Annotated in this window: 62 protein-coding genes, 8 pseudogenes and 2 riboswitches (1 of these 72 running past the window's edge); of the genes and pseudogenes, 51 read left to right on the top strand and 19 right to left on the bottom strand. The window is 48.0% G+C overall.

Features of this window, described 5'->3' with window-relative positions; translation table 11 throughout:
* Positions 1-47, bottom strand: partial view of a GerAB/ArcD/ProY family transporter gene (locus SD70_RS20780; RefSeq protein ID WP_231571356.1) — the 5' portion only. It extends 1,042 nt beyond the left edge of the window; 47 of the gene's 1,089 nt are visible here — the first part of the coding sequence; the start codon lies at positions 45-47; its stop codon lies beyond the left edge, outside the window.
* Positions 48-699: 652 nt separating this feature from the next.
* Here SD70_RS20780 and SD70_RS37085 point away from each other — a divergent pair.
* The 6 genes from SD70_RS37085 to SD70_RS37080 all read left to right on the top strand — a co-directional run bounded on the left by SD70_RS37085 (position 700) and on the right by SD70_RS37080 (position 6,407).
* Positions 700-930 (top strand): hypothetical protein, encoded by a 231-nt coding sequence (locus tag SD70_RS37085; protein ID WP_197081102.1) that lies wholly within the window; start codon positions 700-702, stop codon positions 928-930.
* Positions 931-1,155: 225 nt separating this feature from the next.
* A riboswitch (cyclic di-GMP riboswitch) is annotated at positions 1,156-1,241 on the top strand.
* Positions 1,213-2,040 carry a response regulator gene (locus tag SD70_RS36235; RefSeq protein ID WP_156158119.1) on the top strand — a complete coding sequence of 276 codons (828 nt, stop codon included), beginning with the start codon at positions 1,213-1,215 and terminating at the stop codon, positions 2,038-2,040. It overlaps the preceding riboswitch by 29 nt.
* Positions 2,041-2,269: 229 nt before the next feature.
* Entirely contained in the window at positions 2,270-2,827 is a 558-nt protein-coding gene (locus SD70_RS20765) for a hypothetical protein (RefSeq protein ID WP_041049412.1), read from the top strand.
* A 608-nt stretch (positions 2,828-3,435) separates the two neighbouring features.
* On the top strand, positions 3,436-3,855 hold the full coding sequence (locus SD70_RS20755; protein ID WP_041049410.1) for an RNA polymerase sigma factor: 420 nt from the start codon (positions 3,436-3,438) through the stop codon (positions 3,853-3,855).
* A gap of 117 nt (positions 3,856-3,972) precedes the next feature.
* Positions 3,973-4,380 (top strand): DUF6075 family protein, encoded by a 408-nt coding sequence (locus tag SD70_RS20750; RefSeq protein WP_082053537.1) that lies wholly within the window; start codon positions 3,973-3,975, stop codon positions 4,378-4,380.
* A gap of 32 nt (positions 4,381-4,412) precedes the next feature.
* A complete protein-coding gene (locus SD70_RS37080) occupies positions 4,413-6,407 on the top strand; it encodes a C40 family peptidase (protein ID WP_197081101.1) in 1,995 nt (664 codons plus the stop codon).
* Positions 6,408-6,492: 85 nt separating this feature from the next.
* Here the strand turns inward: SD70_RS37080 and SD70_RS20740 are convergent, their stop codons facing one another.
* Positions 6,493-8,001, bottom strand: coding sequence for a multicopper oxidase family protein (locus tag SD70_RS20740; RefSeq protein WP_156158120.1), 1,509 nt, complete (start codon positions 7,999-8,001; stop codon positions 6,493-6,495).
* Between the two features lie 222 nt (positions 8,002-8,223).
* Here SD70_RS20740 and SD70_RS20735 point away from each other — a divergent pair, with 222 nt between their 5' ends.
* The 8 genes from SD70_RS20735 to SD70_RS35150 all read left to right on the top strand — a co-directional run bounded on the left by SD70_RS20735 (position 8,224) and on the right by SD70_RS35150 (position 14,320).
* The gene (locus SD70_RS20735; RefSeq protein ID WP_041049407.1) at positions 8,224-8,622 is read left to right on the top strand and encodes a DUF1259 domain-containing protein; all 399 of its coding nucleotides are present in this window, start codon (positions 8,224-8,226) and stop codon (positions 8,620-8,622) included.
* A gap of 170 nt (positions 8,623-8,792) precedes the next feature.
* Positions 8,793-9,569 carry a prolipoprotein diacylglyceryl transferase gene (lgt, locus tag SD70_RS20730; protein WP_041049406.1) on the top strand — a complete coding sequence of 259 codons (777 nt, stop codon included), beginning with the start codon at positions 8,793-8,795 and terminating at the stop codon, positions 9,567-9,569.
* A gap of 60 nt (positions 9,570-9,629) precedes the next feature.
* Complete coding sequence (locus tag SD70_RS20725) at positions 9,630-10,322, top strand: response regulator transcription factor (protein ID WP_041049405.1); 693 nt, start codon at positions 9,630-9,632, stop codon at positions 10,320-10,322.
* Entirely contained in the window at positions 10,319-11,386 is a 1,068-nt protein-coding gene (locus tag SD70_RS20720) for a sensor histidine kinase (RefSeq protein WP_041049404.1), read from the top strand. Before SD70_RS20725 ends, SD70_RS20720 begins: the two co-directional genes overlap by 4 nt.
* A 125-nt stretch (positions 11,387-11,511) precedes the next feature.
* Entirely contained in the window at positions 11,512-11,958 is a 447-nt protein-coding gene (locus SD70_RS38345; protein WP_231571354.1) for a hypothetical protein, read from the top strand.
* Positions 11,955-12,371, top strand: coding sequence for a WD40/YVTN/BNR-like repeat-containing protein (locus SD70_RS38340; protein ID WP_231571353.1), 417 nt, complete (start codon positions 11,955-11,957; stop codon positions 12,369-12,371). Before SD70_RS38345 ends, SD70_RS38340 begins: the two co-directional genes overlap by 4 nt.
* A gap of 311 nt (positions 12,372-12,682) precedes the next feature.
* Entirely contained in the window at positions 12,683-13,753 is a 1,071-nt protein-coding gene (locus SD70_RS20710; protein WP_231571351.1) for a cell wall-binding repeat-containing protein, read from the top strand.
* Positions 13,754-13,990: 237 nt separating this feature from the next.
* Positions 13,991-14,320, top strand: coding sequence for a four-helix bundle copper-binding protein (locus tag SD70_RS35150; RefSeq protein ID WP_082053536.1), 330 nt, complete (start codon positions 13,991-13,993; stop codon positions 14,318-14,320).
* Positions 14,321-14,397: 77 nt separating this feature from the next.
* Here SD70_RS35150 and SD70_RS20705 read toward each other — a convergent pair whose 3' ends face one another.
* From SD70_RS20705 to SD70_RS20700, 3 genes and pseudogenes are all read right to left on the bottom strand, one after another.
* Positions 14,398-15,192, bottom strand: a complete 795-nt coding sequence (locus SD70_RS20705) for an arsenite methyltransferase (RefSeq protein WP_041049403.1) — start codon at positions 15,190-15,192, stop codon at positions 14,398-14,400.
* A 213-nt stretch (positions 15,193-15,405) separates the two neighbouring features.
* Positions 15,406-15,636 (bottom strand): annotated as a pseudogene (locus tag SD70_RS35145) (monooxygenase); the annotation flags it as partial.
* Between the two features lie 20 nt (positions 15,637-15,656).
* Complete coding sequence (locus SD70_RS20700) at positions 15,657-16,109, bottom strand: MarR family winged helix-turn-helix transcriptional regulator (RefSeq protein ID WP_041049402.1); 453 nt, start codon at positions 16,107-16,109, stop codon at positions 15,657-15,659.
* Between the two features lie 216 nt (positions 16,110-16,325).
* Between SD70_RS20700 and SD70_RS20695 the strand changes: the two genes are divergently transcribed.
* The 4 genes and pseudogenes from SD70_RS20695 to SD70_RS36230 form a co-directional block, all read left to right on the top strand.
* A complete protein-coding gene (locus SD70_RS20695) occupies positions 16,326-16,649 on the top strand; it encodes an ArsR/SmtB family transcription factor (RefSeq protein WP_041049401.1) in 324 nt (107 codons plus the stop codon).
* Between the two features lie 16 nt (positions 16,650-16,665).
* Positions 16,666-17,721, top strand: coding sequence for an ACR3 family arsenite efflux transporter (gene arsB / locus SD70_RS20690; RefSeq protein ID WP_041049433.1), 1,056 nt, complete (start codon positions 16,666-16,668; stop codon positions 17,719-17,721).
* A 20-nt stretch (positions 17,722-17,741) separates the two neighbouring features.
* A complete protein-coding gene (gene arsC, locus SD70_RS20685) occupies positions 17,742-18,170 on the top strand; it encodes an arsenate reductase (thioredoxin) (RefSeq protein WP_041049400.1) in 429 nt (142 codons plus the stop codon).
* 13 nt (positions 18,171-18,183) lie between these two features.
* A pseudogene (locus SD70_RS36230) lies at positions 18,184-18,334 on the top strand (transposase); the annotation flags it as partial.
* Between the two features lie 296 nt (positions 18,335-18,630).
* Here the strand turns inward: SD70_RS36230 and SD70_RS20675 are convergent.
* Both SD70_RS20675 and SD70_RS20670 read right to left on the bottom strand, forming a co-directional pair.
* Complete coding sequence (locus tag SD70_RS20675) at positions 18,631-20,391, bottom strand: SulP family inorganic anion transporter (protein ID WP_041049399.1); 1,761 nt, start codon at positions 20,389-20,391, stop codon at positions 18,631-18,633.
* 175 nt (positions 20,392-20,566) lie between these two features.
* Positions 20,567-20,896, bottom strand: a complete 330-nt coding sequence (locus tag SD70_RS20670; protein ID WP_036684721.1) for an ArsR/SmtB family transcription factor — start codon at positions 20,894-20,896, stop codon at positions 20,567-20,569.
* A gap of 1,169 nt (positions 20,897-22,065) precedes the next feature.
* Between SD70_RS20670 and SD70_RS40455 the strand changes: the two are divergent.
* Positions 22,066-22,212, top strand: a pseudogene (locus tag SD70_RS40455) (ketoacyl-ACP synthase III); the annotation flags it as partial.
* 197 nt (positions 22,213-22,409) lie between these two features.
* Here SD70_RS40455 and SD70_RS36225 read toward each other — a convergent pair.
* Positions 22,410-22,565, bottom strand: a pseudogene (locus SD70_RS36225) (hypothetical protein); the annotation flags it as partial.
* Positions 22,566-22,865: 300 nt separating this feature from the next.
* Between SD70_RS36225 and merR the strand changes: the two are divergent.
* The 5 genes and pseudogenes from merR (at position 22,866) to merA (ending at position 25,861) form a co-directional block, all read left to right on the top strand.
* Positions 22,866-23,285: an Hg(II)-responsive transcriptional regulator gene (gene merR / locus SD70_RS20660; protein WP_041049397.1), complete on the top strand. Its 420-nt coding sequence runs from the start codon at positions 22,866-22,868 to the stop codon at positions 23,283-23,285.
* Positions 23,282-23,542 carry a hypothetical protein gene (locus SD70_RS35130; RefSeq protein ID WP_082053534.1) on the top strand — a complete coding sequence of 87 codons (261 nt, stop codon included), beginning with the start codon at positions 23,282-23,284 and terminating at the stop codon, positions 23,540-23,542. Before merR ends, SD70_RS35130 begins: the two co-directional genes overlap by 4 nt.
* Positions 23,535-23,849: a mercuric transport protein MerT gene (gene merT / locus SD70_RS36220; protein WP_197081100.1), complete on the top strand. Its 315-nt coding sequence runs from the start codon at positions 23,535-23,537 to the stop codon at positions 23,847-23,849. The genes SD70_RS35130 and merT overlap by 8 nt, the downstream gene beginning before the upstream one ends.
* A 105-nt stretch (positions 23,850-23,954) precedes the next feature.
* Positions 23,955-24,218 (top strand): mercury resistance system substrate-binding protein MerP, encoded by a 264-nt coding sequence (gene merP, locus SD70_RS36215; protein ID WP_156158115.1) that lies wholly within the window; start codon positions 23,955-23,957, stop codon positions 24,216-24,218.
* A 3-nt stretch (positions 24,219-24,221) separates the two neighbouring features.
* Positions 24,222-25,861, top strand: a pseudogene (gene merA / locus SD70_RS20650) (mercury(II) reductase).
* 316 nt (positions 25,862-26,177) lie between these two features.
* Here the strand turns inward: merA and SD70_RS20645 are convergent.
* Positions 26,178-26,390, bottom strand: a pseudogene (locus tag SD70_RS20645) (response regulator); the annotation flags it as partial.
* A gap of 15 nt (positions 26,391-26,405) precedes the next feature.
* Positions 26,406-26,966, bottom strand: a complete 561-nt coding sequence (locus SD70_RS35125; RefSeq protein WP_082053533.1) for an undecaprenyl-diphosphatase — start codon at positions 26,964-26,966, stop codon at positions 26,406-26,408.
* Positions 26,967-27,080: 114 nt separating this feature from the next.
* Between SD70_RS35125 and SD70_RS20640 the strand changes: the two genes are divergently transcribed.
* The 12 genes from SD70_RS20640 (at position 27,081) to SD70_RS20585 (ending at position 33,733) form a co-directional block, all read left to right on the top strand.
* Positions 27,081-27,662, top strand: a complete 582-nt coding sequence (locus SD70_RS20640) for a sulfurtransferase TusA family protein (RefSeq protein ID WP_041049394.1) — start codon at positions 27,081-27,083, stop codon at positions 27,660-27,662.
* A 25-nt stretch (positions 27,663-27,687) separates the two neighbouring features.
* Positions 27,688-28,083: a DsrE/DsrF/DrsH-like family protein gene (locus tag SD70_RS20635; RefSeq protein ID WP_041049393.1), complete on the top strand. Its 396-nt coding sequence runs from the start codon at positions 27,688-27,690 to the stop codon at positions 28,081-28,083.
* Between the two features lie 49 nt (positions 28,084-28,132).
* Positions 28,133-29,254, top strand: coding sequence for an MBL fold metallo-hydrolase (locus SD70_RS20630; RefSeq protein ID WP_052487700.1), 1,122 nt, complete (start codon positions 28,133-28,135; stop codon positions 29,252-29,254).
* A gap of 15 nt (positions 29,255-29,269) precedes the next feature.
* The gene (locus tag SD70_RS20625; protein ID WP_041049391.1) at positions 29,270-29,497 is read left to right on the top strand and encodes a sulfurtransferase TusA family protein; all 228 of its coding nucleotides are present in this window, start codon (positions 29,270-29,272) and stop codon (positions 29,495-29,497) included.
* Between the two features lie 300 nt (positions 29,498-29,797).
* The gene (locus tag SD70_RS20620) at positions 29,798-30,589 is read left to right on the top strand and encodes a sulfite exporter TauE/SafE family protein (protein WP_041049390.1); all 792 of its coding nucleotides are present in this window, start codon (positions 29,798-29,800) and stop codon (positions 30,587-30,589) included.
* 124 nt (positions 30,590-30,713) lie between these two features.
* Positions 30,714-31,190 carry a DsrE/DsrF/DrsH-like family protein gene (locus SD70_RS20615; protein WP_041049389.1) on the top strand — a complete coding sequence of 159 codons (477 nt, stop codon included), beginning with the start codon at positions 30,714-30,716 and terminating at the stop codon, positions 31,188-31,190.
* A 69-nt stretch (positions 31,191-31,259) separates the two neighbouring features.
* Positions 31,260-31,526 carry a metal-sensitive transcriptional regulator gene (locus SD70_RS20610; protein ID WP_041049388.1) on the top strand — a complete coding sequence of 89 codons (267 nt, stop codon included), beginning with the start codon at positions 31,260-31,262 and terminating at the stop codon, positions 31,524-31,526.
* Between the two features lie 35 nt (positions 31,527-31,561).
* Positions 31,562-31,879, top strand: coding sequence for a rhodanese-like domain-containing protein (locus tag SD70_RS20605; RefSeq protein ID WP_041049387.1), 318 nt, complete (start codon positions 31,562-31,564; stop codon positions 31,877-31,879).
* A 30-nt stretch (positions 31,880-31,909) separates the two neighbouring features.
* A complete protein-coding gene (locus tag SD70_RS20600) occupies positions 31,910-32,146 on the top strand; it encodes a rhodanese-like domain-containing protein (RefSeq protein WP_231571367.1) in 237 nt (78 codons plus the stop codon).
* A 142-nt stretch (positions 32,147-32,288) separates the two neighbouring features.
* A complete protein-coding gene (locus SD70_RS20595; RefSeq protein ID WP_041049386.1) occupies positions 32,289-32,678 on the top strand; it encodes a rhodanese-like domain-containing protein in 390 nt (129 codons plus the stop codon).
* 79 nt (positions 32,679-32,757) lie between these two features.
* Entirely contained in the window at positions 32,758-33,330 is a 573-nt protein-coding gene (locus tag SD70_RS20590; protein ID WP_197081099.1) for a class I SAM-dependent methyltransferase, read from the top strand.
* A 19-nt stretch (positions 33,331-33,349) separates the two neighbouring features.
* Positions 33,350-33,733: a DUF302 domain-containing protein gene (locus SD70_RS20585; RefSeq protein ID WP_041049431.1), complete on the top strand. Its 384-nt coding sequence runs from the start codon at positions 33,350-33,352 to the stop codon at positions 33,731-33,733.
* 386 nt (positions 33,734-34,119) lie between these two features.
* Here the strand turns inward: SD70_RS20585 and SD70_RS20580 are convergent, their stop codons facing one another.
* Together SD70_RS20580 and SD70_RS20575 are read right to left on the bottom strand one after the other, a co-directional pair.
* Positions 34,120-35,784, bottom strand: coding sequence for an FAD-dependent oxidoreductase (locus SD70_RS20580; RefSeq protein ID WP_052487697.1), 1,665 nt, complete (start codon positions 35,782-35,784; stop codon positions 34,120-34,122).
* Positions 35,784-36,080, bottom strand: a complete 297-nt coding sequence (locus SD70_RS20575) for an ArsR/SmtB family transcription factor (RefSeq protein WP_041049385.1) — start codon at positions 36,078-36,080, stop codon at positions 35,784-35,786. Before SD70_RS20575 ends, SD70_RS20580 begins: the two co-directional genes overlap by 1 nt.
* A gap of 94 nt (positions 36,081-36,174) precedes the next feature.
* On the opposite strand from SD70_RS20575, the gene SD70_RS20570 reads away from it, so the two are divergent.
* From SD70_RS20570 to SD70_RS20560, 3 genes are read left to right on the top strand one after another with little or no spacing between them, the layout of a single operon-like run.
* Positions 36,175-36,867 (top strand): response regulator transcription factor, encoded by a 693-nt coding sequence (locus SD70_RS20570; RefSeq protein ID WP_041049384.1) that lies wholly within the window; start codon positions 36,175-36,177, stop codon positions 36,865-36,867.
* A complete protein-coding gene (locus SD70_RS20565) occupies positions 36,803-37,939 on the top strand; it encodes a sensor histidine kinase (protein ID WP_197081098.1) in 1,137 nt (378 codons plus the stop codon). Before SD70_RS20570 ends, SD70_RS20565 begins: the two co-directional genes overlap by 65 nt.
* Entirely contained in the window at positions 37,936-38,619 is a 684-nt protein-coding gene (locus SD70_RS20560) for a hypothetical protein (protein WP_041049382.1), read from the top strand. Before SD70_RS20565 ends, SD70_RS20560 begins: the two co-directional genes overlap by 4 nt.
* Positions 38,620-38,972: 353 nt before the next feature.
* Here the strand turns inward: SD70_RS20560 and SD70_RS20555 are convergent.
* Positions 38,973-40,403: pseudogene (locus tag SD70_RS20555) on the bottom strand (bifunctional metallophosphatase/5'-nucleotidase).
* A gap of 165 nt (positions 40,404-40,568) precedes the next feature.
* Here SD70_RS20555 and SD70_RS20550 point away from each other — a divergent pair.
* From SD70_RS20550 to SD70_RS20540, 3 genes are read left to right on the top strand one after another with little or no spacing between them, the layout of a single operon-like run.
* Complete coding sequence (locus SD70_RS20550; protein ID WP_231571348.1) at positions 40,569-41,282, top strand: cytochrome c biogenesis CcdA family protein; 714 nt, start codon at positions 40,569-40,571, stop codon at positions 41,280-41,282.
* A gap of 18 nt (positions 41,283-41,300) precedes the next feature.
* The gene (locus SD70_RS20545) at positions 41,301-41,864 is read left to right on the top strand and encodes a TlpA disulfide reductase family protein (RefSeq protein WP_041049381.1); all 564 of its coding nucleotides are present in this window, start codon (positions 41,301-41,303) and stop codon (positions 41,862-41,864) included.
* A 12-nt stretch (positions 41,865-41,876) separates the two neighbouring features.
* Positions 41,877-42,521, top strand: a complete 645-nt coding sequence (locus tag SD70_RS20540; protein WP_041049380.1) for a hypothetical protein — start codon at positions 41,877-41,879, stop codon at positions 42,519-42,521.
* Here the strand turns inward: SD70_RS20540 and SD70_RS20535 are convergent, their stop codons facing one another.
* Positions 42,522-42,986, bottom strand: a complete 465-nt coding sequence (locus SD70_RS20535) for a CBO0543 family protein (RefSeq protein ID WP_041049428.1) — start codon at positions 42,984-42,986, stop codon at positions 42,522-42,524. It abuts the gene before it with no gap.
* A gap of 143 nt (positions 42,987-43,129) precedes the next feature.
* On the opposite strand from SD70_RS20535, the gene lgt (SD70_RS20530) reads away from it, so the two are divergent.
* On the top strand, positions 43,130-44,059 hold the full coding sequence (gene lgt, locus SD70_RS20530; protein WP_052487692.1) for a prolipoprotein diacylglyceryl transferase: 930 nt from the start codon (positions 43,130-43,132) through the stop codon (positions 44,057-44,059).
* 216 nt (positions 44,060-44,275) lie between these two features.
* A pseudogene (locus SD70_RS40065) lies at positions 44,276-44,473 on the top strand (putative iron-sulfur cluster-binding metallochaperone); the annotation flags it as partial.
* A 756-nt stretch (positions 44,474-45,229) separates the two neighbouring features.
* Here SD70_RS40065 and SD70_RS20525 read toward each other — a convergent pair.
* Genes SD70_RS20525 through crcB form a run of 3 tightly spaced genes read right to left on the bottom strand, consistent with a single transcriptional unit; the run spans position 45,230 to position 46,608 of the window.
* A complete protein-coding gene (locus tag SD70_RS20525) occupies positions 45,230-45,829 on the bottom strand; it encodes an undecaprenyl-diphosphatase (protein ID WP_041049379.1) in 600 nt (199 codons plus the stop codon).
* A gap of 24 nt (positions 45,830-45,853) precedes the next feature.
* Positions 45,854-46,213, bottom strand: coding sequence for a fluoride efflux transporter FluC (locus SD70_RS35110; RefSeq protein WP_082053530.1), 360 nt, complete (start codon positions 46,211-46,213; stop codon positions 45,854-45,856).
* A complete protein-coding gene (gene crcB / locus SD70_RS35105; protein WP_231571365.1) occupies positions 46,213-46,608 on the bottom strand; it encodes a fluoride efflux transporter CrcB in 396 nt (131 codons plus the stop codon). The genes SD70_RS35110 and crcB overlap by 1 nt, the downstream gene beginning before the upstream one ends.
* A gap of 65 nt (positions 46,609-46,673) precedes the next feature.
* Positions 46,674-46,736: riboswitch (Fluoride riboswitch) on the bottom strand.
* An 827-nt stretch (positions 46,737-47,563) separates the two neighbouring features.
* Between crcB and SD70_RS20515 the strand changes: the two genes are divergently transcribed.
* Both SD70_RS20515 and SD70_RS20510 read left to right on the top strand, forming a co-directional pair.
* The gene (locus SD70_RS20515) at positions 47,564-49,438 is read left to right on the top strand and encodes a recombinase family protein (RefSeq protein ID WP_082053528.1); all 1,875 of its coding nucleotides are present in this window, start codon (positions 47,564-47,566) and stop codon (positions 49,436-49,438) included.
* A complete protein-coding gene (locus SD70_RS20510; protein WP_331436825.1) occupies positions 49,425-50,117 on the top strand; it encodes a hypothetical protein in 693 nt (230 codons plus the stop codon). Before SD70_RS20515 ends, SD70_RS20510 begins: the two co-directional genes overlap by 14 nt.
* 63 nt (positions 50,118-50,180) lie before the next feature.
* Here SD70_RS20510 and SD70_RS20505 read toward each other — a convergent pair whose 3' ends face one another.
* On the bottom strand, positions 50,181-51,056 hold the full coding sequence (locus SD70_RS20505) for a LysR family transcriptional regulator (RefSeq protein WP_041049378.1): 876 nt from the start codon (positions 51,054-51,056) through the stop codon (positions 50,181-50,183).
* A 159-nt stretch (positions 51,057-51,215) separates the two neighbouring features.
* Between SD70_RS20505 and SD70_RS20500 the strand changes: the two genes are divergently transcribed.
* The 3 genes from SD70_RS20500 to SD70_RS20490 all read left to right on the top strand — a co-directional run bounded on the left by SD70_RS20500 (position 51,216) and on the right by SD70_RS20490 (position 53,419).
* Positions 51,216-52,124: a DMT family transporter gene (locus SD70_RS20500; protein WP_041049377.1), complete on the top strand. Its 909-nt coding sequence runs from the start codon at positions 51,216-51,218 to the stop codon at positions 52,122-52,124.
* Between the two features lie 35 nt (positions 52,125-52,159).
* A complete protein-coding gene (locus SD70_RS20495) occupies positions 52,160-53,122 on the top strand; it encodes an MraY family glycosyltransferase (RefSeq protein WP_041049376.1) in 963 nt (320 codons plus the stop codon).
* A gap of 63 nt (positions 53,123-53,185) precedes the next feature.
* A complete protein-coding gene (locus tag SD70_RS20490; RefSeq protein WP_041049375.1) occupies positions 53,186-53,419 on the top strand; it encodes a hypothetical protein in 234 nt (77 codons plus the stop codon).
* A 66-nt stretch (positions 53,420-53,485) separates the two neighbouring features.
* Here the strand turns inward: SD70_RS20490 and SD70_RS20485 are convergent, their stop codons facing one another.
* A complete protein-coding gene (locus tag SD70_RS20485) occupies positions 53,486-54,277 on the bottom strand; it encodes a phytanoyl-CoA dioxygenase family protein (RefSeq protein WP_041049374.1) in 792 nt (263 codons plus the stop codon).
* Between the two features lie 130 nt (positions 54,278-54,407).
* On the opposite strand from SD70_RS20485, the gene SD70_RS33725 reads away from it, so the two are divergent.
* Together SD70_RS33725 and SD70_RS35100 are read left to right on the top strand one after the other, a co-directional pair.
* Positions 54,408-55,247, top strand: a complete 840-nt coding sequence (locus SD70_RS33725; RefSeq protein ID WP_052487691.1) for a cupin domain-containing protein — start codon at positions 54,408-54,410, stop codon at positions 55,245-55,247.
* Entirely contained in the window at positions 55,204-55,425 is a 222-nt protein-coding gene (locus SD70_RS35100) for a helix-turn-helix transcriptional regulator (RefSeq protein ID WP_197081096.1), read from the top strand. The genes SD70_RS33725 and SD70_RS35100 overlap by 44 nt, the downstream gene beginning before the upstream one ends.
* The last annotated feature ends 632 nt before the right edge of the window (positions 55,426-56,057 follow it).

Below are 56,057 nucleotides of genomic sequence, written 5' to 3'. Positions count from 1 at the left end.
TGCAGCAACGATATTTTATGATTGACCGATGCGATAGTTGTCACCACTTTCCGAAGGAACCTCTTCTTATGTTATCCCATTTCCCCCTTGCGAAAACATCGTGCCTGAATAGACGTAGAGCCTTTTGATTCAGTCGATCGACAGCGAGAGCTGACGACGACGTTCATAGGGGAAGCTGACGAAAGGCAAGGAATTGGACATTTTCTGTCGAATATGTCCGTAGTGTGTCCATGGTTGTCCAGTATTGTATAGGAATGGATAGTTTATTACTGTGTGTTACAGGTGTCTTTCCATAAGGCATCCAAAGGAGGAAAGCCCAATGATTCGTGTGTAGCTCGCGGATGATGAAAGAAGATGCGCTCAATCTGTTGGAAACGGTCAAATTGGGGATTTCGAAGTTGTCGGAAGGTTTGTGAATCCGCTTCGGGCAATACGCCTGTGGACGCCGTTTTCCTGGATAATTCATATGCCGGGCATGACGGGCATGGAGGCGGCGAGGAAACTCCCTCACGAAGGGACGCCTGCGGATACCTCGCTCATCATTGAGTCGATTTGGCCGGGGTACGATGTGAAAAAGGCGAAATTTGTATACTTGCCTGTCTTACTTGCGGAGAAGTTTGCAGGAGCATGACGTGCCCATCAGCGTAGACAAAGCCGAAAACGGGTTCGCGATCCGGCTGGATGGGGCGGGTTGCCGATGTGACGACATTCGAGGGGATGCTGGACGACATTTTGTCGGCGGAGGAACCGGATGAACGGGTGTACGACAAGATCAACGGTTTGTACAAAGGCGAATATATGGAGGGCTGCGATTATAGCTGGGCTGTAGCAAGCAGGAGGCAATCAAAGCGAAGTATATCCGTTCGCTGCGTTGCATGTACCGGCTTTTTCGCAAGCGGGGCCGCACGGCGCTCGCGGCCGCGACGGTAGCAAATTCGTTCCGGACCATACGGCCACTCGGGCGGAAGCGGTGATCATGCTGCTAAGGTTACAAGAACGAAAGCAGTTAAGGGTGATTCAAAAGATGACTGAGATGTAAGGGAGATGCCCCAAGGCATCTTCATTCGTACCCTGCGAGTTCCAGAGTATGCTTCGAGGTGACGAAAAGGACAACAATGGACATGGGGCATTATAACAAATGACGTACAAGTTCCGACAGGAAAATGGCAAACCAGTTCGAAAGACTGGGACGCAAAGCCACGGGTCTTCTGCATGCGTGCAATGATCGCCGGGTTACCCTCTCTTATGTTGTCAGTTAAAAGGCACGGCCTTTCGAGGGTACGTGTCTTTTCGTTTTTCCAGAACAATCAACGAGGTGATGAAAAGATGGAGGAGCGTGCAAGTTATGCCGTAGAAGTTGATGAAGTCGTTCGTTGGAAAGAAGGCAGGATACAAGTATTGCTGGTGGACAGCGACCCCATTTGGCAACAACGGACGGCGGGGCTGATCAATACAGAGCCGGATATGAATATATTTCATATTGCAACAGATAAGGAATCAGCCATTCGAGCCAGCGCGCAATTGGATTTAGACGAAATGATCCTTGATCTGGTATTAAATTCATCGCAACAGGATGGACTCCATACAATTTCCGAAGTTCTGAAAATTAAAACGATGCCAATCATTATCTTGACCTCCCTCTATGAGCCTGAAATCATTGTGGAAGCTGTGCTAGCCGGGGCGATCAATTATATTACCAAGATCAACTATGCGGATGTCGCAAATGCCGTAAGGGAAGCCTATCGAGGGCAATCTTCTCTTCATGCCGATGTTGCATCCATTATCCGTAATGAAATTGGGCTTGTTAAGCGGAAGGAATTACATCGAATGCTGACGCCCACTGAAAAAGAGATCTTGCAGTTGATCGGTTGGGGCTATAGACAGCCGATGATTAGAGAGTTGCTAGGCGTCACAGCTAATACCATGAAGTCGCACGTTCGTAATATCAATCGAAAATTCAACGTTTGTTCCGTTCATGAAGCAGCGGAAAAAGCGAAACGAAGAGGCTTGTACGATCGGCAAAATCGGATCACGTGCTAGCGATTCACACTCGATTCGAGGCATTTTGCGTTTATTCGACAATTTTAGAAATGATAGCGTGATGAAAAAATCACCCTCCATATTTAATCACTTTATAGGTAAAATGATAGGTGCAGATGGATATTCTTAGGAGAATTTTACCGGAGGTGAGAGTCGTAAAAAAGTAGCGAAGGTTGTGAAAATAGTACCTTGTCAACTTCTGCGAAATAGAAAAGAAGGGTAGATGACGATGGAAATGGAGAGTGAACAATGTACAACGAGGTCGATTGACCGTCCAAACTGGCGGAAAACTATAAGAAAGCATGCGCAGCAAGGAGGGAGTTGTGATGTCGCCGACATAGTCCCCATTCCCTACGAGAAAGTTGAATCATGGCTGAAGTCCTATAAGGACTGGAAAGCAAGATTGAAGTATGTTCAATCCGAACTCACTTACATTCCGGAATTGACACGCACCCTGCATATGGTTGCGGCTCATAGTAGAGGCAGAAAGCTGGAAACGGTATTGCAAACGCTCATTCGACGCATACAAATCACTGAACATGAAATCCCATTGTTGCTGTCCAGAATCGGTTTAATCGACTACGCTCTCTCGGCTCTCAACCCGGAAGAAAGCAAGTTTGTCCGGTTGAGATATATGGATAATCTGGCGCTTTCAGACGCCATGAGCCGCCTGGCACTGTCCCGTCGCGCATTTTTCTATCATCGGAAGCGGATCTTACACAAAATCTATATGAAAATCAAAGATCGGGCAGTTTTGTTGGATTTGGAGTCGTCTCAAGCAGATTGAATGAATTCAGAAGATGCATTGTGCATAGATTTGCCTCAGTTATGCAAATTTAAGGATTGGAGCGCCAGAATTGTATCGAACATGCACCAAATGCTGCACCGGATTTGCCCTTTTTTTGCACGAAGTATGCACACGATATGCACATATTTCGTGCTATGATGATAACGTGGACAGACAGTGCAGCAGTAGCAACAAGAAAACTCTGTGGTCACTCTTTATCAAGCGTCGTTTCTTTCCCTGCTACCCAGCGGAAAGGATTACGGCGCTATTTTATTTTGTCAATGCAGGCGTTGGCTAAATCCCGAACGCCAAGAAGCTGAACCAAGCATAGGGCAGCGCCAAACATCATAGCCCGCATAGTTTCTCGCACGGTGTTGCCAGGTGAGAAAGAGGGTGAAGGTGATGTATCCCTATTGCTCATAACTGCAAACGGCGAATTAATTGGCAAGATTATATTCAAATTTTACAATCAGGCCTGGTCGCAATCGAGCGTTGGCGCGCTCTGCGGCGAGGTCTTTTTTGTTGTGCTTCCTGCTTGCCGGGGAGTGTTGGCTGTCGCTCTCCCCCTCTGTTTTGGTTTGCCAACAAACCAAAATGGAGGGATTTGAATGAAAAAGATAAATTTGCGGGATTTGTATTCTTTTTTTAAGACGGATGTATGGGTAGATGTAGATGAAGAAGTTGCCCATGAAATCCGCCGTTTCGAATTAGAAGAAAGCGCATACAGACTGCGGACATATCGCCATCGGGCCTATTATTCGCTTGATCGCAACGATGGGATTGAGCAGCATGTTTTATTTCTTTCGATTTCACCGGAGGAGTATTACGAGCGCAAGCTTTCACGGCAGCAACTTTATGAAGCTATGTACCTGTTGCCGGAGAAATCCGCCAGAAGGATCTATGCCCATTATTTCTTGGGTATGAGCAAAGTCGATATTGCCAGAGCCGAACATGTCGATGAGCGGGCGGTTCGTAAATCGATCCAAAGAGGCTTGAAACAAATGGAATACTTGCTCAAAAACATGTAATCGTTTCGTCGGAGGGTCCGATTTTCCTGCCATAATGAACTGTTATATAGAGGACCATGCTCAGATAGCGGCTGGTTGCAACCAGCCGCTCATTTTCCATGAAAGGGGTTTGTAACGATGCATCCGATTCGATTTCGAGATGAGGAACACGAGAGATTTTATGTTCAGATGCTGGATGAAAGGAAATGCAACGACGGCTACCATCGAGCACTTTTCTATACATTGGGCATTTCACGGGAAACCAGAAGTCATATCAGCAATTTGTATGATTTTTCTAATGGCGGCATTAAGCCCGAAGGTCTTTCGGCCCCTTGGCAAACCGGCAGTACCATTCGAGTGTGCCGGCTCGCCTTTAATTTATGGAACGGCTGGACCGAAGCAGGCGGCGAACGTTACTCCACTCCTCACGAATTATTCGATTGCAGCTATGCCCCCTACTTTTTTGAAGCGATTCATCTTCGTTATCCCGAATATTGCCGAAGTCACGAGAGAACGGTCAAACGGCTGGCCGAACAAACCCGCTGAATGGCTGCCAGCGACGGGAGTGGAATGGAACGATGAAGGAGATTAAAACCAGAGATGTTGTGAAAGACATCAAACGTTTGGAGAGAATCCTGAACGTGTTGAATCGTGTAAAACGTTCAAGTGATCGTGCCAAGCGGCAGGGTGAAAATGACAAGAAGACCTCTCAGTCTCCAGTTGAACATGCGCAGCGCCATTCCGCAGCGGCTACGAAAAAAACGATACGCGTCCATATGGGGATGAGTCTGCGTATCAACAAGAGATTAATCCGACACATTCTAAAAAGGCAGCTGTTGTCAGAGGGTGATTCTGTCGCAAGTCATAGCTCGCTTGATGTTAATGCGGAGCCTTCGCTAACGCGTACACCGCGACTTGCCCGTAGCTTACGTCTCCGTAGGCCGATTGATGGAAAATACGTCTTGTCTTCTGGATCGCATTCAGGAAAACAACGTTTTATTCGAAGCCGGGTTAATGCCCGGCTTATGTATCGTTCTCGAACAGGTGGCTATCCTGAGCGAATGCAAAAACGGGATATCGGACATCTAAAACCGGCCGGGAAGAAGGAAACATTCTCCGCCGCGGTATCTCGTTCAGCAAATGGATACGTGAACCCGCTAAACCGAGCCTCGTCTACAATAGTGAAACAATCAGGTCATGCGATCAAACGGAAAGTACGAAATTTCAAGACGTTATCGCCATTTATAAAAAAAGGGCATCGGGTAGATCACACTAACCATTATTCGGATGCTCAAACTGAAGGGAGAATGAATGCCGTCAAGGAAGCTCAGCGGGCTGCGCAGATGGTGGTGTCTGCTCACCGATCCATCCAGACTGCGCGAGCTGCAGCGAGATTGAATCGTCATATCGTTAAAATGGTTGAAAGATCCGCCGCGTTGCTTGTCAAGGGATTGACGGTGCTTTTGGGATTCAGCGGTTCGGTAATTGTAGTTTTATGCATTGTTATGGCGATAGCCGCTGTCATTTCCTCTCCGTTCGGTATCTTTGTGTCCGGTGAAAACACGGATGCCGATGTAAAGCCGCTTTCCCAAATCGTTCAAGAGTTGGACGCTGAATTTGCCGCCAGACTGGTAGAGATACAGCAATCCGCTGGTAATGTAGACTGGGTGGAATATCATTATCCCGGCAGCGCGGACAATACGCGAATCGATAACTGGATGGACATTATCTCCGTCTTTGCCGTGAAGACCGTCACGGATTCGGAAAACGGAATGGATGTGGCTACGCTCGATGCAACAAGAATCGGTATCATCCGTTCGGTGTTTTGGGATATGAATTCGCTGGAATCTCGTGTTGAGACAATAGAACATAAGGAAACGGTTACTGTCGAAAAGGAGGACGGGAGCACCGGCGAAGAGACGGTTACCCGATATGAGCGCATTTTGCATATTACGGTCATTAGCCAAACTGCGGAGCAACAGGCAGAAATATATCGCTTTACAAATGAACAGATAGATTTAATGAAGGAAATGCTGTCCGAGGAGTTCCGCCCGCTCATGTATGCAATGCTTGGAAAAGATACGGATATTGGCTTGACGCCGGAGCAGCTTGATTTGGTTCAACAGCATTTGCCCGAAGGCGAATTGGGCAGTGAAGCCGTCAAATTGGCGCTGACTCGTCTAGGCGATCCGTACAGCCAACCGAAGGCTGGACAGGATAACTATACGGATTGCAGTTATCTTGTCCAGTGGGTTTATCGTCAGCTCGGCATTAACTTGCCGCGAACCGCGGCGGAACAGGCTCGTTATTGTTTGGAAAACGGATTTATTGTAAGCTTTACGGATCTAGCAACCGGTGATTTGGTTTTTTGGAGCTATGAAAGCAATGGGCGATTTATGAATATTACTCATGTCGGCATTTATGCCGGTAACGGCAAAGTAGTTGACGCTTCCTCCAGTAGAGAACAGGTCGTGTACCGCGACTTGTTTGATTCAGATAAACAGGTGTTGTTCGGCAGGCCGAGTCTTTCTGATTTTTCGCAACAAGATTCCCCCCTGTCGGCACAAAAATAGCGAAAGCAAGAACCAACGCCAAAAATGGCGCAACGGTGCGGATGTGACGAATTGGCCAGGTTACGGGTGAGCGCTCATTTTTGTATTACTCTGGTTTATTTCCTGCATTCGGGTCTGCAATAAAATCAGTCTTATAGCCTGTATATTTTAATTCCGTTACCATACCAGACGAAGCATGATGAAGATCGTGACAATGGAACATCCAGTTCCCTTCATTATCTGCTTCAAATGCAACAACGTATTCTTCGCCCGGCTTCAAATTCAACGTATCCTTAATAACGGGGGACCCTTCAAGCGGTTTCCCGTTTTTGTTTAGGACTTGGAAGAAGTGCCCGTGTAGGTGCATCGGATGGTCGTCGCTTTTCGAGTTATTGACAAGGCGAACTTTGACGGTATCTCCTTTTTTGACGTTTATCGGATCGGTATCCGGGAATGTTTTTCCGTTTATGGTGTAGACCATTTCTCCGTTTTTCATTTCGGTGTTCAAATTCATCGTATATTCCAACGTATACTCCTGATCTAACGTAAAGTTAGCTTTGGCCGGTTGGCCGTATCGGCTCATATCGACAATCGTCAGCTTCTCCGATTCATTCGCTTTGTCGGAACCCGCGGCAGCTCCTTCATAAGCGATCGTCGCTTTCATTCCTTTAACAGCAGGATTGTCGCCATGGTCCTCGATCAACCATTTGCCTGGATTGTTTGCGACAAATTCGATATCGTAACGCTCTCCTGGAGCAATACTTATCACATTATCTTTCAAGATACCCGGATTGTTTATCGGCTGCCCATCGGTAGCAATAACTTTGAATTCATGTCCGTGTAAATGAATTTGATGAGACAAATAGCCTGCATTGATCAAACGGATTCGGACTTTATCTCCCTGTTTGACAGGGAGCTGATCCAGCAACGAACCGGATTTTCCATTTATGGTGTACAGATCGTACATGCTCATATCATGTCCCATATTCATCGTACTGTGATCCATACCGGACATATTGCCGCCAGACATGTTCATGCCGGACAATTCCCCGGAGCTCATCCATTCATCCAGCATCAACGTGTAATCGCGGTCCACTTTTTCCTCGTTTTTACCTTCTACAACGAAAGAACCGTACAGTCCACGATCCAACTGATTTACACTATCCTGATGTGAATGGTACCAGTAGGTGCCGGGGACATCCGCTTTAAACTCGTACGTGAACGATTGGCCCGGTTGAACCGCATTTTGCGTTACACCCGGTATGCCGTCCATCGCGTTTGGTACGGGAACGCCGTGCCAATGAATGGTGACTGGCTCGGGCAATTGGTTCTTTAAATTAATCTTTACGGTATCCCCTTGCTTAACTCGTATTTGCGGACCGGGAACCGAATTATTAAACGTCCAGACAGGCAAAGTTTTGCCGGGGGCTATTTCCTGATTGCTTACGGAAGCCGTTAAATTAATTTCTTTTCCCGTTAGAACAGCTGGCTTCACCGTCTGCCCATCTGCCATCTTTGAGGATGCTTTTGTTCCCTCCATATTCATTTTTGAGTGATCCGTTTCTCCTGCTGAACCAGAATCCATATTCATTTTGGAATGATCCATTCCGTTCATTGAACCGGAACATCCTGCCAATACAACGGATAAAGCGCCGATTGCAAATATGCTTTTAAACTTCCAACTAGCCATGAGTTATCATTCCTTTCTGTATTAACTAGCCGATACATCAATCATATCCGGTTCATATGTAGAACTTTTGAAGAAACGGGGAAGAGAAATCCGGCACACAATTTGTTAAATAGGCATAAGCTGATAAAAAAATTTGAGGAGATTTGGATGAAGGATATTAGCGCACTCTGCCAACGGTTTGCTCTTATACTTGGCGGGAATGGGAAAGTGGAACACGGCGTCTGTATGGTGAATCGGGATCGCTCGTATATTAACGTAAACATATTGGGAAGGCCGAGCCACTCCGGTCTTGCTCTCCATTCCATGTGGTCCTTTGAATCGATGGACACCCAAGGAAGAACATTGAACTTAGGAGAAACAGCTCTCCTTCAGGATGAAGTTTATCCATTTACTTGGCATTTACAGAGAAACGGGATTATGTTATCCGCCTTGCACAATCACTGGTTAATGGACCATCCTCATCTCGTTTACGCTCACTATGCCTCTGTTGAGGAGCCGCTTTCCTTTGCAAGAAAAGTCGCGGAGGCGTATAAAGTGCTAAAATAATTTTTTTATGAGTTTAATGAAACTGGGACCCTTAACCTGCTTAAGGGCTCGGTTTTTTATTTTCCCGTTTAGAAACGAACACTTGCCAAGGAAACACAACATCTCTACACAGATTCTTCATATGTTACGATTAGACTTGACAAACACCATATATGGGGGGCCTGCTTTAAATGAGGGTTGTTTTATTTTCGATTGGAGACTTTCCTGTAAGAGCGTACGGAACTGTGATTGCAGCCGCGATCCTTCTTTCGTTAGGGGTAGCCTTTTATCTTGCTAAAGGTACGGAGTACCGAAAGCATCTTTGGGATGTCGTTATTTATGTGATTCTGGGAGCTATTGTTGGAGCTCGTTTATGGGAAGTTGTGTTCTTTGAGGGAGCATACTATTCTCAGCACCTTATCGAGTCGTTTGCGATTTGGAAGGGCGGCTTATCCATCCAAGGAGGGCTTATTGGGGGATTTACAGTAGGTCTTATTTATTGTTGGCGAAAAAAAATTAATTTCTGGAAATTTGCAGACATCATGGCACCTGCAATCGTATTTGGCCAGGGAGTGGGAAGAATCGCTTGTTTATTAAATGGGGATGCTTTTGGATCGCCAACCGGTTCGAATTTTGGGCTTGTCTATCCACCAGGAACGATTGCGTATGAAACGTATGGTTCTCAACCGTTATGGCCAGCAGAAGTGTGGGAGGGTCAGTGGGACTTTATTGTATTTGGAATTTTGCTTATCCTTAAAAACCGTTTTTGGCCCCGGGGCTTTCTTTTCTTGTCTTATAATATTTTGTATTCGCTTGGGCGCTTCATGCTGGAAATGCTTCGGGGGGATACGCCTAGATATTTGTTTGATTTTACCGCGGCTCAATGGACAAGCGTGACAGTTATCCTCATTTCTCTTGTGTTCATATTGTGGAACTATTTTTATGAGAAGAAACCTCGGGCCCTTTAATCCATTTGGATGAATTTGGAGAAGGTACGGTTAGACTTCATGTATTCTTGGAGGTTAATGATGAAAACCATATTAGTTGTTGATGATGAGCCCAAAATACGAGATGTCGTTGTGTCCTATTTAAGTAAAGAAGGCTATCGGACGGTTGAAGCCGAAACTGGAGCAGATGCCATCCGGATCGTGCACAACGAATCGGTTGATTTCGTCATTCTCGATCTCATGCTTCCTGATATGGAGGGCGAGCAAGTTTGCCAATCGATACGTCAAATCCATTCCGTGCCGATTCTGATGCTGACCGCCAAAGTTTCGGGAAATAATCGGATCAAGGGATTATCCGTTGGAGCTGATGATTACTTGATCAAACCTTTCGATCCGCGTGAAGTGGTAGCACGAGTACGGGCCATCTTACGTAGGACCGACGACTATCATTTGCTTGCTGACCGGCTCGCCTTTCATGAGGGGGAGCTGACAATCGATTCATTAAAGCAGCAGGTATACCGCGGCGGTGAACTGGTGAGCTTGACTCCGAATGAATATAAGCTGCTACTGATCATGGCCAAACATCCGCAGCGCATTTTTTCGCGGGAAGAACTCGTGGAAAGAGTGCTCGGTTATGATTTTGAAGGCGATATTCGCACGATCGATCAGCATGTGAAAAACATCCGGCAAAAAATAGAACACGATCCTAAATCGCCTAAATATATTGTGACGGTGTATGGGACGGGCTATCGTTTTGCAGGTGGTACAGTATGAACAGGCTGCATACCCGTTTTGCGCTGATGATTATAGGGATTGCTGCCGGTATCGTCTTGATTTCAACCATCAGTCTCATTTTAACCACACACTATCATTTCTCGATGTATCAAACGCAAGCAGGCATGAGTCATCAATTTCCAGAACTCGATTACCATTTAGAACAAGCACTCATGCAAACGATCATTTGGACGTGTCTGTTTTCTATTGTCCTTGCGATATTTCTCGGCTTTTATGTGGCCAGGCGGATTTCGGCTCCTCTTGTGCATATGACACGTATCGCGGAACGAATGACGGGAGGGGAATGGAACTCAAGAGTGGTCATTCGCGGGAAAGACGAACTCGCAGATTTGGGCGCATCACTCAATACCCTTGCAGGGCAACTTCAACAGCACGAGCAGCTACGCGTTACGATGACAGAAGACATTGCTCATGAGTTACGAACCCCGTTGGCTACGCTCAAAAGCCATATGCGCGCTTTGGAAGACGGGATTTGGGAGCCTACTCCGGAGCGTATCCATTCCTGCTATGAAGAGATCGAACGATTAGCGCAACTTGTTGCCGAACTGGAAGACCTGACCCATGTGGAATCACCCGGTTTTCAATTGACCAGAAAAGAAGAGTCGCTGTCGGCAATCATTGAAAGAGGTATAGAACTGGTTGCTGCTGCCTATCGTGAAAAAAACATCCGTTTAAGTGGATTCGTAAGCCCTCACATCCGTGTCTATGTTGATCATGATCGCATGATTCAAATTCTTGTGAATCTGCTTAGTAACGCTCTGAAATTTACACCCGAAAACGGAGAAGTACGCGTTGAGGGGAGCGAGGACAACGAGCATGTTTTGATCCAAGTTCATGATACGGGGACGGGAATCCCACAAGAGGATTTGCCCTATGTGTTTGAACGCTTTTATCGGGCGGATAAGTCCCGTAATCGCCGGACCGGGGGCAGCGGTCTTGGGTTGACCATTGTAAAGGAATTGGTCGCAGCTCACGGCGGGAACATATCGGCAGAGAGTCGGCATGGAACAACGTTTACATTACGGCTTCCCAAGGGAAAGTAGACGATCTACTCAGGATCTTCAAAAGTATCGGTTACACTTTGAGGAACTTCAATTATCGAATGAGTTGGAAAGAAATAGGGGATACTTGCTAGAGGTCCCTTTTTATAGAGATAGGGGGAAATGATTTGAAAAAGATGGCGATGCTTTCATTAGCGGTTGCATTATTCATCGGGATGACAGCATGCTCGAACAAACTGGCGGAAGGTCCGAACTCCAATACCGAAACAACCTTTATGCATCTGCATGGCCTTGGTTATTCCGCAGACGGCAAACGTCTGTTCATCCCGGTTCATAACGGGTTAAAAGTTTATGCAGATGGTGTGTGGAGCGATGCCCCGGGAGAGAAACACGACTATATGGGTTTTTCTGCGGCGGATAACGGATTTTACAGTAGTGGCCACCCGGCGCCAGGTTCGAAGTTTAAAAATCCGTTAGGTCTTGTAAAAAGCACCGACGATGGGAAAACAATCGCTATTCTGGCCCTTGAGGGAGAGGTCGATCTGCACGGTATGGCGGTTGGTTACCGTTCGTACACGCTGTATGTGGCAAATCCGCAAACAACTCAAAGATGAATCAGCTGGGAATTTACTACAGTAAGGATGAAGGGAAATTATGGACAAGCAGTCGAGCGGACGGTCTTCAGGGGCAAATGACGGCGCTTGCGGTGCATCCTGACGAAGAGTCGATACTCGCTGTCGGCACAACAGCGGGGATCTACTTGTCGAAGGACTATGGCCAGACGTTCACCGCGCTGGTTCCAAATCGTCCGGTTTCGGCCATACTATTTATGAACGCAGGCGATGTGCTGATTGCTGGTTCCGGTTCAGACGTTTCGCTGGCCAAAATCAATAGACAAAATAACGTTCCGGAGATGATCAAAACGCTGACTAAGGATGAGATTACGTATATCGCCCAGAACCCGAGAAATCCAACGGAAGCTGGTTATCGCAACGGAACGAAAGGATGTCTATCTCTCCACGAATAGCGGGGCTGCGTGGACACAAATTGCAAATGAAGGCAAGATGATCAATAAAAAATAGGGAGGTTTCTTGAAGCATGAAAAAAGGATTGAAAGTCAGTATGCTCGCTGCGGCTACCGCCTTGGCTCTAACCGGATGCTTTAACAAACCAAATTATTCGGTCCCGCACGATATGAACAACATGGGACAGCAAGCCGGTTCGGCACAAAGTCCGGTCAGTTCGGTAGCGATGCCATGGGTCGCTTCGAAGAACACGACACGCATCAACACAAGCGACCCGACGGAAGCGGCGGTGCTAGTTTCGAAAACCCTTTGGATGGCTACGAACGACGCGAATCGGCCTGGCGGGGTTATTCTTGCGAATTCGAAAGATTGGCAAACTGCCTTGGTTAGCGCCGATTTAATACACCATCCCAATAATGGGCCGGTTTTGTTTGTCAATAAAGATGGCATCCCTGACGTTACGCTTAACGAATTGAAGAGACTCAAGCCGATGGGCATCGAAATGAACAAAGGGACTCAAGTGATCTTGGTTGGCGATCTTGACTCCAAGGTAGAGGAACAAGTGAAAGCGCTCGGCTACAAGATCGATAAAATCGCAGGCGGCAACCCTGCAGCGGTAGCGAAAGCTGTGGATGCTTATTATACCGCTGTCGCCATTGAAAATCCGCCTTCGGTTATTGTTGGTTCGATGGACAGCGAAGAGTATACGATGCCCGCCGTGAACTGGATCGCCCATATGCCCGAGCCGCTGCTTTATGTAAAGAAAGACGAGGTTCCGCAGGAAACCGTGGATGCTTTGAAGACACGGGGCGGCAAAGCCAACATTTATATACTTGGCCCGGAATCGGTTATATCGGCCAAAGTTCAGGAACAGCTAGGTCAATACGGGAAAGTGGTTCGCATTGCGGGGGACGATCCGTATTCGAACGCGGTTGCCTTCGCGAAGTATAAAGATCCAGCAACCGGCTTCGGCTGGGGAATTACAACGCCAGGACACAACTTCTCGTTCGTTAATAAAAATTCTGCTGCCCTGGCGCTTGCGGCGGCTCCATTCTCACATCTGGGTAAACATGCGCCGCTTATTTGGACGGACAAAGACAAGATGCCGGATTCGGTGATGTCCTATATGATGTCGGTTGAGCCGAAATATAAGAAGGAGCCGACGGAAGGTCCATACAATCATGCTTGGTTAACAGGGAGTGAGGATGTTTTGTCTGCCGCGGCGCAAGGGGAGATCGATTCCATGCTGGAAATCGTTTCGGAATCCGGAGAAGGGCATGGCGGGCACGGCGGTGCCAAAACGGGTACGGAAACATCACCAAAACCAAGCGAGGGCAATACCGATGGCGGTGATATGTCCGGAATGCCGGGCATGAAACATTAACCATGTTTCATAAATACCAGCAGGAAGCAGGTGACTGATCATGATGGGGATGATCTGGAATTCTGGATGGCCATGGGCAATGATGCTCATCTGTCCATTGTTGATGGTCGCAGTAGTAGGTGTTGTCTCCTATGTAGCAGTTAGATTGGCTTTACGGAAAAGTCAATTGTAATGTGAATATTTTCAGCTTGGATGGGTAATAAGTAAGAAGTACCCAAATAAGCGGAGGTAAGAATGATGTCACATGAGCAATATCAGCACTGCATTGATGAATGCATAAAGTGTATGCTGGCATGCAATCACTGTTACGACGCGTGTTTGAACGAAGAAAACCTTGCTATGATGAAAGAATGTATTCGGCTAGATCGGGAATGTGCCGATATTTGTGCTTTTACTGCGCAAGCAATGTCCCATAATCGTTCCTACACAAAAGAGCTTTGCCGAATATGTGCTGACGTTTGCGAAGCTTGCGGGAATGAATGTAAAAAGCATGGCCACGAGCATTGTCAACGGTGTGCTGAAGCCTGCTTCTCCTGTGCGAAGGCATGCCGGGCAATGGCGAGCTAACCAAATAAAATCAGTTCTATTCAAACATCGATAGAACTGCTTTGCTTTACTTATGATCTATGGCTGTACCGATTGGGCTATGGTTTAACTCCTTTTATAACGGCAGAGGCAATGTAATCTTCCACCTTCGACCCAGGAACCCAATCTTTAATAAACGCCCTGGATTCCTCTTTCGATTCGACCACCACATCCTTAAATCCACTTTGCGTTAGCATCGTCTTCAGCTCGTCAACGGACGAGGCCCCCGATATGCACCCCGAATAAAAAACATCCAAGTCGTTTTTGATTTCCGTCGGAAGCTCTGCCGTCATCATTGCATCGGAAACGGCCAGACGACCACCGGGGCGCAGAACGCGGAACGCATCATGAAACACTTGCTGTTTATCTGGAGAAAGATTGATGACGCAGTTGGAAATGATGACATCCACCGTTTGATCCGGAACGGGTAAATGCTCGATTTCCCCTAGCCGAAAATCCGTGTTCGTGAATCCTCCTTTGACGGCGTTATTGCGGGCGCGACTTACCATTTCCGGCGTCATATCGACCCCGATCACATGGCCCGTTTCCCCGACTTGCCGGGACGCCAGAAAACAATCGAAACCGCCGCCGCTGCCAAGGTCCAATACCACTTCTCCCGGATTAAGCTCCGCGATAGCTTGCGGGTTGCCGCAACCGAGGCCAAGATTGGCACCGTCCGGCACAGCGGTTAATTCTTCGGAGGAATAGCCCAATTTCGAAGAAATGTCATCTGCCGATCCGTGGCAGCTTGAAGCTGGCAAACAGCACGAACCCGACCCCACTTCTTGCAAAGCAATTTCCTTATAACGGCTGCGAACGTTTTGGCGAATTTGATCGTTCGTTACTTGATTCATGAACCATCTCTCCTTCGAATTTTTCCTAAAATCAGCAGCAACTAGGGGCGCAACAAGCTGTTGTGTTTGCAATCGTGAGTTGCCGTCTCCAAAGGAAGCGGCTCGACTTGGGTTTTTGCCATTTCCAAGCTTCCCGTGCTCTATTTCGCGCTGCTTCTGTTTCATTAAGGTATTCCGTGGCAAACCAATTCAAGTTCATCGGAACTTGCCTCCCTATAAGTCATTTTTCACAAAACGTCGTAGTTTGCGAACAACGTACTTCGCGTCCGGCCCCACCCCCCTTAATGTGGCGGAAGCAAAGGAACGCTGTCCTTCCAAGCCGACATAATACAGTTCCGGAACAGAAAGACTGATTCCGGCGGTCTGTAGCGGTTTCCCTTCGGCATCCAGCGCCCCGAGGGGGTGAAGGTAAGACAGATCGGGGCGATAACCGGTTGCAAAGATGAATAATGTAGAAAAAAAGATCACCCGAATGAAGGGGTTGAACAGCATTGGCCGGATTTCGCCATTGCTTCGTTTAATAGCTTGATCGAGCGAATAACGGTATCTTTTTCAAAATCGTTCATGTGTGAGAAAATTTTGTTTAAATAGTCGTTCATTTGCTGGTCAATCGACGCCGCAACATATTTGCCTTCTGTCGTTAAGGAAAGCAGATTCACCCGCCGGTCATCGGGATCGGGCGTTTTTTTCACTAATTTCATCTTGATTAACGACTGGACTTGTCGGCTGAATGTCGTGATATCGGTCCCTAATGCCTCTGCTACTTGCTGTATGGAAGGCTTGTGCTGGCGATCAATTTCGTAAAGAATATGGCTTTGAATTAAGGAGATGTCGCAACCACCGGCAGAACAGCAGTTTTTATCCAGAAAGCCAAAGCGACGAGTCATGATTTGAAATAATTCGCGTACATTTTTCACGGTGCTTCACCTCATGAACCAGTTATACAACAATCATTTGCAATTTGCAAATATTAAATTTGCCTGCATTGCAAAAAATAAGAACTCCGGAAAGGGCTTGTCTTAGACAGGCTATTGTAGAGGGAATATAAAATATCGTTTTCCGTATTGACTTTTCTTTATATATAAATAACAATATGGTTATATGGTTCTATATTTGAGGTGATAAAAATGACAATGGAGTTTGAAAAATTAGCGGATATTCTGAAAGCTCTGGCCGATCCGACAAGACTGAAAATACTTTCATTGCTCCGCATTCGCGATTGCTGCGTGTGTGAACTGGTGCCCATCTTTAACATTTCCCAGCCAGCCATTTCTAAACATGTAAGCCGCTTAAAAACGGCTGAACTGGTCCGCGAAACGCGAAAGGGGCAATGGGTGTTCTATTCGATCAATGAGAAGCGGTTAGAGGAAATCGGTTATGCCTTGTCCCATTTGCCCGATCTATCCGAGGAGCTGCGGAAATTGGAGCAACAAGGACTGACAGTTACATGCGAGTAAAGGGGGTATGCAGCAAGTGAGCAAACAAGAGAGAAAGCGGCTTTCGTTTCTGGACCGCTATTTGACGTTATGGATTTTTGTTGCGATGGCGTTGGGGATTGGCTTGGGTTACGTATTTCCAACCTTTATCGCTAGTTTGAATGAATTTCAAGTTGGAACCACTTCGATACCGATTGCGCTTGGCCTCATTTTAATGATGTATCCGCCGCTGGCGAAAGTACGATATGAAGAAATCGGCCGCGTCTTCCGAAGCGGCAAGGTGTTAGCCATTTCCTTGATTCAAAACTGGCTCATTGGCCCGATCCTTATGTTTTTCCTGGCCATTATTTTTCTCCAAGGCTTTCCGGAATATATGGTCGGCCTGATTATGATCAGTATAGCCCGTTGTATTGCAATGGTTATCGTTTGGAACGATTTGTGCAAAGGGGATGCCGAGTACGCGGCGGGACTCGTTGCTTTCAACTCGATCTTTCAAGTTTTGTTTTACTCCGTCTACACCTATATCTTTGTTACAATTTTGCCGGGATGGTTCGGGTTGGAGGGCGTCGTTGTTGACATTACGATGGCCGAAGTCGCCAAGAGCGTGTTTATTTATTTAGGGATACCGTTTCTGGCAGGAATGATTACGCGTTATTCGCTTGTGAAAGCAAAAGGGCGATCCTGGTTCGAAACCGTCTTTATTCCGAAAATCAGTCCCGCTACATTGATCGCTTTATTATTTACGATTATCGTCATGTTCTCTCTGAAAGGTGAAATGATCATTCAATTGCCTTTCGATGTCGTGAGGATCGCGATTCCTTTGCTGATTTACTTTGTCGTCATGTTCCTCATTTCGTTTTTCATGGGCAAAAAAGCCGGAGCTGATTATCCGGTGACTTCTACACTGGCATTTACCTCGTCGGGGAATAACTTCGAGCTGGCGATTGCCGTTGCCGTTGGGGTGTTTGGGATTCATTCCGGCGCGGCATTTGCGGCCGTGATCGGCCCTCTAGTTGAAGTCCCCGTGATGATTGCCTTAGTTAACGTCGCTCTCCGCTTTCAACAGAAGTATTTTTCAAAGAAAGCAGCCTAACATAAACAGGAGGATTTCCCATGTCAGAGAACAAAAAACTCGTCTATTTTCTTTGTACAGGAAACTCATGCCGCAGCCAAATGGCGGATGGCTGGTTGAAGGCGCTTGGTAATGATCGCTACGAAGTAAAAAGCGCCGGGTTGGAGGCACATGGGCTGAATCCGCGCGCCGTTCAGGTGATGAAGGAAGCCGGCGTCGATATTAGCAGCCATACATCGGATGTCATCGATCCGGAGATTTTGAATCGAGCTGACTATGTAATAACGTTATGTGGACATGCAGACGAGCATTGTCCGGTGATTTCGAATAAAAACGTCGTGAAATGGCATTGGGGTTTCGATGATCATGCCAAGGCGACCGGTACCGAGGAAGAAATTACGAGCCATTTTCGAGCGGTTCGGGATGCGATTAAGTCGCGTATCGAAAAGTTTCTTGCCGAAGGACGGTAAATTTGAACGGGTTGTTTTTATGGACGCGATTCATTACAAAGTTAAGCAAGACGGCGCCATTGTGAACAAGGCCTCCTACATGGTCATCGGCATCGATTTGGACGGCAATAATGGACGTGCTCGGCATGTGGATCGGGGAAAACGATTCCTCGAAATTCTGGCTGAATTTTAGCTGTTCATGAGTTCCGGTATCGAGTACGTTAATTACGCTCATTATCTGGTTGTTAACCATATTTTTGGTCGTGAAAACAGATCACATGCATTGAATAAACAACGCGTGTCGTAAACGCGATTGATGCTCATTGATACCTTTTGGTCCTTCACAAAGCAATTCCAAAATCTGCAATTGCAGAGGATGAGCCATGATCTTAATAATATTTACTTTGTATTGCTGAAGTGCAAGTTGCATAGCCATTCACCTCACTTTATTTCGTCTTTGGGGCGATTTGAATGAGAATAGCTATGTCCTTGCTGGATCTGGCTTTAAACAAGATGTCATTTCTTTTTGGGATTCCTTGTTTGATAACGCCGCGCATTCACGGAAAGCAAAATGTTTACATCCTAGACATTTATTCAAATCCAGCTGCAATAGCGCGTGGTTAAGCGCCTCACCTGTGTGTCCAAAAAAATGTTCAGCCCCAATCAGCGTATACAACCCAGTTCTCTTCAATACCTCCAACGGCTGGGATTGAATTCCGGATACAAGAATGATCCCGCCAAATTTCTCGAAGTGTTTCACCAGGCTGGCTAGATTCGATTCACCCGTCGTATCCATAAAGGGCACTTTTCCCATGCGTAGAAGTAACACTTTCGGCCTCTGGTGAATCGTATCCATAATGGATTTTTCAAACATATTTGCGACACCGAAAAAGAGAGGGCCTTCGATAGTATAGATTCCAATTTGTGGGCAATCGTGGCCTTTGGTTACCATATGGGCTTTCACTTTTTCATGTTTAGCTGCTGGGTCAGGCAATACCTTGGAAACCAGTAAGCTGTCACTCATTCGTTTCACAAATAAAATTACGGCTAAAATTAATCCGACTTCAACGGCAGTCGTTAAATTTGTAAAGACGGTAAGCAAAAAGGTAATGAGAAGGACAACGGAATCGCTCGTTTTTGTTTTTAAGACATGAGCGAATTCTTTTCGTTCACTCATGTTCCAAGCAACCAGCATAAGAATCGGTGCCATACTAGCAAGTGGGATCTCCGATGCATAAGGTGCAAACAAAATGAGCACCAGCAGTACAACGATGCCATGTATAATACCCGACAAAGGTGAGACCGCACCGTTTTTGATATTGGTTGCTGTTCGTGCAATGGCTCCTGTCGCTGGTATGCCTCCAAAAAGAGGGGCTACCATATTGGCGATGCCTTGTCCAATCAGTTCCCGATTGCTGCTATGACGACTGCCGGTCATGCCGTCGGCAACAACCGCCGATAATAAAGATTCGATGCCGCCCAACATGGCAATAATAAAGGCGGGACGAATCAAATTTTCAATGCGATCCCAGGTTAGATCAGGGAAATGAAAATGGGGTAGAGTGCTTGGAATAGCTCCAAATGACGATCCAATCGTTGCAACTTCCCCTTTAAAGAATACGGTCGCCACTATAGTGGATACGATAAGCCCTACCAAGGAACCAGGGACCTTCGGTAAAAATTTCGGCGTTATGAGGATGACAGCCAAGCAAACCACCGCTGTGATAACACTGTAGAAATTCGTAGTTGCGAGATGCATTACAATTTCCTTCATATTGGGTAGAAAATTCTCGTGTTTCTCGATACCGCTCAAACCTAAAAAATTAGCAATCTGTCCGCTGAAAATTATGATGGCAATTCCGGCAGTAAATCCGATGGTTACAGGGCGAGGAATAAACTTAATCAAAGCTCCGAGTTTAAATAGCCCCATGAGCACCAGAATAATTCCCGCCAAAAATCCTGCAAGCAATAAATTTTCGTATCCATATTCCATTACGATCGCGAAAAGGATCGGAATAAATGCACCGGTCGGGCCGCCAATTTGAAATTTAGAACCCCCGAACAAGGAAATACAGATACCGGCCACGATGGTGGTATAAATGCCATATTCCGGTTTTACACCAGCCGCAATAGCAAACGCCATCCCTAATGGAATGGCGATAATGCCAACAATAAGACCTGAAATGAGATCCTTACGGAGAGCTGCTGCATGGTATCCTTCAAATCTTCCCGTCCATTTCATCCGAACTACCTTCTATTCTTCGTATATTTGATTATTTGAATATATGTGAAATGTTACTCCTGTCATCGAATAATGTCAATCGTAATAATCTCGTGTCGCCCCGCATGTTTCCGGCTGCAAAACAAAAAAACAAGGTGATCCTTGATGTTGCTTATGGAACCCCTTGTTTTTCAGTTTAAGATTCATTTCGAATGACCTCAAGTAATGAAATGGCATCAACGAGATGATTATCGAAGATCTGCTTTGTGACTGCGAGCAAATCTTTAATCAACGGGTCACGTAACGAATAAATGACAGAAGTACCATCTTTTAAGCCCGTCACCACATTTTTATTTCGTAATACTGCCAACTGCTGAGAAACGGCTGAACCCTCTGAGCCTAAAATACTCTGTATCTCATTTACGTTTTTATCTCCTTCACTCAGAACCTCCAGGATTCGAATCCGCATGGGATGCGCCAGCGCCTTAAAAAAATCGGCTTTAAACTGTTGGATATTTTGATTCATGCTACGCTACCTTCGCTATCGCTATACTTTTGAATATAGAATATCATAACACAACTCCACCCAAAAACTTCTGGAAAGAAGGGCATACCGGCGCATGGATTGTGATTTGGTTGAAACTCCCTCCTATATAATGCACATTATATTCAAATATATAAATATTTGATTGTAACGAATTAAGGGCGGGTACGAATGCCGGATTCTACGAGTAATGACTCATCACATCAAGATTCGTCATCCTCTCACGAATAGACTACACCTTTCATGCAAGTAAGCAGTCAAACCGTCATAACAATGGGGATTCATGCGTTACATGAGATCGGCTCCAATTCCATTTGTAACGTTTGTATCGCCAATGGAGGTTCCTGTTGTCAAGGGTGCCGACATCTTGTCGAAGGTATTGGGTGCCAAAAACGAAATACAAGTTGTACGGCATGGTTATGCTGGTTTTTAAAGTTTTTTTTGTATGAAACTGGACTACTACGAGAATGGAATGACTTTTAGGAGCAAGTCCCGGGACAAGATTACCGTGAGGACTTTACGTCAGAGGTCTTTTATGTGACAAAGTCGTTACACCTTCCGGATCTTCGCAATTTGAGTGCGGCTCTTGCTACCGATCTTCATGAGTTGGCTAAATCTCACATTGCGATCGGGTTTATCCTAACCCTACGGGAAAAAATCGATAAACAGATAGATCAACTCCATGAGTGTCAGCATAATCGGAAAAAGAAAACCAAACTAAAACGGAATATAAAAATGTTATTCAGTCCTTTCCAACGCTTTCAGAAAGAACTTCATGAATATCGACTAAAATTTCCGATTTCGTAGCAATGATGAAGGGTGGGAATATTGGTGTTTCATCGTGTATTACAGTCAGTGGAATGTATGTACCCTAACGAAAACTGACAAATGATGAATTGGAAAAAAACCTGGTGGATACCAGTCATGAATGGATCCTACAGAGGACAGGCATTCATGAACGCTGAGCGAGACACCAGCGCGCGCTCTCTGTATAAGTTGCAGTCAGGAATTTCGTCTTTCGGTATAACAAGACGAATTATTGTTTGCACCACTACACCAGTTTTTCCTTTTCCTGCTGCTTAATTTAAGCCCATTTTCAAACTCAAAATGCTGGTGTGATTGATATTAGTGCCGCTTGAGCTGGATTTACTTATGGACTTATCATGGCTCATGGCTTGATTGCTTCTGGACTGCATAGGAAGGTTCTGGTCATTACCGGTGAAATGCTATCCCAAATTACAGATAATTCGGATCGTACAACCTGCGTCTTGTTTGGCGAAGCGCCGGTGCCGATCTAGTGGAAAGAGATGACCAGTTTGAGGGATTCGTCAGTTATCATGTTTGATCCGATGGCAACAGTGGGAGTTCATATTTATTGGACAGGGCTTGCCAATAGACTCGGCGAGCAAAATTGTGCGACTAAAACAATTGTATTGTCCAAAATAGAAGGGAAGTATTTCGTTGGGTGATGCGAACCATACCCAATTTGAATTCATCAATTGAAAGAATCTCTGATTTGTGTTCGATGGTAGGTGATGGAGTGACCGGCCCAATCGTATTGGGCGTACAGCTCTGCGGGTGCCTCGATCTGCTTTGCAATGTATTGAATGACTGCTTTGGGCACTTCGAATTTATGGAAAGGAAATCGCGATTCATATTGGAAAAACTAAACAGAACAGTAAATCCCCAACCGAGTCTCCCCCGACTTATTGCCAACTTGCTGCATTTAGTTAGGAAGAAACGTAAAATGCTCAATTAACTCCTCCAGTTCCCAATTTCGCTTCACTTGATCCCCTCCGAGTAAAGTTCCTAAAATAGTCAGAATCGGAACAATGATATTAAATTTAGTTTTATCCCTATCAAAAATAGGCAATAATCTAGTAATACAAAAATAAAAATGTCTTGACTATGTAGCATGGTACAGGGTTTACACTTATGAGGGAGGTGAATCATGAGGTATCGTTCAGGAGACATATCCAAATTATGTAATGTGAATAAAGAAACGCTCAGATACTATGAACGAAAAGGTCTGATTGCCGAACCTATAAGGTCAGATGCAGGCTACAGGCTTTATCCGGAAGATACGGTAAGACGAATCATGTTCATTAAACGTATACAAGAGCTTGGTTTTACGTTATCCGAAATTGATAAATTGCTTGGTGTCGTTGATAAAGACGATGTGAGATGTGCAGATATGCACGATTTTGTTGTTCAAAAACTCGAAGATGTTCGGTTAAAAATCAGAGACCTTGAGCGAATCGAATGTATGCTAAAAGATTTAAAAGACCGCTGTCCGGATGAAAAGGCCATACATGAATGCCCGATCATTGAAGCGTTAATCCGCCATGAGGACAAGGAGGAAATTCAGTGAAAGAAAATGCAAAAAAATTCGGATGGGGTGTTTTAGCTCTGCTTACCTGTCCTTGTCATGTCGTTTTGATTCTTCCCTTGCTTGCTGGAACAATGCTTGGTGCGTATTTTGCTGCTCATCAAACTGCCGTTAGCGTGATTTTGGGGATCGTATTTGTGATTTCCATTTTGATGATCTTCAAAAAAGCGAATAAACAAGGAAAAAACGATGCAGTACACGATTGCTGCTCGGTTCCAGGGAGAAAACCAGGTGAATGATTTGAGAGAAAAACTAACGAGTTGGGGGGCAGTATTATCCGCTTTTTTGATGTCCAACTGCTGCCTAGGACCCTTAATTCTCATTCCTCTTGGATTATCCGGTTTGGCAGGCACACTCGCGATCTTTTCAATCAAATACCAGCTATTTTTAAAAATCATAACGTTATTATTTCTTGGAGTTTCATTTTATTTAGTGTATAGAAGAAAACGGAGAAGCAAAAGTACGGTTATCACGTTATGGACGACGACCATTTTAGTTTTAGGTGCATTTCTTTTTTTAGGATTGGCTGAAAATGGACTATTATAAGAAAGGGTGTATTGTATGAAAGCAATGGGGATGATGGTGGTATTGTCTGTTTTATTATTTACTACGGCATGCGGTAGCAATTAAAAATCAGCGGCTGCTGAAGCAATGCAAACCAAAAATGCAAGTAGTACAGTTGCAAGTGCAATTGTTGCAAATCAATCCGCGACATTTACGGTTACGGGACTTGAATGCTGCCCGCCTTCTGTTATTGTGGATTTGATTTCAAAGGTTACTGGTGTCAGCAAAGTAGACATTGAACCTTTGGGAAGCAAAGGGAAAGTGACGGTTTCGTTTGATGATCAAAAAACCGATGTTAAGAAAATTCAATCATCGGTTACAAAATATGGGTTTGGTGTGATTGGAGGATAAAAAATGAAAAAATACCGCATCCAAGTTCAGGGTATGACGTGCAGCGGCTGCGAAGAGCATGTTGCAACTGCACTTGAAAACATTGGGCTGTCAATATCGAAGCGAATTTTCGCCGCAATGAAGCCACGTTTGAATTGCCGGGTGATGTTAGAATCGAAACCGCCCAAAAAGCGATCAACGAGGCAAAATATCAATCCGGAGATACACAAGTAATCGAATCTCACGATGCTCCGGTTCTCGGTGATGAAGGCGACTATGATTTTCTCATCATCGGTTCCGGCGGTGCAGCATTTGCCGCCGCGATACAAGCGGTGGAACATGGTGCAAAAGTTGCGATCATCGAACGGGGAACGGTGGGCGGCACCTGCGTAAACATTGGCTGCGTACCATCGAAAACGCTGCTTCGTGCCGGTGAAATCAATCATGTAGCTAAAAGCAACCCTTTTTTGGGGCTTGCCACATCTGCCGCTGCTGTGGATCTAGCGAAGTTGGTTGAACAAAAAAATGAATTGGTAGCTAACATGCGTGAACAAAAGTACGAACATTTAATTGGTGAGTACGGATTTGAACTCATTCGCGGCGAAGCGAAATTCATTGATGAGAAAACCATCGCGGTGGGTGGTCGAAAGCTTACTGCAAAGCGGTTTTTAATCGCTACAGGTGCTTCTCCTTCGATTCCGGATATTCCAGGATTAAAAGATGTAGAATACTTAACAAGCACGTCCCTGCTTGAGCTTAAACAATTGCCTAAAAGCCTTGCCGTCGTTGGCTCCGGATATATTGCACTGGAATTGGGTCAGCTGTTTCACAATTTAGGCTCTGAAGTTATGCTGCTTCAAAGAAGTCCTCGCATCTTAAAAGAATATGATCCTGAAATTTCCGAAGTGGTGACGAAGGCAATAACCGAGCAAGGAATAAATCTTATTACCGGTGTCACGTACGATCGAATCAAAGCAAATGGGGATTTGAAACAAATTCATATTACCGTAAATGGCGAAAAGAAAGTCATCGAAGCCGAGCAACTGCTCATTGCAACCGGCAGAAAACCAAATACCGGAGCTTTGAATCTCTCTGCCGCAAGCGTCAATACGGGTGTCAAAGGCGAAATCGTCGTCGATGATTTTTTAAAAACCTCAAACCCAAGAATTTATGCCGCAGGCGATGTAACGATGGGACCGCAGTTTGTGTATGTGGCAGCATATGAAGGGCGGATCGCGGCGGATAATGCCGTAGGCGGGTTAGAGAAGAAAATAAATCTTGAAGCTGTTCCAGGTGTTACCTTCACGTCTCCTTCCGTTGCTACCGTAGGACTTACGGAAGAGCAAGCTAAGGCAAAGGGCTATGAGGTGAAAACCTCTGTTTTGTCTTTGGATTCGGTGCCTAGAGCAATTGTCAATCGCGAAAGAACCGGCGTATTTAAATTAGTAGCGGATTCTAAGTCGTTAAAAGTGCTCGGTGTTCATATTGTCGCTGAAAATGCCGGAGATGTGATTTATGCTGCGACACTTGCAGTCAAATTCGGCTTATCGGTCGAGGATCTACGCGATAGCCTAGCACCATATCTAACTATGGCTGAAGGATTAAAATTAGCAGCACTCACATTCGACAAAGACGTATCTAAATTATCCTGTTGTGCTGGATGATATAAATGATGTGTGGTGAAGCCACCCGTAGATCGTAATGGTATCTGGTTCAACTAGTTGATAATGAAATTCAGTCAACACTAAACTTTAGTGTAATTGACCGGGTTTTTATTTGCTATATATGCCCAAAAATTACTTATAATTACATCTACATTGCGGTTCGTGTCAGCTTCGTTGGTACTACCCCAAGAAGTCCCGAAGCCCGCTCTGTTTGTTCGTATGGATGTGTTTGCTGTCCAGCACAGGATGTCGTTCATTGAGTCTATTTGTTCCGAAGAAAAAGCTGGTTTTAGATCATTTCACTTATTCCTGCCTCTTAAAATCTGTCGTGGTAATTACTGAACGCTGTGATGGCGATAATATAAGGTTTTTTTCGGTTCGCACAATTAAGTAAAATGTGTTTTGTGGCTTGAATGCCGTCCATTTCCGGCATTCGGATGTCCATAAAAATAATGTCGAAATCCTTCTCAAGCGCGGCATCTACAGCTTGAAGACCGGTCACCACGATTTTTGCCATACAGCCGAACTGCTTTAATTGTGACTTTTATAAAGGCCCTATCACATCTCCCGGATAATAATGGCCAACATATACTCGCGAAATCCCTATTGCAACGGCTAAAGCCAACATAATGTAGCCCCACCATCCGGACCAGCGTTTACGAATAAGTACCGTTAATGCAAGTGCGAATGCCCCCGATGTATGATCACTTGGAAAGGAAGCATCCGCTGCGTGAGGGAACAGTAAATGAACCGGATGGCTTACAAACGGCCGAGGCTCAAAATAGAACTGGGCAACCACATAATTCAGAAACAAAGCCAGCATCCCAGCGAACCCCGACTGTACATCAATATGTCTCCTTCGATCGCCAAGTACCCACACGAATCCAAGCCATATAGCAAATAACTCCAAACCGTATTTGCTTACAAGTACCATAATCGAATCGAGCCAAATAAGATGTCCCGACAAATCGTTAATAAATTCCAAAAAATTGGCTAAATCTGGATGCGGGCTGGTAAAGTCTGCTTTTGTTTTTATATTGGTTTCATAATTAATAATCTTTATATCTTTTGAGCCCCAGTTAATCCAAAGTTGACAACAATACATTACGCGATTATTATACGTATAGGGGTATACGTAATGATGATTTTGAAATCATTTGGGTAAACTCGAACAGGATAGGTAAGCTCCGGAAAAACACCAATTTAGGAGGGTTACGATTTGACTGCACATCCAGAAATCAAAGCCGATCAGACGCTTGATTGCAAAGGTTTGGCCTGTCCGATGCCTATCGTCAAAACCAAAAAAGCGATGGATCAGCTGCAATCCGGGCAGGTCATCGAGGTTCAGGCAACCGATAAAGGTTCACTGGCTGATATACAAGGCTGGGCCAAGAATACCGGCCATCAATATTTGGGTACGATTCAGGATGGCGACGTGCTCAGGCACTTCATCCGTAAATCGAGCGCGGATGAGATCAAGGAAGAAAAAAAATATCCTCACACCGTGACCAATGAAGAGCTGGAGAAAAAGCTGGGCAACGTAACCGTGCTCGATGTTCGCGAGCCTGCCGAATACGCGTTTAATCGCATACCCGGCGCCGTCTCCATTCCGCTTGGGGAGCTGGAAGAGCGCCTCGGCGAGCTCAATCCGGATGATGACATTCACGTAGTATGCCGTACGGGAACACGCAGCGATCTTGCTTGCCAATTGCTGGCCGAGAAAGGCTTCAAGAACGTGAAGAACGTGGAGCCTGGCATGTCCGGGTGGTCCGGCCCGACGGAAAAGAACTTTCAAATCTAATCATCGACCAAGGAGGTCATTCCAAATGAGCACGAAAGTAGCGATTATCGCAAGCAACGGTGGACTGTTCGATGCCTATAAGGTCTTCAACATCGCGACCGCATCTGCGGCAACGGATGCCGAGGTGGCGATCTTCTTCACCTTCGAAGGACTGAACCTGATCCACAAGCAGGCGCATCACCAGCTTCCGCTGCCAGCGGGTAAAGAGCATTTCGCGGAAGGCTTCAAGAACGCCAACATTCCTTCCATTCCGGAACTGGTGAACATGGCGCAGGAAATGGGCGTGAAAATCATCGCCTGCCAAATGACGATGGACGTCATGAACCTGAAGAAAGAGGATTTTATTGAAGGAATCGAAGTCGGCGGAGCCGTCACGTTCCTGGATTTCGCGAAGGACGCAAACGTGTCCTTGACGTTCTAATTCATCAAAGGGGGAAACAACATTGACTACTGCAAGCGGACTCCGCCCGATGACAGCTGGAGAACTGACGAAAATCGTCCTGAACAAAGAAGAGCTCTTTATTCTGGATGTGCGCAACCAAAGCGATTTTGACGATTGGAAAATCGAAGGGGAAAGCGTCGAGATCATCAACATTCCGTATTTCGACTTGCTTGACAGCGTGGATCAAGCGTTAGAACAAATCCCAAGCGACAAACGCTTGCTGGTGGTATGCGCCAAGGAAGGTTCGTCCAAATTCGTGGCGGAACAATTGGTCCAGGCTGGAAGAACGAACGTCTCTTATCTGGAAGGCGGCATGAAATCCTGGAGCGAGCATCTGGAGCCGGTAAAAATCGGGGATTTGAAAGACGGCGGCTCCCTGTACCAATTCGTGCGGATCGGCAAAGGCTGCCTATCCTACATGGCGATTTCCAGCGGTGAAGCGGCTGTGATCGATACGCTCCGGATGACGGACGTATTCGAACGCTTCGCCAGGGAACAGGGAGCAACCATTAAACACACGCTGGACACGCACCTGCACGCGGACCACATTTCCGGCGGGCGTAAATTGGCGGAGCAAACAGGCGCAACGTACTGGCTGCCGCCCAAGGACGCGACAGAAGTAACGTTCCCATATGAGAAACTGGAAGAAGGCCGTGACATCACGGTTGGCAATACGAAGATCAAAATTCAACCTATTTACTCGCCAGGTCACACCATCGGCAGCACGTCGTTAATCGTAGATGATGAATATCTGCTTACGGGCGATATCCTGTTCATCGAATCGATTGGCCGCCCGGACTTGGCTGGCAAAGCAGAGGACTGGGTTGGCGATCTTCGCAACACCTTGTATAACCGTTACAATGGCTTGGCTCAGGATTTGATCGTACTGCCGGCCCACTTCGGCAAAGTGACGGAGCTGGGAGAAGGCGGCCGCGTCATAGCCCGTTTGTCGGATCTGTACCGCAACAATCCGGGTTTGAACATTCAGGATGAGGAGACGTTCCGGCGGACGGTAACCGTGAATTTGCCACCTCAACCGAACGCCTATCAAGAGATTCGCCAAACGAACATGGGTAAGATTACACCGAACGAAGACGAGCAGCGCGAGATGGAAACCGGTCCGAACCGCTGCGCGGTGCATGATAAATAAGGGAGGAACATGAATATGAATACAAATATCACGGTGGATGCGAAAGGTATGGCTTGCCCGATGCCGATCGTCAAGGCAAAGAAAGCGTTGGATAGCCTGCAGACGGGTCAAGTCATGGAAGTTCTGTCTACGGACAAAGGCTCCGTCAAAGATTTTCAGGCGTGGGTCAAACAGACGAACCACGAACTCACTCAGCACGTCGAAGAAGACGGCGTTTATAAATTTTACGTTCGCAAAGTATAAAAAAATAAGCGGGACCCGGAAGGGCCCGCTTATTTCGCCTCGTCATATACGATAGTGACGCCAAGGGAACAGTAACTTTCTTCGGTATAATGCCCTTGGGGGCAAGTTTTCGTGCTGCATGCCATGTCGTTTTTCGCTTTCAACTTTTGATTGCACACCGGGCATTTATCTTCGAAAAGGATTTTTAATTGTTGAAGCAATTGGATCACCTTATTTGTGATGAGTTTACTTGGATTTAATTATAACCTGTATTCACCTTGATGTCACGCCTTATAGAAAACTTTACGACAGGAGGGTGTCATGGATTTCTTACTGCTCATTGTCATGGTGCTCATCGGTCTGGTCGGCTCTTTCTTTTCGGGGCTGCTCGGTATTGGCGGCGCGATTATTAATTATCCCCTCCTACTGTATATTCCATCCCTTTTCGGTGCGGCACACTTTACCGCCCACGAAGTTTCCTCCATCAGCATGTTCCAAGTCTTTTTCGCTTCACTTGCGGGTGTTATCGCGTTCCGGAAAAAAAGCAAAAAGGGAGGAACGGGCGTCGTCAATAAACAGTTGGTTTTTTACATGGGAAGCAGCATTCTTGCCGGCAGCCTGGTCGGCGGCTTTGTTTCGAGTATGTTGAACGGGGATGTCATCAACCTGATTTACGGCATCCTTGCGGTACTGGCCGTCGTGCTGATGCTCGTTCCCAACCGGGGGAAACAACAGGAAACGGACGACCTCCGTTTCAACAAAATCATTGCCATTACCGCGGCATTTGTAGTAGGTATCGTTTCCGGAATCGTAGGGGCCGGCGGCGCGTTTATCTTAATTCCCATTATGCTCACCGTTCTCAAAATTCCCACGCGCACAACGATTGCGTCATCGCTCGCGATTGTTTTCATTTCGGCTATCGGAGGCGTCATCGGGAAAATGACGGGCGGGGATATCCCTCTGTGGGCGACGGTATATACCGTCATCGGCAGTTTGATCGGAGCACCGATCGGCACGATGGTCAGTTCGAAAATCAACGTGAAGGTGCTTCGATATGGTTTGGTCGTCCTGATCGTACTCACGGCCATTAAAGTGTGGTCGTCGATTTTGTAAATGAATAAATCGTATCTGTAAACATTTGCCGCGGTAAAAGGATTGCATTCTTTTTTATTGTTCACTACTATACTTATAGGGGTATATGTAAAAATTCATGAGAGAGAAGGTATGTGACGAGGATATGGCAAGAGATAAAACGACAATCGTGCTCTTCAGCGGCGATTTGGATAAAGCCATTGCGGCATTCATCATTGCGAACGGAGCTGCGGCGTATGATCACGAGGTGACGATCTTCTTCACGTTCTGGGGATTAAACGCGCTTCGCCGTGCCGAACCGATCAAGACGAACAAAGGCCTGCTCGAAAAAGCGTTCGGATGGATGATGCCGCGCGGCGCGAAGAAGCTGGGCTTGTCGAAAATGAACTTCGGCGGCCTGGGACCCCAGATGATCAAGCATGTCATGAAAAAGCACAAGGCCTTGTCGCTGCCCGAGTTGATTGAGTTGGCTCAAGAACAAGGCGTGAAACTGGTCGCCTGTACGATGACGATGGACTTGCTCGGTCTGAAACAGGAAGAATTGATCGATGGTCTGGAGTATGCAGGAGTAGCCGCATATCTGGGGGACGCCGCGAACGGCAAAGTAAACTTGTTCATTTGAACAAGCGGGTATGAACTTATTATTTTTTTCTTTATACTATACCCATACACGTATAAGGAGATGTGGACTTTGAACTACGAATACAGCGACGAAATCAAAACCCGGCTGCGCAGAATCGAAGGACAAGTTCGCGGGGTGCTGCGTCTGATGGAGGAAGGGAAGACCTGCAAAGAAGTCGTTGCACAGTTGTCCGCTGTTCGCAACGCATCGGACAAGGCTATCGCTCAGATCGTTGCGGAGAATCTGCAGCAATGCATCCTGGCGGAACAGGCCGCCGGTAATGATACGGGAAAGATGGTTAAAGAAGCTGTGGAGCTTCTGGTAAAGAGCCGATAAAACGCAACAAATAACAATCTGAAGGAGAGAAAAACATGGCATTCAAGATTCCAAAGCAAATTACTCCGCAAGAAGTTGCAGCCCGTCTGAAATCAGGAGAACCTCTGATGTTGCTGGATGTACGCGAACCGGCGGAATGGGCGGAAGGACACGTGGCCGGAGCCAAACATATTCCCCTCGGTCAATTGGGCGAACGTCGCAACGAACTGAACCCCAAGCACGAAACCATCGTGATTTGCAGAAGCGGCAACCGGAGCGGACTCGCATGCGAACTGCTCAGCGAACAAGGATACAACGTCATTAACATGACGGGCGGACTCAATAATTGGACAGACGAACTGGTTCGGGATTAAACGAATAAAGGAGGAGGAACGTTGGCGATCGTGTTTGCTCTGGTCGTTCTTGTTCTGGCTTCATGGGGACTCCGCCGAATTTGGCCGGCCAAAGGGCTGAATTGGGTGGATTCCCAATCATGGAAAGAAGCCATCGACCGGAATTCTGAAATGAAACTGTTGGACGTTCGCGATGCCATGGACTATGAAGCATGCCACGTGAATGGCTCCATTAACATATCTTTAGGCCGTCTTCCGGTGCTTTGGAAGAAGGAGTTGTCGCCGTAGGATTCCGTTCTCATCATCGCGGATGGCGATTACGAGCGAAGATCCGCCGCGCGAATCCTCAGACGACGCGGCTTCCGGAAGTTATATACCGGAGAAGGCAAAGGATGCGCATAAAAGCCAAGGCGAAAGGAGGCCTTTTTAGTTGAACAGCGACCTTTGGGTAAATATCATTCTCGTCGTTCTGGTACTCGTATTCTTTTATTTCCGATTCGGTCCGACGAAAGGGCTAAAGACGCTTAGTGCGGCAAATTTCAAACAAGAGCTTGAGGGGTCCAAGCAAACGGTTCTTATTGACGTTCGCGAACCGGGAGAGTTCAAGGGAGGACATATCCAAGGGGCGAAGAATATCCCTTTGTCCCAGTTGAATCGCCGGCTTGGCGAAATCCCCAAGGATCGGGATCTGTTGCTCTATTGCCGAAGCGGCATGAGAAGCAAAAGTGCAGCGCGGATTCTGATGAAGAACGGTTTTACCCGGCTGGCTCACTTGCGCGGTGGTATCAGTGCTTGGACAGGCCCGGTGTCGAAGCGATAAACGGGAGGGTTAATCCTTAATCGTATGGGTAATCATAATCCGGAGAGTACGGATGGAACTGCCAAGGAGGAGAGACCCTATGCATGATCGAAGGTTCAATCTGGAACATATGGCGGAATTGGAGAGTCCTGAACGCAAAGCAGCCAATCCTCCGGAGCCGCTGCTTGATAAACTCGATGTACGTGATCCTTTTTCGCTTCTGGACTTGGGGGCCGGCACCGGTTATTTTACGCTTCCGGCGGCGGAGCGAACGAGCGGTATCGTATTCGCACTCGATATCGAACCGCGAATGCTGGATGTCATCCGCGGCAAGGCGGAAGCGCGTCAACTGCACAATATTCAGACCCTGCAAGGACAATTGGAAAACATTCCGCTGGAAATGGAATCCGTTGATCGGGTGCTCGCATCCCTCGTGCTCCATGAAGCAGAAACCGTCGATCAGGCCGTTGCAGAAATGCATCGTGTCCTGAAATCCGGCGGTATTTGTCTATGTCTGGAATGGGAGAAGAAAGAGACGCCACAGGGGCCGCCTGTCCATCATCGCATCAGCGCGGATGAATTGAAACACTCCTTAGAGCAGCACGGATTTTCGATAATCGAGGCCGTAAGGCCGACGGATGCCCAATATGCCGTGATTGCTCGTAAAAAGTGAAAAGGGAGAGGTTTATATGATGTTCCATTACACGGTTGAAACGGAAAAGACACCGGAACAAGCTATGGAGAAACTGTCGGAAACCCTGAAGGAAGAAAAGTTCGGCGTGCTTTGGCAGTTGGATATGAAGGCTAAACTTCAGGAGAAGGGTGTGGATTTCAACCAAACTTTTCACATCCTGGAGGTTTGCAACCCCGTCGAAGCCAATCGAGTGCTATCGGAAAATTCGTTAGTCGGCTATTTCCTTCCTTGCAAGATTGCGGTGTATGAGGAGAAAGGGAAAACGCGGATCGGCCTTCCGAAACCTACGGCCCTGATCGGCCTCGTGGAAAACGACAACCTCATGGCGATTGCAACGGATATCGAGAAACGACTCATTGCTTGCGTCGATAAAAGCAAATAATACGTCAATATGCAGAAAGAACCCTGTCATGCAGCACTAGTTTTGCATTAAACCTAACACAGAAAAAATGTATATCAATAATTCCTAAATCAGGAATATATTGATGTATTTTACCTAGACAGCCAACAAAAAAACTCCTAATGTTGGGAGTGTGTGTGTTCAGGCACGTTACCCAACAAAGGAGTATCTGTAAAAATCAATGGTAAAATCCTCAATAAAATCAGTTGAAAATTCCCCAATTATGCCTAAAACTCTCCTCTTGGAGGAGAGGAAAAATATGATCAAGAATGGGGAGTTTTATGTGATTCACGAAATGAAAAAACGAGGCATGAACATCTCACAAATTGCAAATGAGCTGGTCATGCAGGGTTCTTTCTGCATCAGTCTCACTTTTTACTCCGTGCTGAGGGGCGGAAGGAAGCGATCTCGAAGGATTTATATCCGCCAGTCAGGTTAGCTGCGTTATACCCATGCTGTCTTAAGATTCGAGTGGCCACGTTGCCGCGATAACCGACTTGGCAATAGACCATGAGCGGCTTGGCGGGATTCAATTCGTTCAGTCGGCCTCTCAGCTCATCGACGGGAATATAAACTGCTCCGGGAATATGTCCGGCGTCGAATTCTGTCCGCGACCTCACGTCTAGAAGAACCATTGCTTCCGTGTCACGCAAATGAACGTCCTCCAGGCTTACGATGGGCGACAAGCCGCTCAGCGCGTTCTCGGCCACGTATCCCAGCATGTTGACGGGATCTTTCGCGGAGGAATAGGGCGGCGCATAGGACAATTCCAGTTCGGTCAGGTCGTACACCGAGCCCTTCAGGCGCATGACGGTCGCGATCACGTCAATCCGCTTATCCACGCCCTCTCTGCCGTAAGCCTGTGCTCCGAGAATCTTTCCTTCAGCATTGAATAACAGCTTGAGTGTGATGGACGAAGCTCCGGGATAATAACCGGCATGCGAGTTCGGGTGTACTACGGCGGTTTGGAAAGGGACGCCGTTCATTTTCAATATTCGTTCATTGTTCCCTGTGCCTGCCGCTGTGAGGCCGAAGATCTTCAGGATGCTGGTGCCTTGCGATCCTTTATACGTGCTCGGCAATCCGCAGATGTGATCGGCGGCGATGCGTCCCTGTTTATTCGCCGGTCCGGCAAGGGGAATAGTGGTTTGGCGTCCGCTGACGAAATCCGTGACTTCAATCGCATCGCCTACGGCATAAATGTCCTTGCAGTTCGTCTGCAAATGCTCATTCACGAGGATATGTCCTCTGGGCCCGAGTTTGATGCCCGACTCCCTGAGGAATCCGGTTTCCGGCGTAACACCGATCGCGAGAATGACCAAATCTGCTTCTTGAGAGCCTCCGCTCTTCAGTTGAACGCGTAAACCTTCACCCGCTTCCGTGAATGCGGTGACGGAATCGCCCAAAATGAGGCGAACGCCGTGCTTCTGCATTTCTTCCTCGGCAATCGTCACCATATCCGCGTCGAATGGAGAAAGGATATGCGGTGCCGCTTCAACCAGCGTAACGGAGAGTCCCCGTTCCGTGAGCACTTCCGCCATTTCCACGCCGATGAAGCCGCCGCCGACAACCGTGACGTTCCGAATGCCATCCTGATCCACGATCTGCTTCAATCTGTCCGTGTCCGGAATGTTGCGAAGCGACACGATCCTGGGATGGTCGATTCCTTCGATCTTCGGTCGGATCGGTCTCGCTCCAGGCGCAAGGATCAAATAATCGAAGCTTTCTTCGTATTCTTCCTTGCCATTGCGGCGTACAAGAACAATTTTCCTTTCGGGATCGACTTTGATAACCTCGCTGTTCACCCGGACATCGATGTTAAACCGCGACTTCATCATTTCCGGAGTCTGAACGAGTAATTTGGAACGCTCTTGGATGCTTCCGCCGATATAGTAGGGGAGTCCGCAGTTGGCGTACGAAATGTAGGCATCTTTTTCGAACATCACGATCTCGGCCTGCTCATCCAGTCTTCTCAGTCTGACGGCTGCGGAGGCGCCGCCGGCTACTCCTCCGATGATCACGATTTTTTTCATTATTCGATAACCTCCTGTGCCTTGTGTTCTTGCTGCAATAGTTCCAATAATCGTGCGGCTTGCGGATCTTTCAGCCGATAATTGACCTCAAGTCCAACCCGCGTACCCGTAATCACGCCGGCGGCGCGCAGCTTTTGAAGATGCATGGACAAGGTGGATTGCTGAAGCTTCAAGCATTCCTGCATATCCGTCACATTGCAGCTTCCTTTGTCCATCAGCCCCTGAATGATGCAAAGGCGAACCGGATGTGCTAAAGCTTTGAGCCACTCTGCTTGTCTCAAATAAAAATCTTCCAAAAGGTTTCGCCTCCTTTCCTTGATTATGTATCATTGTATCATGATATAGTGAAATATACTGTGATATTTATCACGCGAACAGAAGGGAACGGCTATGGACAACAAAGGGAAGATCGTCCTGATCATCGAGGATGACGAAAAAATCCGAAAGCTAATTGGCATCTATTTGCAAAAGGAAGGCTATCAAGTGATGGAGGCGTCGGACGGGGAAGAAGGCCGTGAGCTTTTTGAAAAATATGATCCATGTTTCGTGATCATGGATTTGATGCTTCCGAAAATTTCAGGAGAGCAGCTGTGCCGGATCATCCGCAGCGAGCTGAAGAGCGATGTTCCCATGATTATGTTGACAGCCAAAGCAGCGGAAGAAGATCGAATCCGTGGACTGGAAATGGGGGCCGACGATTACGTCACCAAACCGTTCAGTCCCCACGAGCTTGTCGTAAGGGTGGAAACCGTATTAAGACGCACGGCTCACCGATGCGGCAAGATCAGTTATCGCGGAATTACGGTGAAACCCCTGCGAGGAGAGGCCAAATACCGCGGAGAACTCGTCCCTCTAACTTTGCACGAATTTCGCCTGCTTCATTATTTCATGCGCCACCCGAATCAGATCGTCACAAGGGAACAAATATTAAATGAGTTGTATCCGAACGATGTCAAACTCGTCGTAGATCGAACGGTTGACGTTCACGTCAGTAAACTCAGGGAGAAACTTGATAGGCTTGGAGCTGAAAAGGATACGATTGAGACCATCCGGGGAATGGGGTATCGCTTTGCGGCTTATTAAAAGCAATCTGATCTTCAAGATGTCCGTCATTAATGCGATTATCGTAGGAATTGTAGTTTTGCTCGCGGGATTCACGGTAAAAGAATATGCCTGTTCGCTGGTGAATCGGTATGACATGGCCCCCTTAAGCGGTTTTCGGGCTTCCCTGCAGGGTTTCTTGTACCGGTCGAGCATCCTGGCTTTGATCGCAGCGACAATCCTCCATTACTTACTCACGAGACGGGCGTTCAGACCGCTGAGGAGATTGGCGACCGCCGCGAGGCAAATGTCGGACGGCACCTACCCACCTGATCTTCCACAAGCCTCGGATGATGAAATCGGAAAGCTGACCGCCGATTTTAACCGGTTGATCCGTGCGCTGAAACAAAATGAAGAGACCAAAAAACAGATGGTCGCCGATCTTTCACACGATTTACGAACGCCGATCAGCAATTTAACAGGTTATCTGGAAGCGCTGCGAAACGGCGTCATTCAAGGGGATAAGGAGCTTTATGATTCATTGTACGAAGAAGCTGTTCATTTGAAGAATTTGACCGAGCAGCTTCATCAATTAAACGTATGGGAAGCGAACAGCGACCGCTGGTCTATGGGTAAGGCCGAGGTCGAGATGTCCGGTTTTTTGGCCGCGGTTAAAAATACTTATGGGTGGGAAGCCGGCCGGAATAAGATTGAAATCATGCTCCGAGCGGAAACGGCGTCCATCCTGGTGAATCCTAAAGGCCTCAAGCAAATTTTCGATAATTTGATGCAAAACGCGATACAGTATAACACAAGCAGCTGGATCCGATTCTCTGGAGAGGCCCGTAACGGGATGTATATCGTGGAAATAACCAATGAAGGACCATTATTGCCGGATGAGAAGGAGTCGTATTTATTTGAGCGTTTCTACAGGGCGGACGAATCGCGTATGCGAATGGGAGGTTCGGGACTCGGGCTGGCGATCGTGAAGGAAATCGTTAGCCAATCCGGAGGGGAAACGGGACTTCGCAGAGAAGGTCGGAACTATACCTTCTGGGTTGCACTACCGTTATCGCAGAACGAAATCCAAGGAGAAAGGAGCACGCGATCATGAATTCCATTGCGATAGGTCCCATTGTCATTACCTATTCGCTCATGTATACCGCACTTTCCGTGTTGGCCGGTTATCTCGCGGTTAGGCTGCAGCTGCGCAATACCCCTCAACAGGATCGGAAAGCCGTTCTGGATTCCCTGATTACCGCGTTTTCCGTCGGGCTGCTGGTCTGGAAGTTCAGTCCGGCAATATTCGACTTTTCGATCATTCGGGAGCATGTTTCGTCTTTGCTTTATTTCAATGGAGGGACTCGCGGTTCGTATTTGGCCGGCCTAGTTGTATGCGTCATCTTGGCGGTGCAGAGCCGCAAGCTCAGGAAACCTATTTTTTATTTTCCAGAACTCCTCCTCTTAGGGTATCTTGCGGGAACGGCGGTACATGGAGTATTGTGGTTTTTCCGCGAACAGGGCGGTGTGCCGGCGTTAGGAACGACAATATTGGCTGTAATGATTTTGATCCTTCATATCCGTCAGCAACCCCGGCAGATTGGCGCACCGTATCCGCTATTCGTCACGCTGCTGTGGCTAAGCCTTGGGCGTGCGCTGATTGCTTTTGTTGGGCCGGAAGGGGATTCGGCTTGGTTTGTATTCTCCGTCGGACAAACATTTTGGTTGAGCATGGCATTGCTTTCTTTCATGGTCAAAGTGTTATTGGAAAAAAAGCAGACGAAGAGCGCATGAGCCGTGGAATCGGTGTAAGATAAGGCCAAGACGACTCTAAACGGGAGGGGTTCGTATGATGTTGCCCGCAACCGCAGAACGTGTCGAAACTCATACCGATGACGCGGTCAATCAGAGGATTCAACAGAGGACGGAACAGAGAAGTGGTTCCTGCTTTCAGGCGTCGTCGGAGGTTTTCTGCTTCAGCATGCGCTCCAGGGATGGTGCCCGCCGCTTCCGGTGATTCGAAGACTAGGCGTCAGAACCGCGTCTGAAATCCAAGAAGAAAAGCAAGCTTTATTACACGTATTGCATAACAGAAATTGAATATTTACGAAAAACGGGAGCTGCCCCATCAGGCAAGCTCCCGTCTTTTAAATACAATGAATATAGGAGGATTCGTTAACGATCAGACCTTCCGGGTGTTCGGCGAATTGAGCACGAATGGCACCGAACGCATCCGTATCGAGAACGCGTCTTCCTTCCGTATACTTCTTCAATACCAGCTCGCCTGCTCCGGCTACTTTGTAGCGTTTGCTCAACTTAAGCGGACTTCCTCCGATTTCGATGTGTTGAATTCTTTCCCCCACCGGGTTGTAGGGCTTGAACGCCATGGAAAGGTTAGAGGATCGCAGCAAATACCCGCCCTTTTGATCGAATGGATCGGCCGCGAAAACTTGCTATAGATTGGTTTCCAGCGCCTTTAGGATGTCCATTCCTTCCATTTCCAAGGTGAATAGCCTGGGGTTGGTCGGAATGATGTTATATAAATCCCTCAATGTGACTTGTCCGGGTAAGACAGGCGCTCCATATCTCCAACCGTGTGAAAAAGCGATAACAGCTCCCGTCGCAAGAATATAGGAATCGGTGATGATTCGATCCATCGGAGCCTTATTGAGCATCATACGATGAAGCGGCGTCGCCAATTGGCCCACAACTTCCATCATTTCGCTACGATACGGGGAGAGATGGGCGTCTATAAGCGTCTGCATGTTCGGATCGAGGGGATAGTCTGCTTCCAATAAGGTCACGAGACGATGTTGGAACCGGGCAATGCGTCCAAACTCCAACTCTATATCTAATCTGCCGATGAATGATCCGCTGGCGCCGGATTTCACGATGAGAGTCCCATTGGTGCGAATCGGCCTCTTGATTCTGTCGTGGCTGTGCCCGCTCAGCAGAATATCGATGCCGGAAACCAGGCCGGCTAATTTGACATCAAGCGGCAGTCCCATGTGGCTGAGAACGATGATGAGATCCGCCTTTTCCTCCGACCTTAGTCTCGGAATCCATTTCGATAATTCCTCAACGCCATGTGTAAAATTGAAGTTTCCCGCAAAAGAAGGAGGCATCGTCTCTTCCAAATGAGGGTAAGCCAATCCGATCAAACCCACGCGGCAACCGGGATACTCTTTGATGGCGTACGCGGCGAAAGGAGTTTTTTTCCCGTGGACGTTGCAGGCGAGAAGGGGAAATTGAAGAGAGCCAGCCAGTTTCCTCAATTGGTCTGGTCCGTAAGCGAAATCCCAATTTCCCGGCACCATGGCATCCAAGCGCAAGTGGTTGAGAATATCAATCATGATCTCGCCCTGCGACTTCACAAGGGGACCGGTTCCATGGAACACGTCTCCGCCATCTACGTAAAGCACATGATCGGTATCCTCGCGAACTTGCTGCACATATCCGGAAATTCGGGCATAACCGCCGGCGGTTCGATAAATGGGACGGCCTGCATGCCAGAAAAACTCGGGATGAGGCTCCAAGCAACCATGTGTATCGTTCTGTTGTAAAATCGTCAGTTTCATTTTTATGAGCACCCTCCAATTCAAACCTGCCTAACCACAGCTTAGTTATTGCGTAGTGTGGCCCGTTTTCAAATTTATTAAAAAAGAAATCGGGCAAAAGAAACGAACTTTAACGAATCTAAACAATCGATCCGTAAGATGTTACCGAGAAAGGAGGGAATGTGATTGGAACAAGTATCGATTGTCGTCGCTTTCACGGCGGGAATGCTTTCGTTTTTGTCGCCGTGCGTATTTCCGCTTGTTCCCGCTTTCGTGTCCCATATCGCGGACGCGATGATTGAGGGAGGAAAGGTCGCCGCCAATCGCAGAATACTGATCATGCGCTCCGTCGGTTTCATCCTGGGATTCAGTGTCATTTTCGTGGCGATGGGGGCCACCGCCAGCGTGATCGGGCAATACGTGGCGATGCAGAGGGATTGGATTGAAAAGATTGGCGGCCTGCTGATCGTAATTTTCGGACTTCAAATGACCGGCTTATTGAAACTGAAGTTTCTGATGGGTTCAGTCAAATGGGGAAGCGGAGATAAAAGAAAAGGGTGGATAGGCTCTTTCTTGCTCGGGCTGGCATTCGGCTCTGGATGGTCGCCGTGCGTCGGACTTGCTCTTTCTTCGATTCTGATTCTGGCGGGCTCATCGGATACGCTGCTGCAGGGCATGGGGTTATTGTCCGTCTATTCCTTGGGGCTTGGCATCCCATTTCTGATGATCTCATTGGTGCTTACTTATTCGCTTAAGATCGTCAAACGGGTTAATCGTATGCAGCCCGCCCTTAGCATGGTGAACGGCGTGCTGATGATCGTGCTCGGATTGCTGCTCTATACCGGCCAGTTGCAAAAGTTGAGCGCGCTGCTTGCCCGTTATTCATTCTCGCCGTACTAATACCTGGGAGGAACAAAAATGAAATCACGTAATCTCATTATCGGAATATTTTTGATCGGACTCATTGCATGGGGCGTCTTTGATAACGTGAAGAAACAAGGTGACAATCCGGACAAACAAACGCAGGAAAACCCTACCGTGAACGCCAAAGCCGGGATCAATGCAGGGGATCTAGCCGTCGATTTCAAATTGACATCTTTCGACGGCAAAGAGATTTTTTTGTCCGACTATCGGGGAAAGAAGGTTCTGGTGAATTTCTGGGCAAGCTGGTGCCCTCCTTGCCGAGCAGAAATGCCGCATATGGAGAAGTTCTATAAGGAGTTTCAGGACAAGGACGTTGTCGTGTTGGGTGTTAATCTGACTTTTACCGAAAAGTCGCCGAAGAACGCCACGGATTTCATTGATGAATACAAGCTCACATTCCCTATGGTGAAAGACAGCGCCGGGGAAGTCAGCGACGAATATGTCGTTATTTCTTATCCTACGTCGTTGTTTATCGACACACAGGGAATCATTCGCCATAAATTCCAGGGAGCCATCACATACAGCATCATGAAGGACTCCATAGCAGATATGAATTAAAGAGTTGGAATAATGAAACAACCAATCCGGATCCTCTTGTTTACGCTTAGCGCATGCCCGATCGGCAGGTCGATGGGGACAGTGTTGCGAGAGGTCATGCAATACTTGCCCGAAGTCGAGCTGAACACCGCATTCGTTGACGTACAGATTAATTTGACGAACGAATATCGCATCAAGAAAAATCCCACGACGGTTTTTCTCGATGCGCAGAACAATGAAATGGGAAGAATTGAAGGGTTTTTAGAAACGGAAAAAGTACTTGAATACGTCCAGGAGCTCGAACGGCATCCAGCCCCAAAAACCGTCTGTTATGAAGAAAACACCGCCATCAAGGAGACCTATACGATATATCTGTTGCGAGAAGGTCGTTTACAATCCGTACAAATCCAATATGAAAATCTTACTTCCGTAAAAGCTCCTCGCATTACGGCGATCAAGTTGCTTTTGAGCGCGAAAGTATATGGCTATACGAATCCTTTTCCTGAGTCATGCGAACTTGAACTCGTGAACTTCAACGGACCGGTTGGCCGAGTTGTTATAACAATGAAGAGAGCAGAGGAAGCAGGAAGCGATATTAGTCTTATGCAGTCTTCATTGATTCATACCCTTCGGGGATTTGGCGTTGATGATATCGTTCTAGAACTGCATTACAATTAGTTACGGTTTTGTATACCTACGAATGATACCGATGGAAGCACGAACGAATAAGAATGTCGTCGTCATAAACAGGAAAGTATGGTAAAGCGTCCACCACTTATGGTATTCAATTAATTGCGTATTTTTTTCAGCCCAATACTCAAGAATGGAAACTGGAAGACTGTATAAGAACGCTTGTCCAATAATACCAAGCAGCTTGGACTTATAAGTTGTTTGATTATAAAAAACGCAAAGAATCGGGAAAACAAATAGGTCGAAGAGAATGCCAATGCTGAACACTTGGGGCAGCAGACGAACAGGATAGGATAATACGTGATAAGCGACAAGGAAAGAATCAATAAATCCGGATATATATCCTTTAAGAAAATAAATGATAAGCCAATCTTTGATCGGCTGCTTTCTCAGCCAGATAAAAACGGAACCTGCGCACAACACAAGGAAAGTATATTGAATAATGTCCTCCAAGAGGTACACCTGCCTTGCTATTTGCAAAGATTCGTTCACCTTAGCATGGCAAATTTATCGTATAGGTATGCGTTGGCATTTTGAAAAAAAAACTGATGTTTGGTATCCATGATCATGCAGTTACAAAGGAGGCCTTTTAATCCATGATCAACCCAATTGCCTTATCTATAGGGTCTCTTCAAATACACTGGTATGGTGTGATAATTGGTTTTGGAGCCTTGATTGGCTTGATCTTGGCAATTCGTGAAGGAAAAAGATTCGGAATTCCACAAGATTTTTTCTTTGATCTTCTCTTGATAGGATTGCCTTCCGCCTTGGTCGGTGCCCGACTTTACTATGTAGCTTTTGAATGGGAACAATACAAAAACGATCCCGTAGAAATAATAAAAATATGGCACGGGGGAATCGCGATATATGGTGCGCTTATTGGCGCCATAATAGCAGCTGTAATATTCACGCGCAGGAAGGGATACAGCTTCCTACGCATTGCTGACATCTGTGCTCCAGGTCTTATTGTTGGGCAGATGATGGGGCGGTGGGGGAACTTTGTCAATCAGGAAGCCCACGGAGGATCTGTATCCAAAGACTTCTTAAAAAAGACAATTCATCTGCCGGATTTTATCGTAAATCAGATGAACATTAACGGAATATATTATCACCCTACATTCCTGTACGAATCCATTTGGAGTCTATTAGGACTAGCCATGTTACTGTTCCTCAGAAGACGTCCGTTTCTACGTGTAGGGGAACTGTTTATGAGCTATTTTATTTGGTATTCGGTGGGCCGGTTTTACATAGAAGGTGTTCGAACGGATAGTTTGGTTTTCGCTGGACCGAACTGGTTGGCTTCATTCTTGAAAGCTCTATGGTCTCCAATGTCGAGTTTTGGATGGGGAGCAATGGAGGCAGGCAAAAACATTCGTATTTCGCAATTGTTATCGGTTATGATTACCCTTGCCGCTGTCGCGATTATAATCATTCGCAGAAGGAAACATATCGGAGGGCATTATAAGGATTCAATCGTTAAAAATACATTAGAAAAAACAACAAAGACTATGGAAAGCGGAATATGACATTCACGAAAAGCATCGCGGGGCAATAAAAACGTCGCAGATCTAATTTCTGCGGCGTTTTTGTATCCTCTAATCATCATACACTGGCTGCCGTATTGACCGTTGGGACGAGCGTATATACGGTGTTGGATAACGGGACCGATTTGAATACAACGTGCTACTGTTTATGAAGCAGACAGCTGAAGGATAATGTCCCGGCATTTGTGTCGTTAGACAATGGGTGTGCCTGTATGTTATTGTTTCAGTTGGACGAGAGAGCGCCTCAGTCAAGCAATAGAAACCGACCAACAACCAACTGACCCAATTAAAGCTCATGTTTAGGCAGGTCGCTGTGGATGTGAGGTAAACAACCCGCAAGGGGCTTGCTGCTTAGGTAACGTGAACGCTTTTGTAAGAGGTCTCAAAAAAGGTTAACTTATTTTGGAAACTTGAAAAAATCAGAATCCCTTAAAAGTTGGAAAACCCGGATTTTTCGTATTTTTAGCGTTGAAAAAACATTTTATTTTACAGCTTTTTGAAAGCGTATGTGTGTTCGATGACCGAGGACCGTTCAAATGTGGACTTTGCGAGACCGAGTAAATGGGAGCGCAGTTAGATAGCGGCAGGTGCTCATGGACAATTGTTGATCAGAATGCCTACAAGCGGCGTATTAGGGGAGTTCCTGATTTGAATCGGACTTTCCCACGCAAACAAAATGAAGCGTCACGTCGCCGCTACCGGCTGTTTTATTTCGGTTAGCGGCGGAATTCCAACCAGCGTGGTATATTGATCTTCACGAAGCTAGGGGTTTTCTTCTGTAAACCCAAAGGTTCTTGGACAGACATTGATTGCGAATCCCAAAAGTACAGCGACATCTTTGGTAAAACAAATTTTAGTTCGCATGAATCATTCCTGTGCCCCTTAAAGACGACGATCTTGTCGGAGTACAACAAAGTAAAGCGGTAACCTTTTTAGAGCTACCGCTTTACTGCATTAGACCCTGCCCTTAAAATGGGGAAATTTGGTCTGGTAGAAACAAGACGGAAACAATCGACTAGATGTAAACTGGTCTTCGATGCCCAGATTCCGAAATTATACGAGCTGCCGACCCGGAGAAGAAGCCAACGTTTTATCAGCTTATGAAGGATTATGAGCTTGGAATACAATGAGCTTATGAGTCTACTACAATCGTTATTTATTAACTTGGAAGTTCAACTTTTTTTTTGCCAAAAGGCGAAAGAACAATTTTTTATACATTTTTATTATAAAAGTAGAAAGCGGCGCAAGTAATATCCAACGGCTTTGAAGCAATAGGCTTGCTAAAAAAGCTACTACGATGGACCCTATCACATCTCCCGGATAATGATGGCCAACATATACTCGCGAAATCCCTGTTGCAACGGCTAAAGCCAACATACTGTAGCCCCACCATCCGGACCAGCGTTTACAAATAAGTACCGTTAATGCAAGTGCGAATGCCCCCGATGTATGATCACTTGGAAAGGAAGCATCCGCTGCGTGAGGGAACAGTAAATGAACCGGATGGCTTACAAACGGCCGAGGCTCAAAATAGAACTGGGCAATCACATAATTCAGAAACAAAGCCAGTATCCCGGCGATCCCCGACTGCAAAACAATATGTTTCCTTCGATCATCGCCAAGTACCCACACGAATCCGAGCCATATAGCAAACAACTCCAAACCGTATTTGCTTACAAGTACCATAATCGAATCGAGCCAAATAAGATGTCCCGACAAATCGTTAATAAATTGAAAAACAGCATAATTCATAGCGGCAATCCTCCTGATGTTCGTCTAGGTCCACAAATGCCCGAGTACATAACCTAATGCGCAGAAAGTAATTCCAAAAATCACACTGATAGACACATAAGAGACAATAGAGCGCCATTTATATAGTCGGCGGATCTGTACAATTTCGTACTGGAATGTAGAAAAAGTTGTGAAAGCTCCTAATAAGCCCGTTCCCAAAAGGGCGGTAAGATGTAAATTCAAAGTCATCCCATACAAAAGGCCGAGTAAAAAGGAGCCTGCCAGGTTTACAGTCAGCGTTCCGAAAGGAATCGATGATATTGATCGTCGGCTAAACGCCTCCACGACAGCAAATCGGCTAATCGCCCCAATAAACCCACCAATGCCTATCCATAAAATATCCATTAACGTTTACTCACTTTCTTGCTGGATTCTGCCTTTCTCATAGTTACCCAGCGTATACCTAAGCTTGTGAACAGGTAACCGCCGAGCAGGCTTGCTACAATGTAGAGCAATGCTAATCCATAATGTGCTGATTGAAGCAATGTTACATTTTCATAACTAAAGGTCGAAAACGTAGTGAACGACCCAACAAATCCTGTTCCAAAAGAAGAGCGGAAGTGCGGATGTACCAAAAATCTTGTCGTGGTCAGCGTATAGAAGAGAGAAAGTAAGAAACAACCCAATAAATTAATTGTTAGCGTGTGAACCGGAAATGCTTGTCCAAAACGTTCTCCTATCCAAATGCCAAGTGAATAGCGGCTAATAGCGCCGAACGTTCCGCCGACACCGAGATACACATAAATCAAATCGACCCCTCCTTTCCAATTATTCACATAAAAAGACAAACTCCTACCAGAATAAAAATCTGGTAGGAGTCATTAGCCGTTACCGGCGGTTTATGGCGAACTCCATCGCCTTATGAACATGTTTTTATCTTATTTGAAATCGCCGTTCTAGTCAATCTCGATTTGTATTTTATATATCAAATCCAGATAGGTATTTAATTGTCTCAAAAAAAGGCAGCCGCGCAGGATAGTTTTTGGACAAGTAGTTCCGATTTTGCCCTAAAAATGAAATGAATATTAGAGGGATATTATTCATCCTTCATTGATCCTTGAAAACTAAATACAATCTTATCTGGTACGTTCCCCGCATGGCCTAAAAGGGAGAGCCAAATTGCAGGTGCGCCACGACCAGTTTGCCGATTCTTATTTCTGCATGTTTTTTCATCAGAAGCGGTAAACTGCGAGCGATTTTGCCCATGCAATACATAAATGGTGGTTCCATTTAAGGCGAAGACCCATGCGGAGGGATAATGATACTTCCGTCTAGCCACAGTTCAGCGCAATGGGGGCGGCTTGCAGCGATCCTGGAAGAGGTTTGAAGCCTATGAGGACGGTCAACCACTGTCCGCCGGATAGGGTTAATGGAAGAGAAGCAACCAAAACAGAGGCGGAAACAGAGATGCGCGCATAAGGTTTTGTTCGTTGCGCATCTCTGCTTTTCTGTTTTTAAGAATGATTGGGAGGTAGCTATGAACCATAAACTCATCCGGTACAGTATGCAAATCGCTATGATAAGACAGCTGCTGGCATTATCTTTGATTACAGAAAGCGAATTTCATTTGATAAAGAACAAAACGATGCAGGATTACGGCATCATTTCGGACCTTACTTCTTGATTCGCACATTTGTCGGTCCGCCCATCTCTTATTAAACTGATGGCAAGTAAATAAGAATGGAGGACAACATCATGGCTCTTGAAGTGCAAGTGATTAAAGCAAGTCGGAAAATATCGGATCGCAACGCCGGAAAGTTATCGGATGTTCTTCGCGTCGCCCCTTATGCCCGCGTAAGTACCGACACTGAGGAGCAATTGAACAGCTACAAATCGCAAGTCGCCTACTATACCGATCTCGTTAGCAAACGAAGCGACTGGGTGCTGGTTGATATTTATGCAGATGAAGCCATAACCGGGACTCAGGTAACGAAGCGAGAGAATTTCCAACGCATGATTAACGATTGTATGGATGGGAAAATTGATATGATCATCACGAAGTCTATCTCCAGATTTGCAAGAAACACGCTGGATACGTTGAAATACGTCCGAATGTTGAAAGAAAAAAGCATCGCCGTATTTTTTGAAGACGAGAATATCAATACGCTGACGATGGACGGCGAATTGTTGCTCGTCATTCTAAGCTCCGTAGCGCAGCAGGAAGTGGAGAACATCTCCGCCAACGTAAAAAAAGGTCTAAAGATGAAAATGAAGCGAGGCGAACTGGTGGGCTTTCAAAGTTGTCTGGGATACGATTACGATGTGAATACGAAAACGATAGCCGTTAATCAAGAAGAAGCCGAAATCGTCCGCTATATTTTTGAACGATATACATCGGGGATCGGCGCTTACGTTATTGCCAAGGAACTGACTGAGGCGGGACATAAGACCAAGTACGGAAGGGTCGAATGGCAGGACACAACCGTTCTTGGTATCATAAAGAATGAGAAGTACAAAGGCGATTTGCTGCAAGGAAAGACATTTACCGTCGATCCCATTTCCAAGAGAAGACTGGACAATTACGGCGAGGAAGATCAGTTTTATGTCAAAAATCATCATGAGCCGATTGTCAGCGAGGAAGTATTTGAGAAGGCGCAGGATATATTGCATCGAAGAGGCGAAAATCGCTGCCGCGGCGCAAAAGGCAAGCGGGACAAGTACAGCAGAAAATTTGCTTTCAGCAGCAAGTTGGAATGTGCTTTCTGCGGAAGCAATCTCTCGCGGCGGAACTGGCACAGCGGAACCCCGCACGAGAAGGTGATTTGGCAGTGCGTGACAGCCACGAAAAAGGGGAAGAAATACTGCCCTCACAGTAAAGCCTTGGAGGAAAGGCTGATTGAGGGTGCTTTTGTCGAATCGTACAAATTGGTGTGCCGCAACAATTCGGATGTGCTGGACGAGCTTATGAAAAGAATGGAGTCCGTGTTTAGCGACCAGAATAATCAAAAGCGACTGAACAAAATTATCAGCGATATTCAGGTTACGGAGCAAAAACGTTGCAAACTAATTGATTTGTGCCTGGATGAGAAAATAGACAGGGCTACTTACGAACAGAAGTATGCGGAACTCGATACTTCGCTTACTAAATTGCTCGAAGAAAAGGAACAGTTGGAGCAATCCGCGCAAGATGAAATTGACTTGGTAAAACGGCTTGAACATTTTCGCAAAGTGCTTCAAACGAATGAGGTTCTGACCGCATTCGACCGGAACGTATTCGAAAGCATTGTCGATAAAGTTATTATTGGGGAGAACTCCAATCAGGAAAGTCACGAGCCGTACAAACTGACCTTCGTATATAAAACAGGCTTCCATAACAGCATCCAAAGCAAGATGCATAAGCAAAAAAAGTCCTTGCGAGGTGAAAGGGGGAAAGTGCCTTCCTATTCCGAGAACAATACAAAAGGTGAAACGGGACTCTACTTTGACCCCAGAGCGGGCGGCGCTCGATACGGTTGGCTACAGCCCGGCGCAGATCAAGCATATCGTCAACGAGTCGGTCGTGATCGCCCACCAGCGGGGCGCTCAAGTCGCCGGTTACGACGACTTCCGGGCCGCGATGGAGACCTATGAATGGGGCCTCAAGCAGCCGCTTCGCTCCATGAGCGATGACGAGAAGCGGAACGTCGCCTATCACGAAGCAGGCCATGCGGTTGCGCAGTATTTGCTGAAGGCGCACGCGCGGGTGTGGAAAGTGACGATCATCCGCCGCGGCGATTCGCTCGGTCTTGCCGCCACGAAGCCGACGCAAGAGCGGTACAACCGCACCGACAGCGAAATTTTGGCGGACATTCAGGTCTGCCTGGCTGCCCGGGCAGTGGAAGAGGAGTTTCTGGGCAAAAAGTTAAACGGCGTCACATCCGACCTGCGGCGGGCGACTGAGATGGCCGGTACGTACCTTGGTATGGTCGGCATGGGCGACGATCTGTTCAGCTATCTCGCTATAGGCTCGCGAACAGAAGCTCTCAAGGCGCTCAGGCCCAAGATCAACGAGCTGCTGAAAGACCAGATGCAGCAAGTGAAAGAGCTGGTTAAGGAGCACGCCGAGTTCGTTCATGCCATTGCAGAGGAGCTGTTGATGCGAGGCGATTTGACCGGCGAGGAGATCGAGCAAATCTATGTGCGGCTATACGGCCGTACCCGGCCGGAGCCGCCCGAAGTCAAGCCTCGGGCGCTTATCGAGTCGTTTGCCGAGGCTGCCCCGGCGCAGCTGCCGGAGGAAGTCGGCGATGGCGGGCGGGATCCCGAATAAGGAAGATGGAAAAAGCAATGCCAGGCATGCTGCGGCAAGCCTGGCATTGCTTTTTTGATACATTCATACCGTTTCCAGCGGCTCGCCGGCTGCCGAGAACGTGGCGATAAAAGCGCGCAAGGCGCTGCTGGCGAACGAATCTTTGCGCGTAATGAACGTAGTCGGCATATGCCTGATCGTATCGGGAACCGCATGCACGCGGATCGCACCGTCCGCCTCGTGCTTGCCGACAACGCTTCTGGGCAGGAGCGAGATGCCGAGCCCCGCCGCGACGCCGCCGATGATCGCTTCCAAAGTGCCGAATTCCATGACGACCGACTGCGTCCACCCGACGGTAGGCAGCCACCGTTTCAGAACGTCGCGATAGGTGCAGCCCGAGCTGAACACAAGGATCGGCTTGGTGACGGCCTCTTCCAGACTCGTTACCGGCGGCGCCGAGACGATGACCAGCTCTTCTTCGAAAGCGGGTACCGATTGCAGCTCGGGGTGATTGCTCTTGTTTCCGATGAAGGCGCCGTCCAGTTCATATTGGAGCACCTTCTCGGTTAAAAAGTCGGAATGCCCCGCCGTAAGCGACAGCTGCACATTCGGGTAACGGTTGTAGTAGGCGGCAAGCAGCTTGGGCATCCGGACCGCGGCCGCCGATTGCGTCGACCCGATCAGCAGACGCCCGGCCGGGTCGTCCGTGCTGGTAAGAGCTTTTACAGCTTCGTCCATCAGACCGACGATTTTGTCGGCGTACGCGAGCAGCGTTTTGCCGCTGGGGGAAAGCGTCATGCCCCGGTTGTGGCGGAAAAACAGCTCGGTCCCGAGCTCCGATTCCAGCTGCCGAATGCGGGCCGTCACGTTCGATTGGACGTAACCGAGCCGGGACGCGGCTTTCGTAATTGATCCTTCGCGGGCTACCGCTTGGAAGACCCGCAAATCTGCGCTCTCCATCATGATCGCCTCCGTCTGTTCTGCGATACCGCCAAGCGGCATCGACTTCATTAGTTAATATCATAAATAATGAATTCAAGTATCTTCAACAATCATTATACATAAAACCAATCCTCCGTTAAACTGGAACCATCCAACAGCGATAGGGAGGATTCGAACATGAACAAATGCAAATATTTCGCTCTCATTATTTTCACTACGCTCTTAATGGGCGTTGCTTTTCCTGTCGGTAAAATCGGTCTGTCGTACGCGCCGCCGTTTTTTCTGATGGGAATTCGCTTTGTGCTGGCAGGCTGCCTGATGGCGCTCCTCACCGCCCGGAAACCCCAGCCGCGCGGGGGAAAAATGTGGCTGCAAGCAGCTGCGGTCGGCCTGTTCCAATCCGCCGGCGTTATGGGCTGCGCGTACTTCAGCATGCGCTGGATCAGTTCCGGCGAATCCTCGATCATCACCTGTACGAACCCGCTGCTCGTCATCGTGCTTGGGACGCTGCTGACCGGGGCGGTGTACAAGGTGCGGCAGTGGCTTGGAGTGGTTGTCGGTTTTATTGGCGTTGTATTCGCCTTTGGACTTCATATGGGCTTTCAACCGGGCACCTTCATCGGCTTTGCGGGCGCACTCTCGTTCGCAATGGCCACTTTGCTCGTCAAACGATGGGGTCCGGCGTTCGATATGAACGTGCTCGCCGCTTATCAGATGCTTGCCGGGGGAATCGCGCTGCTCGTTTTAAGCATGTTTGCAGAACATCCGCGCTTTGCTTTCAACGAGATTTCGGTTGCCGTCGTGCTGTGGCTTGCGGTCATGGGCTCGATCGTCCAGTTCTCGCTCTGGTTTTACTTGCTCCGCACCGGAGATCCCGGGAAAACGAGCGCTTTTCTGTTTCTTGTGCCGCTGTTCGGCGTTCTGTCGAGCTGGCTGATGCTCGGCGAGAAGGTAGGATGGAGCGTCGGGGTAGGCGGGGCGTTCATATGCGCGGGCATTTTTTTGGTCAATTGGGAAGGGATAAGGATGGCAGCGCATCAAATTCCGTATATCGACAAAATATCCGGCAACTCCTATAATGAATAACAGAACTATTCATTTACGCATGGAGTTGATCCCCCATTCAGTACGCGCTTGCTTTCGTCCTTTCGTTCGCTATCGTATTTGTACTCATCCCTCCGCTCAGCAAGCTTGCCTTCCGGCTCGATTTCGTTGACAAACCGCGCCGCGACGTCGAACGCAAAATTCACCGCGAGCCGATTCCGCTGACGGCCAGCTACGCGATTTTCATCGGCTTTCTCGTCACGTATTTCGTTTTCGGCGCCGGAGGCTTCGATTGGCAGACGGCGGCGATCGTTGGCGGCTCGGTGCTGCTGCTCGTCATCGGCACGGTCGATGACTGGTACAAAACGCGGGGCAAAGAGCTGGCGGCGCTGCCGAAGCTGATCGTGCAAGTATCGGCGGCCGTGCTCGTGTATGCGGCGGGAATCCGTTTCACCGGCTTCTACAATCCGTTCAGCGGCGATTTCGTCGTGCTTAGCGACTGGCTGCAGTTCGTGCTCACGATCATGTGGATTTTCGGCGTTACGACGGTGATCAACTTCATGGACGGTATGGACGGGTTGGCGGGCGGCTTATCGGCCATTTCGGCGGTGACGCTGTTCATCGTGGCGCTGACCAAAGGGCAGACGGGTTCGGCGCTGATGGCCATCATGCTTGCCGGCGTGGCGGCGGCGTACTTGCGCTACAACAAGCCTCCGGCCAAAGTGTTTATGGGCGATGCCGGGGCGACGTTCCTCGGATACATACTCGGCGTTATCGCACTCGACGGTGCGTTCAAGCAGGCGACGGTGCTGTCGCTGTTCATCCCGATTCTTGCGCTCGGCGTTCCGATTTTTGACAACCTGTTCGTGATCGCCAAGCGGTTCGCGCAAGGAAAGCCGATCTATCAAGCCGATGCCAGCCAAGCCCACTACCGGCTGCTGCGCAGCGGCATGAGCCCGAAGCAGGTCGTCGCCGTCTTGTGCCTCATCAGCCTATGCCTCAGCCTGTCGTCGATCATCCTGCTGCTGCTGAAAGTGTAAAGCCGCCCCGGCGGCTTTTTTTTTGCGCGCATAAACGGCCGTCGGGAGGCGGAAACTAGCGGCGTGACGCCAGTGATTTTGGCAAGGAAGGAAGAGGATTCCGTGAGCGAGAAGCAGGACTTGAGCCAGACGGCGGAGCCGACAGCCGGCATCCCGACCCCGCCGGAGGGCGAGGACGTCGGGCCGGCCGACAGCTTGAACGAGTGGGTGGAAGCGGTAATGGATACGATCCAGCGCGATTTCACCGGCGGCGCCGAGCATAGCGCGTATCATGAAGATGAAGGCGATCGGCTGTAAGCATCGCCCATGCAAAACGGCACGTCCTCCTCAGCTCGGAGGGCGTGCCGTTTTCGCTTGCGTGCGTCAGATGGCGCTCCCGCGTTTCGTAGTAGCAATGCGCTCGCGGAAGTTAAAGTAGTCGGCGTTCTCGCCGGCAACCATAAGTCCCATGCCCCAGTCGAAATGCGTGTCTTCGGTCGGCGGGTCGAGCGGATCGCGGTACTGGAACAGCACGTTGCGGCGCGGCCGCTGGCTGCGGTTCGCATCGGACCCGTGAATCGTCAAGTAGTTGAAGAACAATACGTCGCCCGCTTCCGCCGGACACGGGGTGCTTATGCTGAGCGGGTAAGTGCGGTGGTCGAGATAGTAGCGGCCGACGTGCGGCAGCGGGCCTTGCTTATGCGAGCCCGGTACGACGCACAGGCAGCCGTTTTCCATATTGGCGTCGTCGAGATGGAGGCTGGCGGCGAGCATCGTGTGGCGCTCGTGCGGGAAGTAAGGGTAGTCTTGATGCAACGGGAAGGCGGCGCCTTTCTCCGGCGGCTTCACGAGCATTTTGGAATGGTGGAGCTGCACGTTCGGCCCGATAAGCCCGCGAAGCACTGCGGTCATGTTCGGATGTGCGGCGGCCAGCGTGAATGCGGCGTGATGGTAATGCACTTCGTGGAAGCCTTTCAACACGAGCTTGCGCACGTCTTCGTCGCCGAGATAATCGCCATCCCACGTATGGTTTTTGTCGAATTTGGACTCTACGGCGCGGCGCAAAATGTGTTCGATCGCCGTCCGCATCTCTTCGACTTCCGCTTGCGAGAATACGCCTTTGACGAGCAAATAGCCATTTTCCCGGTAGAAGTCGATATCTGCCTGTGTTATCATCGCACTAACAGCCTCCTGTAAAGGGATTCAAGATAAGCCGATTATAGTACGCCAAGCGTTGTCCGTATTTATGCGGGAAAGACACGTTTTTGTCCGATACGGACATTTGGGGGAGAGGTGGCAGGCGATCATGGCGGTTCCATTGTCCGCACAAGCGTGGCGCGACGCGCAAAACGGGCTCAACGCTCGCATCCGCCGGGTGTCCGGCGGGCAGGGTGCGCTGCGCGTCCATTACTGGGGAGCGGCGCCGGGGCTATTGTCCAACCGGCCGCACAAGCATTCTTTTTTTGAAGTGTGCTACTGCGCGAGCGGGACGGGAACGTATCATGAAGACGGGCGGGAATGGCCGATTCGGGCGGGGACGATGTTTTGCTCGCGGCCGGGCGTGCCTCATCAAATTACGGTCGAGCCCGAAGGCAAGCTGTACTTGCTGTTTGTCGCGTTTGAAACGGAATCGGACATGGAAAAGCAGGAGGCGGGGGAAGGGGCGTACCGTACCCTCAGTCCCCACGATGCCAATGCCGGTGCCGGTGCTGCGGCGCCGATGCCGGGGCATGGCGGGAACGGCAAGCTCGAGACCGCCGCGCTGACGGAAGCGTACGAGCGACTGGCAGCTGCGGGACGGTTGCTCTGGGTGGACGACGCCGCGAATACGGCTGCCGCACATTTGTGGGAGGCGCTGCTTCGCGAAGCGGCCGCTACTGCACAGGGCGAGCCCCTTGCCCTGGACGCGATCGCGTACGCGCTCACGGCCTCGTTCCCGCAGCTGTTCGCTCCGGAGCTGCAGCAGCGGGGGGGCGGCGAAGCCCGCTGCGCGGCTGACGCACGGCCTCGTCGAGCAGGCCAAGCTGCTCATGCGCGACAATTTGGCCGAGCCGTTGCGCCTTGCCCACGTCGCCGACTATTTGCATGTGTCGGTGCGCCATTTGTCCAGACTCTTTCAGGAGCAGCAAGGCGAGCCGGTCGGTGAATGGCTTCGCAAAGAGCGCGTGCGTCTCGGCGCGGAGCTGCTTGCGGAATCACCTCTTCCGATCAAAGAAATTGCGGTGCGCACCGGGTTCGGCTCTGTGCATTATTTCACGCGCGTGTTCACGAAGCAGATGGGAATGGCGCCCGCCGCGTTTCGCGGTCGCGGCAAACGGCGATGAGAGGCGCACGGCCTCTTGCGGCGGCTTGCCGCGTCTGCACGGCGGCGAGCAACTCATTTTTGCTTGAAGGTTGCGCGGTGATGGGGAAGGCTTAGGAAGCTGACCTGAGGAGCGCAAGCCTGTGTTAGTTTGTTGTTGCTTTTTGAAGCATGTGAAGCTTGCGGCTTGCCGGGGAATACAGTACGTGTCAGCTTACAGTAGCTTACTAGGCTAACCGCTGCCTGCAGTTGCTTATTGCAGAAGCCGGCTAAATGCGGAGTGCAAAGCTGCGACTGTTCACGGCAGCATCCCGGAGCGTAAAAGGCTTAGCGGAATAGCGTTCCGTTATCGCTTCATTTCCCGGGTATTTCCCAAAGTTAACGGAACCAGAGTCCGCTATTTACGCGAATTCGGCACGTTTTCACCATTACGACAGTCCCAAGACCGCGCATAACGGAACACAGTTCCGCTAACGCCTGGCACAACCTCGTTTCTGCCCGCGTTAACGGAACACAGTTCCGCTAACGCTCGGCACAGCCCCACCGCCGCTCGCATTAACGGAACACCGTTGCGCTAACGCTCGGCACACCCCCGCCGTTGCCCACATTAACGGAACACCGTTCCGCAAACACCCGGCACAGCCCCGCCGTTGC

The organism is Gordoniibacillus kamchatkensis (assembly GCF_000829455.1).
GTDB classification, from domain to species: domain Bacteria; phylum Bacillota; class Bacilli; order Paenibacillales; family NBRC-103111; genus Gordoniibacillus; species Gordoniibacillus kamchatkensis.
The sequence above is the reverse complement of the archived record's forward strand: the minus strand, read 5'-3'. Positions and strand labels throughout refer to the sequence as shown.

What these genes read in the sequence shown, in the direction of transcription:
- SD70_RS20625 (WP_041049391.1), top strand. Translation starts at nt 29,270, where the DNA reads ATGAATACAAATATCACGGTGGATGCGAAAGGTATGGCTTGCCCGATG.
- SD70_RS36235 (WP_156158119.1), top strand. Translation starts at nt 1,213, where the DNA reads ATGCGTGCAATGATCGCCGGGTTACCCTCTCTTATGTTGTCAGTTAAA.
- SD70_RS33725 (WP_052487691.1), top strand. Translation starts at nt 54,408, where the DNA reads ATGGCGGTTCCATTGTCCGCACAAGCGTGGCGCGACGCGCAAAACGGG.
- SD70_RS20615 (WP_041049389.1), top strand. Translation starts at nt 30,714, where the DNA reads ATGGCAAGAGATAAAACGACAATCGTGCTCTTCAGCGGCGATTTGGAT.
- SD70_RS20735 (WP_041049407.1), top strand. Translation starts at nt 8,224, where the DNA reads ATGAAGGATATTAGCGCACTCTGCCAACGGTTTGCTCTTATACTTGGC.
- SD70_RS20725 (WP_041049405.1), top strand. Translation starts at nt 9,630, where the DNA reads ATGAAAACCATATTAGTTGTTGATGATGAGCCCAAAATACGAGATGTC.
- SD70_RS20675 (WP_041049399.1), bottom strand. Translation starts at nt 20,391, where the DNA reads ATGAAATGGACGGGAAGATTTGAAGGATACCATGCAGCAGCTCTCCGT.
- SD70_RS35150 (WP_082053536.1), top strand. Translation starts at nt 13,991, where the DNA reads ATGTCACATGAGCAATATCAGCACTGCATTGATGAATGCATAAAGTGT.
- SD70_RS20630 (WP_052487700.1), top strand. Translation starts at nt 28,133, where the DNA reads ATGACAGCTGGAGAACTGACGAAAATCGTCCTGAACAAAGAAGAGCTC.
- arsC (WP_041049400.1), top strand. Translation starts at nt 17,742, where the DNA reads ATGTCAGAGAACAAAAAACTCGTCTATTTTCTTTGTACAGGAAACTCA.
- SD70_RS20485 (WP_041049374.1), bottom strand. Translation starts at nt 54,277, where the DNA reads ATGATAACACAGGCAGATATCGACTTCTACCGGGAAAATGGCTATTTG.
- SD70_RS20560 (WP_041049382.1), top strand. Translation starts at nt 37,936, where the DNA reads ATGAATTCCATTGCGATAGGTCCCATTGTCATTACCTATTCGCTCATG.
- SD70_RS20540 (WP_041049380.1), top strand. Translation starts at nt 41,877, where the DNA reads ATGAAACAACCAATCCGGATCCTCTTGTTTACGCTTAGCGCATGCCCG.
- SD70_RS20765 (WP_041049412.1), top strand. Translation starts at nt 2,270, where the DNA reads ATGGAAATGGAGAGTGAACAATGTACAACGAGGTCGATTGACCGTCCA.
- SD70_RS20570 (WP_041049384.1), top strand. Translation starts at nt 36,175, where the DNA reads ATGGACAACAAAGGGAAGATCGTCCTGATCATCGAGGATGACGAAAAA.
- SD70_RS20510 (WP_331436825.1), top strand. Translation starts at nt 49,425, where the DNA reads ATGGAGACCTATGAATGGGGCCTCAAGCAGCCGCTTCGCTCCATGAGC.
- SD70_RS38340 (WP_231571353.1), top strand. Translation starts at nt 11,955, where the DNA reads ATGAATCAGCTGGGAATTTACTACAGTAAGGATGAAGGGAAATTATGG.
- SD70_RS20710 (WP_231571351.1), top strand. Translation starts at nt 12,683, where the DNA reads ATGGCTACGAACGACGCGAATCGGCCTGGCGGGGTTATTCTTGCGAAT.
- SD70_RS20515 (WP_082053528.1), top strand. Translation starts at nt 47,564, where the DNA reads ATGGCTCTTGAAGTGCAAGTGATTAAAGCAAGTCGGAAAATATCGGAT.
- SD70_RS20705 (WP_041049403.1), bottom strand. Translation starts at nt 15,192, where the DNA reads ATGAATCAAGTAACGAACGATCAAATTCGCCAAAACGTTCGCAGCCGT.
- SD70_RS20605 (WP_041049387.1), top strand. Translation starts at nt 31,562, where the DNA reads ATGGCATTCAAGATTCCAAAGCAAATTACTCCGCAAGAAGTTGCAGCC.
- merR (WP_041049397.1), top strand. Translation starts at nt 22,866, where the DNA reads ATGAGGTATCGTTCAGGAGACATATCCAAATTATGTAATGTGAATAAA.
- SD70_RS20620 (WP_041049390.1), top strand. Translation starts at nt 29,798, where the DNA reads ATGGATTTCTTACTGCTCATTGTCATGGTGCTCATCGGTCTGGTCGGC.
- SD70_RS35125 (WP_082053533.1), bottom strand. Translation starts at nt 26,966, where the DNA reads ATGTATTGTTGTCAACTTTGGATTAACTGGGGCTCAAAAGATATAAAG.
- SD70_RS20580 (WP_052487697.1), bottom strand. Translation starts at nt 35,784, where the DNA reads ATGAAAAAAATCGTGATCATCGGAGGAGTAGCCGGCGGCGCCTCCGCA.
- SD70_RS35110 (WP_082053530.1), bottom strand. Translation starts at nt 46,213, where the DNA reads ATGGATATTTTATGGATAGGCATTGGTGGGTTTATTGGGGCGATTAGC.
- SD70_RS20505 (WP_041049378.1), bottom strand. Translation starts at nt 51,056, where the DNA reads ATGGAGAGCGCAGATTTGCGGGTCTTCCAAGCGGTAGCCCGCGAAGGA.
- lgt (WP_052487692.1), top strand. Translation starts at nt 43,130, where the DNA reads ATGATCAACCCAATTGCCTTATCTATAGGGTCTCTTCAAATACACTGG.
- SD70_RS20695 (WP_041049401.1), top strand. Translation starts at nt 16,326, where the DNA reads ATGGAGTTTGAAAAATTAGCGGATATTCTGAAAGCTCTGGCCGATCCG.
- merP (WP_156158115.1), top strand. Translation starts at nt 23,955, where the DNA reads ATGCAAACCAAAAATGCAAGTAGTACAGTTGCAAGTGCAATTGTTGCA.
- SD70_RS37080 (WP_197081101.1), top strand. Translation starts at nt 4,413, where the DNA reads ATGAAGGAGATTAAAACCAGAGATGTTGTGAAAGACATCAAACGTTTG.
- SD70_RS20720 (WP_041049404.1), top strand. Translation starts at nt 10,319, where the DNA reads ATGAACAGGCTGCATACCCGTTTTGCGCTGATGATTATAGGGATTGCT.
- SD70_RS20500 (WP_041049377.1), top strand. Translation starts at nt 51,216, where the DNA reads ATGAACAAATGCAAATATTTCGCTCTCATTATTTTCACTACGCTCTTA.
- SD70_RS20525 (WP_041049379.1), bottom strand. Translation starts at nt 45,829, where the DNA reads ATGAATTATGCTGTTTTTCAATTTATTAACGATTTGTCGGGACATCTT.
- lgt (WP_041049406.1), top strand. Translation starts at nt 8,793, where the DNA reads ATGAGGGTTGTTTTATTTTCGATTGGAGACTTTCCTGTAAGAGCGTAC.
- SD70_RS20545 (WP_041049381.1), top strand. Translation starts at nt 41,301, where the DNA reads ATGAAATCACGTAATCTCATTATCGGAATATTTTTGATCGGACTCATT.
- SD70_RS20750 (WP_082053537.1), top strand. Translation starts at nt 3,973, where the DNA reads ATGCATCCGATTCGATTTCGAGATGAGGAACACGAGAGATTTTATGTT.
- SD70_RS20590 (WP_197081099.1), top strand. Translation starts at nt 32,758, where the DNA reads ATGCATGATCGAAGGTTCAATCTGGAACATATGGCGGAATTGGAGAGT.
- SD70_RS20635 (WP_041049393.1), top strand. Translation starts at nt 27,688, where the DNA reads ATGAGCACGAAAGTAGCGATTATCGCAAGCAACGGTGGACTGTTCGAT.
- SD70_RS20755 (WP_041049410.1), top strand. Translation starts at nt 3,436, where the DNA reads ATGAAAAAGATAAATTTGCGGGATTTGTATTCTTTTTTTAAGACGGAT.
- SD70_RS20585 (WP_041049431.1), top strand. Translation starts at nt 33,350, where the DNA reads ATGTTCCATTACACGGTTGAAACGGAAAAGACACCGGAACAAGCTATG.
- SD70_RS20670 (WP_036684721.1), bottom strand. Translation starts at nt 20,896, where the DNA reads ATGAATCAAAATATCCAACAGTTTAAAGCCGATTTTTTTAAGGCGCTG.
- SD70_RS20740 (WP_156158120.1), bottom strand. Translation starts at nt 8,001, where the DNA reads ATGAACGGAATGGATCATTCCAAAATGAATATGGATTCTGGTTCAGCA.